Raw genomic sequence first — 42017 nt, forward strand, 5'->3', positions numbered from 1 at the left:
TGTACCTCGGCCGGGTTGATGGCGCCGCCGGATTGACCAGGAAGCGACGTCGTCGCAGGTTCGCCCGTGTCTTCATCCGGCGTCTCATCACCGATAAAGCTGCCATCTTTCAGGCGCAGCAGGTGATCGAACACGGAGAAGAAGCGCTGTGGATCGCATCCCGGCGTCGTGCCGCATTGAGCGGCCGAGTTCTTCAGCTGATCCAACGCCTGATCCAGCGTCTTCTGCGCGCCTTCGGCATCGCCTGCACGCGTCTGCTGCAGCGCCGTTTCGTAGCTCCGACTCGCCTGATCGAGCTGCCCGTAGAGCGCATTGAGAGAGGCTGAAGGCGGCTGTGGCTTGGTCGCACTCGCGCCTGACGCGCAGGCAGTCAACTGCATCAGCGCCGCAACCAATGAAACAAGACGAAAGGAACGGGCGGCGTGACGGTACGACATGACAAAGGCACCAGCTTGTAAAGCGGCCACCATAACCGTCCGCGCACGCAGACTCAAACAGATTCTTGATAGCGGGGACGATGCGCACCGCTACAATCGGCCATCACTCCGGGGACCTTTCATGTCAGACATCCTGATCGGACGTAGAGACAAGGCAGAGGTTGTGCTTGAGCCACGCTACGGCAATCGCCACGGCATGATTGCTGGCGCGACAGGAACCGGGAAGTCCGTGTCGCTGATGGTGCTTGCCGAAGGCTTCTCGCGATTGGGCGTCCCCTGCTTTCTCGCCGATGCGAAGGGCGATCTCGCAGGACTGGCACTCCCGGCCGCTGAACCTAACGATGCGGTGAAGACACGTCTGAAGAAGCTCAGGTTGACCGACTGGAAACCGCAGGCCAATCCTGTGGCGTTCTGGGACATTTATGGCAAGCAAGGCCATCCCGTTCGCGCGACGATCAGCGAAATGGGACCCACTCTCCTTGGCCGTGTGCTCGAACTGAACGACACGCAGCAGGGCGTGCTGGAAGTGATCTTCAAAGCTGCCGATGACGAGGGGTTGCTGCTGCTCGATCTGCCGGACATGCGCGCCATGTTGGGTTTCGCCGCCGAGAACGCGAAGGAACTCTCCAAGCGATACGGTTTGATCAGCACGCAGAGCATCGCCGCGATTCAGCGCGCCCTGCTAAAACTCGAACAGGATGGCGCCGAGCAATTTTTCGGCGAACCTGCACTGGAACTCGCCGATCTGATGCGCCAGGACATGACCGGTCGCGGCATCATCAACATCCTCGCGGCCGATCGCCTGATTCTCAAGCCGCGATTGTATTCCACGTTCCTGCTCTGGTTGCTTTCCGAACTTTTCGAACAGTTGCCCGAAGTGGGCGATCTTGATCAACCCAAACTCGTTTTCTTCTTCGACGAAGCACATCTGCTATTTAGCGATTGCCCGCCTTCGTTGCGCCAGCGCGTCGAACAGGTCGTGCGATTGATTCGTTCCAAGGGTGTTGGCGTGTACTTCTGCTCGCAGAATCCGGACGATGTGCCGGGCGACATCCTCGGGCAGCTCGGCAACCGCATCCAGCATGCGTTGCGTGCGTTTACGCCGCGTGATCAGAAGGCCGTGAAAGCGGCGGCGGAAACGTTTGTTGCCAATCCAGCCATCAACACGGTTGAAGCGATCACGCAGCTTGGTGTGGGCGAAGCGCTGGCATCCACCTTGATCAAAGGTGGCATACCTGCGCCGGTCGAACAGATTCTGGTGACGACACCATGCTGCCGCATCGGGACCATCACGGAAGAAGAGCGCAATACCATTCGCCAACGATCACCCGTCGGTGTGAAGTACGATACCGCGGTGAATCGCGAATCCGCCGCTGAATTGCTCGCCGCACGCGCGGATGACAAAGCCGCTGACGCACCAGCAAAAGACGCCGCGACGTCTTCGCCCTCCGGCTCAGCCTGGGGAGACACCGTGCGCGATACGCTGCTAGGTACCAAGCGACGCCAGGGCATGATTGAAACCATGGGCAAACAAGTCGTACGAACGATGGGAAGTCAGCTCGGCCGACAAATACTGCGCGGCGTGCTCGGCGGCATCTTCGGAGGAAAACGTTGAGGAGTCACGGATGAGCCGCATTGAAACGATTCCTGTCGATCAGTCTTTCGCCGACACACTCGTAAGCGCACTCACGTACCCCTTACGCGGCGCGGCACTTGCGACGTGTCTGGTGCTGACAGTTCTGCACTACGCCGATCTCCTTCCTTTCGTCGGTGGGCTGATAAGCATCGCCTTGTGGGCAGCGACATGGCGCTACGCCGCCGATTGTCTGCTGCACACCTCACATGGTTATTTTCAGCCGCCGGACGTTGTCATTCAGGTCAACACGTCGCAAGGCTGGTGGCTGTCGTTGATACATGTTCTTGGTTTTGTCTTCTGCCTTGTCTACGCGGTGCTCTGGCCGCACACGCTCCCGTTGTTTCTCTTGCTGGTGGTTCTGGTGTTGCCTGCCATCGACATGTCGATGGCGCTGGACGGTCATGCATGGATGGCATTAAATCCGGCGCACTGGGTCGCGATCATCGGCAAGTTTGGCGTGGCCTATCTGATCCCGGTGATCGTCAATGTGATTCTGAGTGCTCTGATGTATGTCAGCATGAGGTGGAGCGCTCAATTACCGAATCTACTGGCGCAGCCCGTCGCCTGCTTCCTCGTGACTTACCTGATCATCCTCGGCTTTCATTTGATGGGCGTGATGGTGTACCAGCGACACGAACACTTCGGCCTTGTCCCTGAGGCGCAGGAGTTGGTTGCCAAGAGCGGCCAGAACGATGATCAACAATTGCTCGTGCGTGTTGCAGCCATCGAAGCGTCCGATCCCGATGCAGCGATTTCCTTGCTGGTGGAGCGCATGCAAGGCCGTCATGCCCCGGCCGAGTTTCACCAGGCCTATCAACGGTTGCTTCGAAAGCAGGGCCATCGCGACGCGCTGCTCGAACACGGACACATCTGGATTTCTGCGTTGATGGCCGATGGCGAACCACGCCGCGCATTGGGTGTGTTGCAGGGATGCAGCGAGGACGATCCCGATTTCATGCCGGATGATCCTTCGACGGTGCATCAGCTTGCGGATCTTGCAGGCCGATTGGGCATGGCCCGGCTGGCGCTCAGGCTATGCAAAGGCTACCTCGCCCGCTGGCCGCGCGAGCAAGACGCTGTCTCAAGTGGATTGCTCGCGGTGCGACTGCTGAGCGGCCCACTCGATCGCCCCGCCGAAGCGCAAGTGTTGCTTGCGAAGTTGATGGCCGCCTACAGCGAACATCCTCAACACAGTGACATGCATATACTGCAACTCAAGCTTCAGAGTTCACCTGGTACATCATGAGCCGTTGGCGCCCACCCTCACCTACCTCCACCGCTATCATCACGCGCGAAGGCTTCGAAACGCTGAAAAGCGAACTCGATCATCTTTGGCATACCATGCGGCCGGAGGTAGTGAAAGCACTTGCTGCCGCTGCGGCAGAAGGCGACCGCTCGGAAAACGCCGAGTACACATATCGCAAAAAGCAGCTGGGCGAAATCGATCGGCGGGTTCGCTATCTCAGCAAACGCATTCCTTCGCTGAAAGTTGCCGAAGGCGCGCCGTCTGACAAGGAAACCGTGTTCTTCGGTGCCCTAATCGAACTGGAAAATGCCGACAGCGGCGAGACCTTGCGTTATCGCATCGTCGGGCCAGACGAAACGAGCGCCAAACTCGGTTGGATCAGTATCGATTCGCCGCTGGCGCGCGCCGTAATGAAGAAGAAACTGGATGATGAGTTTGAAGCGGAGCTTCCGGGCGGCCGCACACGCTTTACGATTATCGGCGTGACATACGAATGATGCGCTTAAGTGTGCAGTGGCGCTGGGTAGGCTCTACCGCTACGCAAGGGTTGATAACACGCAGCACTGAGATGAAAGGCTTCATCTTCATTATTCGCATGCCATCCAGGAATACCCGAAAGCGGCAACGGTCTCAGCTCCAACGGGTCACGCAAAAGCCGACGGTGCGCGATGGCATCGACACACGATGCAATAGCATCCGCGGCGCTCGCTTCACCCCGCGACATAACGACCAACGCCTTACCCACCAGTAGCTTGCCTGGTGTAAGCGCATGCTCGAGCAGCGCATGGCCAAATACTTTCACCTCGATGCCGCCGTTGAGCCACGCGGATCGACTGCGCCAGAACAAGCCGTGCCAATCATGCGTATCCCATAGCGCAAGCAACGATGGATCGCGGATGATTGCCACAACACCCGCTTCGTCAAAATGCGTTTGCGCGTATTGCGGCCGCGAACGTTCGCGCGGGCCAAAAAGTTCGATATCCGTAACTTGCTGGCGATTGAGCGCGCGCTTCAAATCTGGATAGCGTAGCCAGATCAACGCATTGAAAAGATCGTGCCAGTTGGCATCCCGTGTAGCGACCAGGCCGCGTTTGGCGATACGTTCTTCGTAGTGGAGCCCATCGGCAAGCAGCTCGCTTGTTTGCGTGACAAAGCGTTCAGACGCATCGCGCGGCCAACGGGTATTGAGCTGGTCGATCGAAGGCCAGTCTGCACTCTCCAGCCAATGGGCGTATTCAGGCCAATCGGCTAATGGAGCGAGACGGAAGACCGACGGATGAACAGCGTCTCGCGCGGGTGCGATGTAGCGCATGTTGCGCGCCGGATCAGCCAGCCAAACGCGCGTGCAGGTCGTGCTCGTCAGCCGCGTCGACCGTTACGTCCACAAATTGACCTGGCTTGAGCGACTGACCGTTAGCGATGTGGACGACGCCATCGATTTCCGGCGCATCGGCAGCGGAGCGTGCTATGGCGCCATCGGCGTTTGCCTCATCGACCAGCACCTTGATCGTGCGACCGATCTTGCGCTGCAGTTTTGCCGCCGAGATTTCCGCCTGCACTGCCATGAACTGCTCAAGGCGATCTTCCTTCAATTCTTCGGAAACAGGATCGGGAAGTTCGTTGGCCTTGGCGCCATCGACCGGCGAGTACGCGAAGGCGCCCACGCGATCGAGCTCAGCTTCGCGCAGGAAGTCCAGCAGCTCTTCAAACTCTTCATCCGTTTCGCCAGGGAAGCCGACGATGAAGGTGCTGCGCAGTGTGATATCCGGCACCTGCTTGCGCCAGTTCTGGATACGCTCCAACGTTTTCTCGATGTTGCCCGGACGCTTCATCAACTTGAGGATGCGCGGGCTGGCGTGCTGGAACGGGATATCAAGATATGGAAGGATCTTGCCTTGCGCCATCAACGGCATGATTTCGTCGACGTGCGGATACGGATAGACGTAATGCAGACGCGTCCACATGCCGAGTTCCGATAGGCCTTCGCAGAGTTCCGTCATGCGCGTGCGATAGCTCTTGTCGCGCCACATGCGTTCGGCGTATTTCACATCGACGCCATATGCGCTGGTGTCTTGCGAAATCACGAGCAACTCTTTTACGCCGCCTTTGACGAGACGTTCGGCTTCGACAAGCACCTCGTCCACCGGACGCGACACCAAATCGCCGCGCATCGAAGGAATGATGCAGAAGCTGCAGCGATGATTGCAGCCTTCGGAAATCTTCAAATATGCGTAGTGCTTGGGCGTCAGCTTGATGCCCGTATCGGGAATGATGTCGAGCAACCGATTGCGTTGGGGCGGCAACGCGCTATGCACAGCACTCATCACGCTGGCGTAGTCCTGCGGCCCCGTGATGGCCAGAACATCCGGATAAGCCTCGCGAATCAGCTCGGAACGCTTGCCCAGACAGCCGGTAACGATCACCTTGCCGTTTTCATGCAGCGCTTCGCCGATGGCATCGAGCGACTCCTGCACCGCGGCATCGATAAAGCCGCACGTATTCACTACGACGGCATCGGCAGCGCCGTAGCTGGGCACGATTTCATAGCCCTCGACCTTCAGCTGGGTGAGGATGCGCTCGGAGTCGACCAGCGCCTTGGGGCAGCCAAGGCTCACAAAGCCGATTTTCTGGGAAGCCTTTGACATGACCCTGATGACCGTAAACCTGCGGGAAACGGTCAATTATACGCTAGCCCGAGGGTGTAGCCGCCGCCGCTAGACTGACCGGACGTTCAGCTTGAGGTTGAAGCCATGGGCAAGCACATCAACGTTCCTACCAGCGGCACACAGTGTATTGGCGCGTATCTGGCGGAAGCGGAGGGGCAGCCCAAAGGCGGCGTGGTTGTCATTCAGGAGATTTTCGGCGTGACGCCGCATATCCGCAGCGTCGCCGATTATTTTGCGTCCGTCGGCTATACCGCCATCGCACCGGCCTTTTTCGATCACCTGGAAACAGGCGTTGAGCTTGAATACCACGACGAAGGCATGCGACGCGGAAGACAGCTTGTATCGGAGCTGGGGCTTGAACGCGCGATAGAAGATGTCGCTAGCGCCGCCGACGCCATCGCTTCGGCCGGAAACATCGGCACAGTCGGATATTGCTGGGGCGGAACGGTGGCGTTTCTTTCGGCGATACGGCTGGGTTTGCCCTCGGTGAGCTATTACGGAGCGCGCAACACCGCTTATCTTGGCGAACCGCTGAAGGCACCCGTGATGTTTCATATTGGCGAGGACGACACGTCCATCCCGCCTGATGTCATCGCAAAGCATCGTGAAGCGATGCCGAAGATGGATGTCTACACGTACGCAGGTGCCGGCCATGCGTTCAATCGCGATGTGGATCCGACGCACTATCACGAAGCTAGCGCAACGCTTGCGCGCAAGCGTACAGTGGCGTTTTTCGATCAGTACCTGGCGGCTAAATGAGAGCGATCGATTTCAATCTTGATCCTAGCTTGCAAACTTGCACGCATTACGTCACATCGCTGTCGCTGTGCGACGTTCTTCTGATGAATGATGCGAGATTTCCATGGCTTGTTCTGGTGCCGCGTCGTCCCGGCATGGTGGAAATGATCGATCTGCCCAGCGAGCTGCAGCAGGAGCTGTGGCGTGAAATCAACCATGCCAGCGCCGTTTTGCGCGATGCAGTGCCTTGCTACAAGCTCAATATCGGCGCACTCGGCAATGTCACGCGACAGCTACATGTTCACGTGGTTGCCCGTACCGAAAGCGACTCGGCATGGCCAGGGCCCGTGTGGAGTTTTGGGCGCGCAGAACCTTATGCAGAAGGTGAAAGCGATGCGCGTATCGCGCTATTGAAAGGTCGATTCACTGACAAAGCCAGCTGATTTATTGGCAAAAAAAAACGCCCATGCAGATGCATGGGCGTTTTCTCGTTCAATCTGATGTGGCATCAGTGACCATAGGGACTGCCTGCGGCGTCGGTACCCGCACCGCCAGCCGAACTCTTGTCCTTATCCGTATCGGATGCCACCGGCGCCGGTGCGTGGTAATCCTCGAGTTCACGCGTCTTGGTTTCGACCGGATTGATGCGGGCAAGCGTGCCGCCATTGTCGTAGTACGCGACGAAACCGTAATCCAGTTCCAGGCGCGCCATGTATTGCAGGTGCTGCTTGCGAATCTTGGAATCGTCGCTGGGCACCAGCAGCACGGTCTTGGGCAACTTGCCAGTGTCTTTCAGATAGGCAAAGTGGCTACCCGTATCGAGCGCGGAAAGCACAGCGCCGTCGATCAGAAACTGGCCGCTCTTATAGGCTTTGATCGTCAAGTCGAACTGGCTCTGCGACTGCGTCGTCGTGACCGTGTCGTTTTTGGCGGCGCCACGATGACACCCGCCCAGAACCAGCAGGCTGCCGATCAGAAGCGCGGCAGCAATGCCGCGGGTCGGCAACATGGAAAAACGGATCATGCGGATCTCCTGCAAATATTCGATGAGGCTCGACGAAGTGTAACGCCGCCCCGTTTGGGTGGATGACTTGGCTGAATCGCCGTTCAGAGAAATGTTCACGTACGAGGCAGCGTGACGCCCTGCTGCCCCTGATACTTGCCGCCACGGTCCTTGTAGCTGGTTTCGCATTCCTCATCGGATTCGAAAAACAGCATCTGCGCCACGCCTTCATTGGCATAAATCTTGGCCGGCAGCGGCGTGGTGTTGGAGAACTCCAGCGTCACGTGCCCCTCCCACTCCGGCTCCAGTGGCGTGACGTTCACGATGATGCCGCAGCGCGCGTACGTGCTCTTGCCCAGGCACACAGTGAGTACCTGTCGTGGAATGCGAAAATATTCCACGGTGCGGGCGAGTGCGAAGGAATTGGGCGGAATGATGCACACGTCCGCCTGCACATCGACGAAGCTGGTCGGATCGAACGCTTTCGGATCGACAATCGTGGAGTTGATGTTGGTAAAGATCTTGAACTCGCGCGCACAGCGCACGTCGTAGCCATAGCTGGATGTGCCGTACGAGATCAGCTTGTTGCCATCGCGTACTTTGACCTGGCCGGGTTCGAAAGGCTCGATCATGCCGTGCTGCTCCGCCATGCGGCGGATCCACTTATCGGATTTGATGCTCACGCGAACTCCGGTGCTCCTGGCCATGCGCCCGTAGAGCCGGGCGCAAAGCGGCAAAAATACATGGTTAGCCGGCCCCTGTGCCAGCGCTGACGATCCTTCCGACTCGCAAGGATCTGCGGCCTCACGCCGCAGGCGTTCCCTGCACCACGATCTTGCCCAGCCCCAGCGACTTATTGCGCGGCTGTCTGGCAAGACGGCCAGCCGTGTTTCGGGCGATATCGCGATAGCGCGCCGTCAGATCGGAATCGGGCATCGCCACGACCGTGGGATTGCCACTATCCGCCTGCTCGCGAATGCGGATATCCAGCGGCAGCGAGCCTAGATACGGCACGTTGTATTGCTCGGCCATGCGTTCGCCACCCCCGGCGCCGAAGATGTGTTCCTCATGACCGCAGTTCGTACAGATGTGCGTGGCCATGTTCTCGACGATGCCGAGCACCGGCACTTCCACCTTCTCGAACATCTTCAACGCCTTGCGCGCATCCAGCAGCGCAATGTCCTGCGGCGTGGTGACGATGACAGCACCGGCGACAGGCACTTTCTGCGACAACGTCAGCTGGATATCGCCCGTTCCCGGCGGCAGGTCGATGATCAGGTAATCGAGCATGTCCCAGCGCGTATCGCCGAGCAATTGCATCATCGCCTGCGTCACCATCGGGCCGCGCCAGATCATCGGCGTTTCTTCGTCGACCAGAAAACCGATCGACATGGCCTGCAGGCCATGGGCGGTCATCGGCGTGATGCTTTTGCCGTCCGGCGATTCGGGCTTGCCCTGAATGCCGAGCATGCGCGGCTGGCTCGGGCCGTAAATATCGGCGTCGAGAATGCCTACTTTCGCGCCTTCGGCCGCCAGCGCCAACGCGAGATTCACCGACACCGTGGACTTGCCCACACCGCCCTTGCCCGACGCCACGGCAATGATGTTTTTGATGTTGCCCAGCGGCGCGAGCGTACCTTGCACCTTGTGCGCATGAATGCGGCTACTCAGGGAGATCGCGGCTGAATCGATCGCCGGATCGGCTTCCAGTGCCTGCTTCGCCATCGCGCTCAGCGCCTCGCTGGCGCCAGCGGCGGGATACCCCAGCTGAATATCCACCGACACCCGGGCGCCGTCGACGCCCACCGCGCGAACGGCCTCCGCCAAAGGGCTCCCTGTGTGGGGATCAATAAGGTCGCCGAGGATGCGGCGCACCAGGGCGTCATTCGCCTGCGTCATGGGGAAGGTCGTGGCTATCGAAGACATCGATTATGCCAGTTCGCGCAGCCCTTAACTTCGTCCCACTGCGCATCCAGGCGTCAACGATGTGTGCTAACGCCATGAAACCGCAGTGTTTGCGCATTGCAGCTTGACCCTAACCCGTTTGCATCGGCAGGCTCGCCATACGCCAACGTAGGGAGACCCTCGCATGAAACGCCGCCTGTCGCATATCGCTATTGCCGCCTGTCTATTGCTGGGGCCAACCATCACCTGGGCAGCCGACGACACACCGGTCGGTACATGGCGCCAGGTTGACGATGCAACGGGCAAGGTGAAATCCATCATCCAGATCACGGACAACAGCGGTCAACTGCAGGCCAAGGTGTTGCAGGTTCTGATCTCCGACGATGGTCCGCACCCGGTCTGCAAGAAGTGCGACGGCGAACGCAAGGATCAGCCGATCGAAGGCATGACCATCATGTGGGGCGTCGCCAAAGACGGGGATGTGTGGGACGGCGGCAAGATCCTCGATCCGCAATCGGGCACCGTCTACAAGGTCAAACTCTCGCTGGAAGATGGCGGACAGAAACTCGATGTGCGCGGCTATGTCGGCTTTGCGCTGATGGGCCGCACGCAAACCTGGATTCGTCAGCAGTAATTCGCACCTGCACAAGACATCCGCGAGCACTTGTTCGCGGATGTCTTTCGATTGTTCCGCGCTTCACGCGCCTCTCACGCATCTCGTCGCATTCCTGCCAACGCCTGCTGCGTTGTCATGTGATCGTCGCGCGCCAGCAATCAACGCACATCATCGTCCGCGCACCTATCACGTACTGCCAGGGGCAGAGGGAGCTTGCGTATGTGCGGTAAACGGGGATCGATGCTGCCGTGGATGTTCGCGGCATTTTGTGTGAGCGTCGCGTTGGCGTCGCCGGTTTTCGCCGCGAACAGCGGTAATCTGATTGTCGACGGCGATGGTGAATCGGGCACGTGCACGACCGATTGGTCTGCCGTGAACACCGTGCCAGGTTGGACGGTGACACAAGGTAGTCCGTCGATCGTGTGCTACTCGATCGGCAGCTTCAACGCGCCGACAGGTGGTTCGGGCGGCAATGCATTCATTGCCGACGGCCCCTACGGCGATTCGGCACTGCGTCAGAACATCAACGTATCCAGCGCCGCAACCACCATCGACGGCGGTGCGGTGACATACAACCTTTCCGGCTGGCTTGGTGGTTACACCGTCTATAACGGCGAGGCGGTCGTGACGGCCGTGTTCCTCGACGCCAACGGCAATCCGCTTGGCATGCCAGCGCAACTGGCCGGTGTCACTGCCAGCACACGCGATCTGGAAAGCGGCTTCGTCGCGCAATCGGCCACCGGCAACGTTCCTGAGGGTACGCGCACGATTTCGGTGCTGCTGCAATTCACCAACACGTCGGCTTCTTACAACATCGGTTACGCCGACAATCTGTCGTTGACACTGTCCACCCCGGTGACGGCGGCGACCTTGCAAGCGCCAGCATCGAGCGTTCCCGCCTTCGATCACGTTTTCATCGTGATGATGGAAAACACCGATTACAGCGAAGTGATCGGCGACACGACCGATGCGCCCTTCATCAACAGTCTCGCCAGCCAGGGCACTCTGCTGGACAACTACAGCGGCGTCTACCATCCCAGCGACGAAAACTATCTAGCCATCGCCGGCGGCAATACCTTCGTGCAAGGTGCCATCTACTACCCCAACATCAAGGTCACCGCGCAGAACATCGCCGACGAGCTGGAAGCCCAGGGCAAAACCTGGAAGGCCTACGAACAAGGCATGGGCACGCCCTGCAACACCAGCAACAACAACGACAGCTACTACGAACCCGATGACGCGCCGTTCGTCAATTTCACCGATGTGCTGTCCAACCCCACGCGCTGCGCCGCACATTTGTTTGACACGACGCAACTGACAACGGATCTAAAATCCGCCTCCACGACACCGAATTTCGCGTGGATTGCCGCGGACGATTACTACGACGGTGAAGCCTCCGGCGACGGTACGCCAAAGAGCCTGCAAGTACAAAACGGTTGGCTGCAGCAAACGCTGCAACCAATTCTCAATTCGCCAGCGTGGACTCAGCAGCGCTCGCTGATTGTGCTCACCTGGGACGAATCGGCGTCGGAAACAGGCAATCACCTCGCAACCATTCTGGTTGGCTCGCCCGAAACGGTACAAGCCGGTTTCGTAAGCAATGCGAACTACAACCACTACAGCACCGGCACCACCGTTGAACACGCATTGGGCATCGCGCCGCTCACGCACAACGATCAATACGCACAGCCAATCAACGATGCCTTCGTTGCCACCACCACGATAACGAAACCCAGTCTGGCCAGCAGCATGCCGAACGTCGCTGCGGGCACCTACGTGCACTTCGACTACGCCACGCCGTCGAGCAAGCTCAACAGCGAAAACTGGATCGGTATCTACGCGGCAGGCAGCAGCCCCGGCAACGGCTCGTCCACGACGTGGCAAGCCGCGCCGAACGGCAGTGGGACGGTCACTTTCGACACATCCAGCCTGTCGCCTGGCACCTACAGCGTCTGGTACTGCTATGACAACGGCTACACCGTGCTTGCAGGGCCGATAACGCTCAATGTGACTTCACCATAACGACGTAGCCCGACTGCCGGTACCCATCGCCTGGGTACCGGCAACGCCAGAGTCGCCACACAGAGCAATACACGGCCCGTGTCATAATGCGCAGCTCTCCAGCCAGCGCCGAAACCATGCCCCGACGCCTACTTGTCACACACGCCCTGCCCTACGCCAATGGCCCGCTGCATCTGGGTCATATGTTGGGTTATATCCAGACCGACATCTGGGTCCGCGCACAGCGGATGATGGGCAATGAGGTGTACTTCGTCGCGGCGGACGATGCGCATGGGACGCCCATCATGCTGGCGGCAGAAAAGGCTGGCGTTTCGCCGGAGGCGTTCATCGCCACCATGCGCGCCAGCCATGAGGCTGATTTTGCCGATTTCCATTTCAGCTACGACAATTACTACACCACGCATTCGGAAGAAAACCGCGAGCTGGCGTCCCTGATCTACACGCGCTTGCGGGGCGCCGGTTACATCGCTCGTCGCAGTATCCAGCAGCTTTTCGATCCCGAAAAGCTGATGTTTTTGCCCGACCGTTACATTAAAGGCACATGCCCGAACTGCGGTACGCCGGATCAATACGGCGACAATTGCGAAAATTGCGGTGCGACGTACGCACCGACCGATCTGATCAACCCGTATTCGGTGATGTCCGGCGCGACGCCCGTGTTGCGCGATTCGGAGCACTACTTCTTTGAGCTAGGCAAGTTCGAATCGTTGTTGCGCGACTGGTTTGCCGGAAAGCTTACCCACGGGGAGCGCGTTGCCGACGCGGGCGTTGTAGCAAAGCTGATGGAGTGGCTCGACGGCGGTCTGAAAGATTGGGACATATCGCGCGATGCGCCGTACTTCGGCTTTCCGATTCCCGACGCGCCCGGCAAGTTCTTCTACGTGTGGCTCGATGCACCGGTCGGTTATCTCGCCAGTTTCAAGGCACTGTGCGATCGAACCGGATTGAAGTTCGATGATTTTCTTGCGCCCGACAGCGACGCAGAGATGCATCACTTCATCGGCAAGGACATCATCAATTTCCACGGCCTGTTCTGGCCTGCGATGCTGCATGGCGCAACGTTCCGCACGCCGACGGCGCTGCACGTCAACGGCTATCTGACCGTGAACGGTGCGAAGATGTCCAAATCGCGTGGCACGTTCATCCAGGCACGCACTTATCTGGATTCCGGGTTGCATCCGGAATTTCTGCGCTACTACTTTGCCACGATGCTCAGCGACACACCGGTCGATGTCGATCTGGACCTGAAGGCATTCGAAGAGCGCGTCAACTCGCATCTGATTGGCAAGTGGGTGAACATCGCCAGCCGAACGGCAGGCTTCGTGCACAAATTCTTCGAAGGCCGTCTCGCTGCGCAATTCTCGGAAGAACAAAACGAGTTATGGCGCGTACTGATTTCACATTACGAAGGCGTGCCTGCGCTTTATGAAGGTGGCGAATTTGCCGAAGCCATGCGCCGCTTCGTGCTGATCGCCGACTTGGTCAACGGCCACATTGCCGCCAAGGCGCCGTGGGTGATGGCGAAGGACGAATCTCAGCGCGATGAACTGCATCAGGTCTGCTCGTTCTCGCTGGCCGCGTTCCGCCTGCTTGCCGGTTTACTGAAGCCGGTGCTGCCGGCAACGGTAGCCGCGGCAGAGCAGTTCCTTGCTGCTCCCATCGCAGATTTCGATTCGGCCTGCGCCACGCTGCACAATCACACCATCCGCTCGTTCGAGCCGCTGCTAGCGCGCATCGACTTCAAGCACATCGAAGCCATGGTCGAAGCATCGAAAGAATCGTTGGGTGCAACACCCGAAGCCGCCACGCCCCCCAAGAAACCTGCCAAGAAAGAAAGCAAAAACATGACGGACAACGCAGCCGCGGCAACACCAGAAAGCAGCACCATCAGCATCGACGATTTCTCCAAACTCGATTTGCGCGTAGGCAAAGTGCTCGCCTGCGAATTCGTCGATGGTTCGGACAAGTTGCTTCGTTTTGAACTGGATGGTGGTCCGCTCGGCAAGCGTCAGATTTTTTCTGGCATTCGCGCCGCTTACGGTGAGCCGGAAAAGCTGATCGGCCGCAACGTGGTGTTCATCGCCAACCTTGCCCCGCGCAAGATGCGCTTTGGTCTGTCCGAAGGCATGATTCTTTCGGCAGGCGATGGGGGCAGCGATTTGTTTCTGCTCGACGCGGATCAGGGTGCCAAGCCGGGCGCTACTGTACGCTGATCGTCATTGGAACCGGGGTGTCAACGTTATGGTGATGCCCGAATTCTCATCACCGTCATTCCGGCCTTCGCCGGAATGACGGTGAGGTATTAGCGAATACCCCTCAACACATGCAGATAGATTCCTGAGGCAAGACGTTCAACGGCCCATGACAACGCTCGCCGACCGTATCGATGCCCTGCTACCGCAAACGCAATGCGAACAATGCGGTTATCACGGTTGCCGCCCTTACGCAGAAGCCGTTGCTAAGGGTGACGCCGACATCAATCAATGTCCGCCGGGTGGCAGTGCGGGCATAGCGAAACTTGCCGCGTTGCTCGGCCGCACACCGATTCCGCTGAATCCCGAAAACGGCGTCGAGAAACCTCGCACGCTGGCGCGCATCATCGAGGCCGATTGCATTGGATGCACCAAATGTATTCAGGTGTGCCCGGTCGACGCCATCGTCGGTGCAAACAAATGGATGCACACGGTGATTGCCGAGGATTGCACCGGCTGCGAACGATGCGTTCCCGCCTGCCCGGTCGATTGCATCGTGCTGGAACCCATGCCCCTTGCGCAGGCTGATGATCAGGCGCACATGGATGGGGCACGCATGCATTTTCAGCGAAGGGAAGCTCGCCTGGCCGAACAACACGCCGCGCGCGAAGCGGAGCTTGCATCGCGTAAAGCAGAAGTCCATGCCCCCGGAACAAAACAGAGTGTGCTGGACGCGCTTGCACGCGCCAAAGCAAAGAAACAGGAGCCCAAAGCGTGAAGCGAGCGGACGTCGTTGAATTGTTTACGCGATTGCGTGAATTGAATCCGCATCCCACCACGGAGCTGGCTTACACCACGCCATTCGAACTACTCGTAGCCGTCGTGCTCTCGGCGCAAGCGACCGATGTGGGTGTCAACAAGGCAACGCGCAAGCTTTATCCAGTGGCCAACACACCGCAAGCTATCCTCGATTTGGGCGAAGAGAAGCTCAAGCGCTACATCAGCACCATCGGCCTGTTCAACGCAAAAGCAAAAAACGTCATAGCGCTGTGCCGCATCCTGGTCGATCACTACGGCAGCAACATACCCGACACGCGCGAAGCGCTCGAAGCCTTGCCTGGCGTCGGCCGCAAGACAGCGAATGTCGTACTCAATACGGCGTTTGGCCATCCGACCATTGCGGTGGACACGCACATCTTTCGTGTCGCCAATCGCACCGGGTTGGCACCGGGCAAAGATGTTCGTGCGGTCGAGGACAAACTGGAGAAAGTGATACCGCCCGAGTTCAAGCAGGATGCGCATCACTGGCTGATCCTGCACGGGCGTTACGTATGTAAGGCACGTAAACCGGATTGTCCGAATTGTGTGATTCGCGATCTTTGCCGTTACCGCGACAAGACGCCTGCAACGTAAATTTTTTTGATACCCAGGAAAGCAAACGGCGGGCATATGCCCGCCGTTTTTCCATCCTTAGGTCGAACTCCATTCCGATAGCTTGTTGCCGCTATCCGTTGCTTGCCGATCAGAACGGGTAGAAACGGAAGCTGGTGAACACCATGTTGTCTGCAGCGGTCGGGGCATTGCCGTTGATGTCGGTGAACAGCTTACGCGTGGTGTGCGAGAACTCCGTACCGAACTGCACGCGGCCGAACTTGCCCTGGTAGAACTTCCACCAGAAACCAGCCACTTCCTGCGCGATCTGACGGGTCTGGCCCGTGCAATCGGTGGCTGCACCGTAGATCAAGCACTCGCTGTTGTTGTAACCGAGAAGAGCTGCGCCATAACCGAACGGCTTGCCGTTCACGCCGGAGGTCAGATAGCTGTCTTCCTGTTCGCGGCCGCCAGCAACGTAGAAGTCGAAGTCAGGCGTTGCGTGCCAGGTCAGCGTGCCGAGCACCATGTTTTCCTTAAGCGGTTCCGGAGCGCCGCTCGGGTTGTAGGTGATGTCGTTCAGCTGAGCCGAACCGTAACGGCCAATGCCCTTGCCGCTCATGCCGGAGAACTGGAAGTCCAGCACTTTCGGAATGATCGGAAGCACCATGCCGAAGCCTGCGCCGCTGCCATGCGTGGTCTTGTTGCTGGTGGCTTCCGGACCGCCGCCAGCGGTCGTCGGCGTCACGCGGGTCTCAAACTGGCGTGCAATGCCGAACACTTCGTAGTGACCCCAACCCGGATCAGCCGCGAATTTCACGATCGCATCCGGAACGCTGTTGAGCGACACGGTGTTGAGCGTGTCATACGTATTGCCGGCCTGAACCGTGGCCGTGCTGGTGGTGTAACCCTTGCTGCCCGCGCCGGCCACAGAGCCGATACCGGCGGTCTGCGGATTTTCCAGCGAGATACCCAACCACCACATCTTGTTCCAATCTTTGACGAGGCGAATCTGGGTCTGACGAGCCCACGTGAAGCCCGGCACGTACTGAGCGTCGATCGTCGGCGGCAACACTTCCTTGCCTGGGGTGATACCGACGCTATCAAGCGTCAGCAGCGACCAAGCCTGACCGGTCAACAGATGCAGACCGTAGGTGTCCCAATCCACATTCGTCCAAAGCTGGCGGATGCGCGGGTTGTACGAGTTGCTCTCGTTCATGTTCGCCGTCTGGGCGCCACCGAGGAAGTCCATCTCGTAGTAGCCGGTGACGTGCGTCGTGTCGTTGATGTCAGCCTCGGCCTTGATGGTCAGGCGGCTCTGACGCGAGCTTTCCAGGAACTGGTCGTTGCGCGCATTGGTGTTCGGATAGGTCGTGGTTGCGCCGCTGGTCGTGTTGATCGGCGCCGTGCTGGTACCGCCCTCGAACGGAATGTTCGAGTACTTGCTGTTGATATCGTCGCCGGTGTCGCGCGAGCGGTACACCGATTCGGCCGCCAGGAAGCCACCAAACGTCCACTTCACGCCGCCCATGCCGCCGAACGTGTCGCCGCTCTTGGTCGCAACCTGCTGCTGAGCCTGCACCACCTGTGCTTGCGTTGCCTGCACCTGCGCCTGCGTCGCCTGCACGGACTGCGCGGTTTCCTGCTGCGCCTGCGTCTGAGCAGCGGACTGTGATTCCAGGTCCGAGACCTTCTGTTCCAGCGCTGCAATCTCAGCCTTCATCTGAGCCAGCTCTGCCGCACTAACGGTCACTTTTTTGTTGGACGTCGTCTGTGCCGACACAGCTGTAACGCTGGTCAAGCCCAAACCGGCAGCAATGGCCACCGTGAGCATCTTGGAACGCATGTTGTTGTCTCCGCTTATATCAATGGATCCGCGATGGACACCTTAGATTTCCCCTGAGGCGACCGGCGGGTTGGTGGCATGATCAAGCGGGAGCTTTACCGTTAGATGGATGTTATGTGACAGAACGAAGACAAACCATACGGTTCGCCATACGGCAAACGGAATCGGCGGGGCGACTGATATGCTTGCGCGATGGAGCAACTCAACAACAGTATGGCGGCCTTGATGGCCGACCGGTTCCGCGGTTTCCTGCCGGTGATCGTGGATGTGGAGACGGGCGGGTTCGATGCAGAACGCGACGCGCTGCTTGAAATAGCCGCCGTTGTCATAGGCATGGATCAGGAAGGCAACCTTTATCCTCATCCGGTTGTGTCCACCCATGTGGAGGCCTTCCCCGGCGCAAACATCGATCCACGTTCGCTGGAGATCACTGGCATCGATCCGGATAACCCGCTACGCGGCGCATTGAACGAGCGCGCGGCGCTGGACCATATATTTCAGGCCGTGCGTTTAGCCATTCGCGAGAACGATTGCCAACGCGCCATCCTGGTCGGACATAACGCGGCATTCGATCTTGGCTTTTTGAATGCGGCGGTGCGCCGTGTCGGCCACAAACGCAATCCGTTCCATCCTTTCAGCTCCTTTGACACCGTAACGCTGAGCGGACTGGCCTTCGGCCAGACAGTTTTAAGCAAGGGAGTGCAAGCAGCCGGTTATACGTTCGACGCACGCGAAGCCCATTCGGCGGTCTATGACGCCGAGCGCACCGCGTTGCTTTTCTGTCGCGTCGTCAATCGCTTGCGTGCACTTGAGGTGTTGGAGCTTGAACGGGTTGGCTCGACGCTGCCCTGAGCGCCAGGCTCTAAATTCTTGCGACTGTCATAAGGCTGAAATATTCATCTCATCTCATTGCAACACCCAGCCCCTGCAATAGAGGGACTTTACGGCATGACTCGCCACTTCCCTCCAAAGGAGCCACTGTGTTGACTTCATTCAAACTCCCGTCTCGCCTCGGCGCGCTCGCCATTGCGGTCGCTGCGTCCATGTTCGGCATGACGGCGCACGCTACCGATATCACCGGTGCGGGCTCCAGCTTCGTGTATCCAGTCATCTCCAAGTGGTCGGCGGCTTACGCCGAGAAGACCGGCAACCACATCAACTATCAGTCGATTGGTTCGGGTGGCGGTATCGCTCAGATCAAGGCCGGCACGGTCGACTTCGGCGCTTCCGATATGCCGCTGAAGCCGGAAGACCTAGCCAAGTTCGGTCTGGGTCAGTTCCCCGACGTGATCGGCGGCATCGTGCCGGCGTTCAACGTTGCCGGTGTCGCTCCGGGCGCGCTGGTGCTCGACGGCCCGACGCTGGCTGACATCTATCTCGGCAAGATCACGACGTGGAACGATCCGGCGATCGCGAAGACCAATCCCGGCGTTCACCTGCCGTCGTCGAAGATCTACGTGGTGCATCGCTCGGATGGTTCGGGCACGACCTTCAACTTCACCGACTACCTCTCGAAGGTGAGCGCGGACTGGAAGTCGAAAGTCGGTGAAGGCACCGCCGTGCAGTGGCCGACCGGTATCGGTGGCAAAGGCAACGAAGGCGTGGCTGCTTACATCAAGCAGATTCCGAACTCGATCGGCTACGTCGAATACGCCTACGCGCTGACGAATCATCTTGGCTACGCGAAGATGAAGAACGCTGCCGGCAACGTTGTCGAGCCGAACACCGACAGCTTCCAGGCCGCTGCCAACACGGCTGACTGGAAGAACGCGAAAGACTTCAACCTGCTGATGACCAACGCTCCGGGCGCTCAGGCGTGGCCGATCACCGCCACGTCGTGGGTCATCATGTACAAGACGCCGAAAAATGCCGCTAACACCAAGGTTGCTTTCGACTTCTTCAAGTGGGCGTATGAGCACGGTCAGGATTCGGCACGCACGCTGAACTACGTGCCCCTGCCCGACACGCTGGTGCAACAGATCGAAAACTACTGGTCCAGCGAATACAAGATGTAAGCTGGTCGCTGTCGCAAGGACAGCAACAGCGTAGTGACTTGCGACGCGCGCAACCGACGGTTGCGCGCGTCGTGCTGATTAAAACCGACCGCGGATAACGCCTCAGCATGTCAGCGATAAACGCCGAACCGCTCCGTCGCGATATCGAACATCGCGCACGCGCCGATGCACGACACGATTTACTGTTCCGCCTGCTGCTGCGTCTGTGCGCTCTGCTGGTACTTGCCACCTTGCTCGGCGCTGCGCTGTCCACGCTGTGGGGCGGCCGCGATGTGCTGTTCAAGGATGGTTTCCACTTTCTGTTCAGTTCCGAATGGAATCCGGTGGAAGACCAATACGGTGCGCTCGCACCGATTGTCGGCACGCTGGTGACATCGCTGATTGCGCTGGTTCTTGCGGTACCCGTCAGTTTCGGCATCGCACTCTTTCTTACCGAGATCGCACCCAGCTGGGCGCGCGGCCCGGTTGCCACGGCGATCGAATTGCTCGCCGGCATTCCATCGATCATTTACGGCATGTGGGGCTTGTTCGTGTTTGTGCCTTTCATGGCCAGCATCGAGCCGTGGATGAACGACACGCTTGGCAACATTCCCCTGATCGGCCAATTGTTTCAGGGCCCGCCGCTGGGCTTGGGCCTGCTCACTGCAGGCGTCGTGCTCGCCGTCATGATCCTGCCATTCATTTCTTCGGTGATGCGCGAGGTGTTCCAGACGGTACCTGCGCGTCTCAAGGAATCGTCATACGCACTCGGGTCGACCAAGTGGGAAGTGGTGTGGGATATCGTGCTGCCCTATACCCGTTCAGCCGTAATCGGCGGTATCTTCCTCGGGCTGGGTCGTGCGCTCGGCGAAACCATGGCGGTTACGTTCGTGCTGGGTAACTCCTACAACATCACTTCGTCGTTGCTGATGCCGGGCACCTCGATTTCCTCGAGCATCGCCAACGAATTCAACGAAGCGGTTGGTTTGCATCGCTCTGCGCTGATCGCGCTAGGCTTCCTCCTATTTGTCGTGACCTTCATCGTGCTGCTGATTGCGCGCTTGATGTTGCGTCAGCTCGCGCGCCGGGAGGGTCGCTGATGTCCGCCATCTACGTACGCAGGCATATCACCAACATCGTTGCGTTGGCGCTCAGTGGCGTGGCCACGTTGATCGGCCTGGTCTTTCTCGTCTGGATTCTCTGGATCACGGCGGAGAATGGTTTCAGCGCCATCAGCACGACATTGTTTACCAAGATCACGGCGTATGCGGATCAAGGCGGCCTCTCCAACGCCATCACCGGCAGCCTGATCATGGATCTGATGGCGTTGTTGATCTGCGCCCCCATTGGCGTGCTCGCCGGTACATACCTCGCCGAATACGCAAACTCCACGAAGCTGGGCGCATCGATCCGCTTCCTCAACGACATTTTGCTGTCGGCACCGTCGATCGTGCTTGGTTTGTTCGTCTACGTGATCATCGTATTGCCGATGTCGAATTTGACGAACGGCGCGATCTCGTTCTCCGGTTTTGCCGGTAGCGTGGCGCTGGCGTTGATCGGCTTGCCGGTGATCGTTCGCACTACCGACGAAATGCTTCAGCTTGTTCCCGGCACCTTGCGCGAAGCCGCGCTTTCGCTGGGTATTCCGCAGTGGAAGCTCACGATGCAGGTGCTGATGCGCGCGGCGTTCTCCGGCATCCTCACCGGCGTACTGCTTGCGCTGGCGCGTCTTGCCGGTGAAACGGCGCCGCTGTTGTTCACCGCGTTCGGCAACAACTTCATGACCTTGCACCCGCTGGACAAGATGGCCAGCATGCCGGTGACGATTTATCAGTACACCAACGACCCCAATCCGGCGCTGCATGCGATCGCGTGGGCCGGCGCTTTGTTGATCACTCTATTCGTGCTGGCATTGAGCCTGCTGACCCGCATCATGTTTTCGCGCAAGAAGGTGAGTTATGAATGACCTCGCCGCCGCAGCCGCGGCGCCTTTGACCGGCGCCGCAGCGCCCGCCAAAATCAAAGTGCGCGATGTGCACTTCTATTACAACGGATACCATGCGCTGAAAGGCATCAACATGGACATCCCCGAGAAGCAGGTGACTGCGATCATCGGGCCGTCCGGTTGTGGCAAATCCACCCTGCTTCGTATCTTCAATCGCATTTATGCGATTTACCCGAAGCTGGAAGCGAAAGGCTCGATCGAGCTCGATGGCGAGAACATTCTCGACACGGATTACTCGATGAATCGCCTGCGCACCAAGGTGGGCATGGTCTTCCAGAAGCCCGTGCCGTTTCCGATGACGATTCACGAAAACGTCGCCTACGGTATTCGTCATCACGAGAGGCTCTCGCGTGCCGACCTGGAAATTCGTGTCGAGCAAGCACTGCGCAGTGCCGCGCTGTGGGACGAAGTGAAGGACAAGCTCAAGCAGAGCGCGCTCGGTCTCTCCGGCGGCCAGCAGCAGCGTCTTTGCATCGCGCGCGGTATTGCACTGCGCCCGGAAGTGCTACTGCTGGACGAACCGACCTCGGCACTCGATCCGATCGCAACGGGCCGTATCGAACAGCTGGTCGAAGAACTGAAGCACGAATACACGATCGTGATCGTGACTCACAACATGCAACAGGCAGCGCGTTGCTCCGATCGCACCGCCTTCATGTATCTGGGTGAGCTGATCGAATTCGACAACACCGAAAAGATCTTCACCAAGCCGGGCAAGAAGCAGACCGAAGACTACATCACCGGTCGTTTTGGTTAATCGAGGCGACACTTTTAACCGCCCTCTTCTGAATTTAACGAGGCAACACCCATGAGCGGCAGCAGCAAGGAACACATCATCAAGAGCTACGATGACGAACTGATTCGCCTCACCGGCGAACTGGTTCGCATGGGCGAGCTGGCCATCAGTCAGCTGGAAGCGGCTATCGACGTCGTGGACCGCCGCGACGAGCGCGCTGCCCAGCATGTCGTGCACAACGACGATGCGATCGATCAGCTGGAACAGGAAATCAGCCACGACGTGGTGCGCTTGCTCGCACTGCGCGCACCGATCGCCGGTGACCTGCGTAACGTCTTCGCCGCATTGCGTATCGCTGCCGACATCGAACGCATTGGCGATTACGCTGCGAACGTCGCCAAGCGCTCCATTCCGCTGTCCATGGCCGCTCCGCTGACACCGACCGGCGGGCTGGCGTATCTGGCGAAGCTGGCTGCCGAAGAAGTGCGCGAAGTATTGCGCGCCTATCGCGACCGCGACGCCGAGCGCGCGTACAAGGTATGGCAGGACGACGTGGAATTGGACGAAGCCTATACCGGCTACTTTCGTGAACTGCTTACCTACATGATGGAAGACCCGCGTGTCATCACGCCTTGCACGCATCTGCTTTTCATGGCGAAGAACATTGAGCGTATCGGTGACCACGCTACCAACATCGCCGAGAACGTTTGGTTCCAGGTCAAGGGCGAGCCGCTGACTGGTCAACGCGACAAACGCGATCTGACGTCGAGCCCGGAGCCGGTGAAGCTGGGTAATCGTCCGGAATAATCCACGCGTGACGCATGAAAAAAGGGACCGCTTAGCGGTCCCTTTTTATTTCTGCCAGCGCCTAAAACTCACCACGATTTTTGTCCTACGATTTGAGCAAAGTCGAAGGCTTTTCCAGTTCGCACCATGCTTTAAAACGCCTCAGCGTCATCCCAGCTTTCGCTGGAATGACGAGCAAAAAAAGCGTTCACGGGCGACAGCATCTACGTTGTTTCTACTAAGGCGACGCCTTGTGACCGCTCTCGCGCTCCTCGCGCCGCACACGCATGCCACGTGCAACACCGAAGATACTGATCATCAGCCACGCTACCTGCATGATGAATGCGGCCATATTGAAGTGACCGAACAGCAATGACAGCATCACGCCAAGGGCGCCAAGCGCATTCATCAGCTGGTAGATCAAACCGTTGCCGTGCAGCTTGTGTGCCTGCAGAAGAAAAAAAGCCAGCAGCACCAACACGACGCCAAAGTATCCCGCCCAGTCATGCCAATAGAACGTCATCGCAAGCTCCGTTGACGCAACGCTTCGAACAGCACCACGCCTGTGGCAACGGAGACGTTGAGGCTTTCCATGGAACCGGGCATCGGAATGCGTGCTACAAAATCGCAGTTTTCACGCGTCAACCGACGCATGCCTTCGCCTTCGCTACCCAGCACTAACGCCACAGGGCCCTTCAGATCCACGTCGTAGATCGATTGCTCGGTATCGCCAGCCAGTCCGGTGATCCAGACACCGGCATCTTTCAGCGTACGCATGGCGCGCGCCAGATTGGTCGCAGCTACCAGCGGAACACGATCTGCGCCACCCGCCGAGGCACGCCGAACCACGGGCGTAAGACCCACGGCGCGATCCTTCGGAACGATCACAGCGGTGACATTCGCTGCCGCGGCGCTACGCAGGCATGCGCCCAGATTGTGCGGATCGGTCACGCCATCCAGCACCAGAAACAATGCATCGGAACCTGCCACCAAAAGCAGATCCGGTAAATCGCTCTCACCCGCGACCGGCGGCGGCTCATACAACGCGACAATACCCTGATGACGCGCTTCGCCCGACACGCGGTCGAGTTGCTCACGCGGACGATGATGCACAGGAATCTTCAGTGCTTTCGCACGCTCAGCCAGTTCATGCACACGCGGGTTGCGCTGACCGTTTTCAACCAATACTTCACGAACGCGCTCAGCATCATTGCTCAGCGCACCTTCCACCGGATTGATTCCGACGATCCAACTGTCGCTCATCGTTTGCCTTTCGATTTATGTTTTTTGCCGCTCTTGGCCGGCTTCGGTTTACCGCTGCCAGCCGCTTTGACGCCTTTGCCTTTGGCCGCCTTGTGGCTGGGCTTGGCGTTGCCGTGTTTGGGCGACGCATTATCGCGTCCCGGCAACGGCGGCAGCGATGGCAACGGATTGCGTCCGGAAGGTAGCGAATAGCGTTCGCCCGCAGCGGAGTAGTCGTAAGCGCGCGTGGTCGTCGATGCAGACGCGGGTGCACCCTTGGCCTCCTGCACGAGACGGAAATCGATCTTGCGATCTTCCAGGCTCGCGCGCAGCACCTGCACACGTACGTGATCGCCCAGACGGAACTGCAACCCCGTCCGCTCACCTTTCAGCAAATGCCGCACTGGGTCGAAATGATAGTAGTCGTTGGACAGCTGGCTGATGTGCACAAGGCCCGACACCTTCGACTCATCCAACTCAACGAACAAACCAAACGATGTCACACCGGTCACCGTACCTTCGAATTCTTCACCGACATGCTTGGCCATCCACGCGCAACGGAAACGTTCATCCACATCGCGCTCGGCTTCCTCGGCGCGGCGTTCGCGTTGCGAGCAGTGCACAGCCATCGCTGCCATCGCGGCGTCGGTATAGGTGTAATTCACCGGCTTACCGCCCTGCAACGCGTAACGAATCGCACGATGCACCAGCAGGTCAGGGTAACGGCGAATCGGCGAAGTGAAGTGTGCATAGGCGGACAGCGCCAGACCGAAATGTCCGCGATTGTCGGGCTGATACGCCGCCATGCTTTGCGAGCGCAGCAGCACAGACTGGATGAGTTCGCGCTCGGGGCGATCGTGCACTTTGCGCAACACTTCGGCGTAATCGCCCGGCGTCACCTCTTCCACCGGCGGCATGCGCAGTTTGAACTCACGCAGGAACTGCTGCAGGTCTTCATACTTCTCGACCGGTGGTGGCTCATGCGCGCGATACAACGCGGGAATCTTGCGTTTTTCCAGAAACATCGCCGCCTGCACGTTGGCGGCGATCATGCATTCTTCGATCAGCTTGTGCGCATCGTTGCGTTCCACGGCACCAACGGTTTCAACCTCGCCCGTCTGATCGAGACGGAACTTCACTTCCGGTGTTTCAAAATCGATGGCCCCGCGTTTGCGGCGTTGCTCGGCCATGGCCTTGTACAGCGCATGCAGGTTTTCCAGCTGCGGCAGTACATCGGCGACTTCGTGTCGCGCATCGGCATCTTTTTCGCCAATAGCTTTCCACACGATGTCATAAGTAAGGCGCGCGTGCGATCGCATGACGGCCTCGTAGAACTTCGACTTGACGACTTCGCCATTCGCGTCGATCTGCATGTCGCAGACCATGCACAGGCGATCGACCTTCGGATTGAGCGAGCAGATACCGTTAGACAGCGTTTCCGGCAGCATCGGCACAACAAAACCGGGGAAGTACGTCGAGGTGCTGCGCTCGTAGGCTTCCTTGTCGAGCGCACTGCCTACGCGCACGTAGTGCGATACATCGGCAATCGCGACAATCAGGCGCCAACCGCCGCCACGCTTCGGTTCCGCAAAAACCGCGTCATCGAAATCGCGCGCGTCGGCGCCGTCGATAGTCACCAGCGGCGTCTTGCGCAGATCGACGAGACCCTCGCGCTCTGCCGCCGTGACTTCCGGTTCGATCTGCGCCGCCTCACGCAGCACCTCGGGTGGCCATTCGTGCGGCAGGTCATGACTTGCGATTGCCATTTCCACCAGCAACGAAGGCTGCAGACGTTCGCCCAGCACCGTGAGAATGGCACCCAGCGGACCACGGTAGGCCGTCGGCGGATCGGTGATTTCGGCGACGACGATTTGCCCGGAACGCGCGCCCTGCTCCTTGCCCGGCACGATCATCACGTCCTGATGCAGCCGCCGATCATCCGGCACCACGAGCGTCACGCCGTTATCGACCACGACACGCCCGACCAATCGCGGCGAGCGTCGCTGCAACACCTCGACAATCGCGCCCTGTCGGCGGCCACGGCGGTCCAGACCCACCACGCTGGCCAGCACGCGATCGCCGTGCATGACGGTACGCATCTGATACGGCGAGAGATACAAATCGTCGCCGCCTTCATCGGGCCGCAGGAATCCGTAGCCTTCTGCGTTTGCCAACACCACACCTGGGATCAGATCCAGCTTGCGAGCGGGGCCGTAACCACCGCGACGTCCTAGCAGCAGCTGACCGTCGCGCACCATCGCCGTAAGCCGCTTGGCCAGTGCGGTGATGCTGTGCTCGTCATGCAGGTTCAGTGCTTGGGCAATGCGCGCTTCCGTGAGCAGCTCGCCACGCTCTTCCAGCAGCGAGAGGATCGCTTCGCGGCTGGGGATGGGTTTCTCGTAACGTTCCGCTTCGCGATCGGCGAAGGGATCGTGTTGCCGCTTGGGCAACGCTCCTTCGTCCGATGCCACGGTACGTCCGCGGCGTCCGGCTTTTGCCTCGCCAGAGCGGGCCTTGGTTGCCTTGACCGCTTTATGCGGGGCCTTGTCCTTGGGTCGATCATTTTTTTTGGTCACGGCCTAGTATCGCCTTGATGAATGGTCCGGATAAATGCCCCCGTACATTCGGCTATCGTGACCGGTAAAACCGTGAAGAAATGGTTGACAACAAGCCAGCGGACACCTACTCTACGCGGCTCGCACAGCCCCAAAATGGCCCTTGCGACACCTGCCCAGGTGGCGGAATTGGTAGACGCACTAGTTTCAGGTACTAGCGGGTAAAACCGTGGAGGTTCGAGTCCTCTCCTGGGCACCACTTAAAAAGCCGCGCAATGCGGCTTTTTTGTTGTCCGACCTGAAAACAGATCAGCTTTAATACCCTCTCTACTCCCGCATAAAAAATTCTTCTTTTTTTGCGCCCCCTTTTTCTGATCCGGTTTCACAGCGCTAGAAACAAAAATCCAAAATAACGCTGCGGTACGTGGGGCAACGGCGGTGCTCCAAAAAATATGCGAACTGAAATCCCATGGATCAGGATGAAGAACTCGCACACGTTAGGGTGAACGCCGAAGCTACAGGTGTGACTTGGCCGCCGCTGGTCCCGGATTGTTGAAATGACACAAGTAGCTGGTTAGGTGCAGCGGCGAACGCCACTACCAAGCCGGTTAGGTCGGAGTTCGTCGGTGTTGCGGTGCATGACGATGCGCTTGGCGCGGTTCCGCGAAAGGTCACCTGATACGCAGCCCCAGCACCGAAACCTCCGCTGGATTGAACCGTAACAGCACTAATCCAGCTACTCGGATTTTGACTGGTGATTGCACCTGTGCTGCTGATACTTGCCGTGTTCGTGTTGGATTGTGCATGTGCCACGGAGAACGCCACACTGCCAATCCCGAGCAACATGGTCAATGTCATCGTTATAGCTTTCATGCCCACCTCCGCTTGTGGATGAGTACAGACCAACCGTTTGGTGAAATAGTGGGCCCAACAAAGGTTCATGGACCTAGGTAGATTCCTTACCACTAAATAAAACTAATCACCCGACACCAATTAAAGTTCACGCAAGATTCGGAACCCAACGCGTCCACTGCGCACACTCGCCTCCGCGCCTTGCCGATACGCTGAATTGACCTGCTCCGGCGAACTGCCCCACGAACCGCCGCGTATCACGCGTGAGGAACATCCCGGATTGACCCATGCTGTGCCGTCGACCGGTGCGCGAACGTAGTTGTCGTGCCAGCAATCGGCCATCCATTCGGAGACATTGCCATCGATGTCGAATAATCCGAAGGCGTTGGGTGCAAACGTCATGACCGGTGCAGGGCCCCAGTAACCATCGCCATAGCCCTGGAACGCGTGGCTCCAGCGCCGGCCGCTGGGTGAGCGATCGAGCGAGCCGGTGAGATTTTCCACTTTGCTCTTGGGCGTGCCCGTACCCCACCAGTAGCGCGTGGTGCTTCCACCGCGTAACGCGTATTCGAACTCCGCTTCGCTCGGCAAACGATACTGCTTGCCCGTGCGCTTGCTCAGCCACTGCACGTAAGCGCTGGCGTCGTTCCAAGAGATATTGACGACGGGGAGATTGTTGCCGGCCCGATGACCTGCGTAATCGCTCTCCCATGTGGCGCTTGAATCATCGCGCATCACGCCGGAGCTCTCGTCGTACACACTGGCGCCACCGATGCTGACCGAATCGGGTTTGTAGCCGCTGGCGCGTACAAATTCGCGGAACTGGCCCACGGTGACATCCGTTTGGGAAAGCGCAAAACCTTTGCCAAGGGCGACTTCATGCTGCGGTATTTGTGAGTCGTTACGCCCCTGTTCGTTATCGGGCGCACCCATCATGTATTTGCCGGTGGGGACAACGAGCATGGTGGGCGATTGACCGTTCATGTCGACGAAGCGATCGGTGAACACCTGACCGGGTTTGTAGTTGGCATACAACTGTGCATTGGTCAGCCGTTGCTCGAACTCGTCGATGCCTGGCAACTGCGGATTGATCGCCTGCGCCTGCCCCGCCAATTGCTTGGCGAGCGCGATGTTGCCACCATCCAGCGCAGAACGTGCCTGCGCAAGCACGCCCGTTGCACGCTGCTGACGAATGGCTTCCACCTGGTTGTGCACTTGTTGCCATTGCGGTGAATCGGGCTGGATGGTTTGCGCTTCGGTTATGGCGTTTTCGGCGCCCGTGAAATCATTTTGTGCGACCGCGGCCAAGGCACGATCAAGCACGACATGCTGTACCTGCAACACACCTTCCGATGCGACCGGGTTTTGCGCGTCGATCTTTTGCACTTGCCTGTACAACTCCAAGGCGTTGTTGCCTGCGGGTTGATCGGCATGTCCTTGCTGCAGCAGGTCGGCTGCTTTGACGAGCATCGGGCGCACTTCGACCAGCGTCTTCATGCTGGCTTCAAGCGGCGCCACGTCGTTCGCGGAATTGGGCACTGCTTTAAGGTAATCGAGCTGCGTTCTTGCCGATTCGGAATCGCCAATCGCGATGTCTTGCGTCACTTCGGCAATCAGGTGGGTACGCACCTGATCCAGTCCTTGCGCAGCGGCACGACTGTCCGGTTTGAGCGACAGGGCCTGCTCATACAAGGCAGAGGCGCTGTTTTTGTCGCCGGCGACCTGCCCGGCCAGGAACGCCTTGCTTGCACGATCAATCAGGGCCTTCACGGCGGGTGAATCGGCGCTCAGCTGCTCAGGCAATGGCGCACTCTTGCGATTGAGGCGTGCCGCGATTACGGCGGTCGGCGCCAGCGTAAGGGGTGGTCCTGCGTTGATTTCGTCCTGCGCCGTCGGCAGCACGCTGCCGGCCCGGGCAGGCGTCAACGCGGGCACCGCGCGCGTTATCGGCGATGTCGGATTCGCGACTTCTTCGGGGCTGACATGAAAAACTTCGGGGAAAAAGTGATACGTGAGCCCGAACGCCAGCACGACGACGCCAAGCGCCCCACCCAGCGCACGCTGACGTTGTACGGTTTGCTTGCTCGGCATGGTGGGCGTTCCGTGGCTGGCCTGCTATGGTTCGCTGCTTACCATAATGGCACCGCCAATGACTGGGCAATCGCGAATCGCCCGTTCTGTCGTCCCAAGGAATATGCATGACCCTGCCCGTACAGCCGCCCAAGGCAGACTGGATCGACCAACGCGACAAACTTGAACAGTGGCTGGCTGAACTTTCAGCAGGCACGGCCGTGGGTCTGGACACGGAATTCATGCGCCGCAATACGTTTTATCCGCAACTGGCGTTGCTGCAGCTTGGCTGGCAGGAACGCTATGCGTTGGTCGACCCGCTCGCCTTCGACATCGGCAACGCGCTGCAGCCTTTGAAACGCAGCGATGTGGTCACACTAATGCACAGCGCCAGCGAAGATTTGGAAACGCTCGTGCCGTGGTTGCCGGAAGGCCCGGGCGTGTTGTTCGACACGCAGATCGCCGCTGCCTTTGCCGGTATGGGATTGGGCCTGAGCTATCGCGCGCTGGTCGCGGAGATGGCAGGCGTTGAACTCGATAAGGGCGAAACACGCTCCGATTGGATGCAAAGGCCGCTCACTGCGTCGCAAAGCGCGTACGCCACGCTCGATGTCGTGTACCTGGACACCATCCATCAGCAGCTCACCGAACGTCTGGCGCAACGCGGCCGCACCGCATGGCATGCCGAAGATTGCGAACGGCTGAAACGAAAAAGCTGTCGGCGCGATGGCGATCCGCAACCGCAACTGGCACTGCGCGGCGCTGCCGAATGGCCGCGCGAACAACAGGCATTGCTGCGACGCATATTGATGTGGCGCGATATCGCGGCGCGACGGCTCGATCGACCACGTCCCTGGCTGATCGAAGACGCCCTCGCGCTCAGCCTTGCGCAACAGCCTCCCAAGTACCTTGAGGAGCTGGAGCAGCGCAGCAGCGGCCAGCGCGCCCTGCGATCCGCGCAGCGAGAGGAAGTGTTCGAGCTTCTGTCGCTGCCTGTGACCGAGGATGAGATTGCCCAAACCGATTCGATTCCCTCGTACCCGCAAGGTGCCGCCAAGCAAGCCTTGTCCGCCATGAAGCAGCGCGTGGACAACCTGGCCGTCGAACTCGATCTTCCGCCCGGCCTGCTATGTTCGCGCAAGTCTCTGGAGGAATACGTGGTCACGGCCAAGTGGCCCGAGGCTCTAGAAGGCTGGCGGCGCACCGTTTTGCACGACCAGCTGGCCAGCCTGCTTCCCGACACAGGGCTTGGCGCCACCCAGGCCCACTGCTAACATTTGATGCTCGCGTGGGGCGGTAGCTCAGCTGGGAGAGCGTCGCGTTCGCAATGCGAAGGTCGGGAGTTCGATCCTCCTCCGCTCCACCAATTCCACGCAACGTCAAAGCCCCGTGGCCTCCCCCCGGGGCTTTTTCGTGTCGCACATGCTGCGATGCGAATCGGGCAAACTTGCCGGAACATCCACTCTCGGACCGTGGACGCCCCATGAAACCCCGTCGGCGCAGCAACCTGTGACAGCATTGGACATCGCGCCAGGCATCAGCCCTATCGAACCCGGATTGATGGTGATTCACGGCAATCGCCAGGAAGATCTGCGCGATTTGCTGGTGGCGTGGCTGCAACGCGCGCCCCTGCAGCCGCTGGAAAACGAAGTGATGCTGGTGCAGAGCAACGGCATTGCGCAGTGGTTGAAGATGGCGCTGGCGCGTCCTGTCGACGCGGGTGGACTGGGCATCAGCGCCGCCGTCGATGTGCAGCTGCCTGGCCGGTTCCTGTGGCAGGCGTATCGTGCGGCGCTTGGCGATGATGCGGTTCCCACCACATCGCCGTTCGATAAATCGCGCCTGGTATGGCGCTTGTTGCGGTTGCTTCCGCAACACCTCGGCGAGGACAGCTTCACGCCGCTGCGAAATCTACTTGGTGACGCCGCTGACTGGCGCCGTCGACATCGACTCGCGATGCAAGTGGCCGATCAGTTCGATCAATACCAGGTCTTTCGTGCGGATTGGCTGGAAGATTGGGAGCATCGCAACGACGTCTTGCGCGATGCGTTACGCAACCGCGTTTCCGAGCTTCCGCCCGAGCAACGCTGGCAGCCGCGCTTATGGCGACTGCTACTCGACGACGTTCCTCAGGCGCAACGCGATAGCCACCGCGCGGCCGTGCATCGTCGTTTTATGCATCAGATGCAATCGCTCACGTCGCGGCCGGAGACATTGCCGCGACGGATCGTCGTCTTTGGCATCACGTCGCTGCCGCAGCAAACACTCGAAGCACTCACGGCACTGGCGAAGTACAGCCAGGTATTGCTGCTGGTCACCAATCCATGCCGTCACTATTGGGCCGACATCATCGAGGATCGCGAACTGCTGATGGCCGAGCAACGGCGTCACGCTGGCAAGGCCGGACTTCCGCCGGAGCCGCGGTACGAAGATTTGCATCTACATGCCAATCCGCTGCTGGCTGCATGGGGTAAACAAGGACGCGACTTCATACGACAGCTCGATGCATTCGACCAGCCGGAGCGCTATCGCCAGCACTTTGCCTCCATCAAGCGAAGCATCGACCTATTTCGGGACGTTGGCACCGACACACTCTTGCATCAAGTGCAGCAAGCCGTACTGGACCTCGATCCCGCGCCTGCCGATCCATCGCGACGCAAGGCCATGCGCAAAAACGATCGATCGCTGCGCTTTCACATCGCGCACAGCCCGCAACGCGAAGTGGAAATACTGCACGATCAGTTGCTGGATCTTTTCGAACGCGCCGCGCGTAGCGGCAAACCGCTAGCGCCACGCGACATCATGGTGATGGTGCCCGATATCCGTACTTATGCACCGCATGTGCAAGCTGTGTTTGGCCGCATCGCACCGGACGATCCGCGATTCCTTCCGTACAGCGTGGCCGATCAACCGGGACGTGGCACGTCGCCCTTGCTCGTCGCGCTGGAGCAATTGCTTCGCCTCAACGAGTCGCGCTTTACTGCAAGCGAAGTACTCGATCTGCTCGACGTTCCGTCGCTGCGTCGTCGTTTTGATATCGCTGAAGACGACTTGGTTGTGCTTCGCCGATGGATCACCGAATCCGGTATTCGCTGGGGCCTCGACGGCAAACAAAAGCAGACGCTGGATCTTCCCGACAACGAGCAGAACAGCTGGCGCTTCGGCTTGCGCCGCATGTTGCTCGGCTATGCCACCGGCGACGGTGATGCGATTGATGACATCGCACCATATGCAGAAGTCGGCGGTCTCGAAGCGACGTTGCTCGGTCAACTCCATCAGCTGATCGATACGCTGGAGCGCTATTGGCGCTCGTTCACCTCCCCCGCCACGCCGGCGCAGTGGAGCGAACGCCTGCGTTATCTCCTGCGCGACTTCTTCGACACACGCAACGACGACGCCGACACACTACGCATCGACCGACTGGAAGATGCGCTCGATACCTGGCTCGATGCGTGCAACGAAGCGCAATTCACGCAACCGATTCCCGTGTCAATCGTTGCGGAAGACTGGCTGCAAGCCGTCGACCAGAATCATCTCTCGCAACGCTTCATGGGCGGCGCAGTGAACTTCGGCACGTTGTTGCCGATGCGCGCCATTCCGTTCCGCGTCGTGTGCCTGCTCGGCATGAACGACGGAGCTTATCCACGCCGCATCTCCCCGCCGGACTTCGATCTGATGGCAAGAGCGGGCCAGCATCGCCCTGGCGACCGCTCGCGACGGGACGATGATCGATACATGTTCCTGGAAGCGCTGCTCTCGGCACGCGATGTGATGCACATCAGCTGGGTCGGTCATAGCATGCGCGATAACAGCGAGCTGCCGCCGTCCGTGCTCGTTGGCCAGCTGCGCGACTATCTCGCCAACGGTTGGCACGTTTCTTCTGATGGCGACGATGCCGATTCGCGCAAACGTACGCTTGCATCGATCACCACCATTCATCCGTTGCAGGCTTTCAGTTCGCGTTATTTTTCAGATGACGCATCGCCATTGTTCACCTACGCATCCGAGTGGGCGCGTGCACGCGAGTCGTCATCGGCCATCGATGTAACGCCACTCACACCATGGCAATCCGAATCGGTCATCGATGTGGTGACGTTGCAGCGATTTCTCTTCAATCCCGCGGCAAGTTTCTACAACGAACGCCTGAAGGTGCGTTTCGAAGATATCGATATCGGCCCCGAGGATGATGAACCCTTTGTCTTGAACGGCCTGGAAAACTACGCCGCAGCCGATGTATTGCTACAGCAAGCGTTGATGGCTGGCGAAGGCAATGCCGTGCCCGCCCTCTCCCGCGCCGCCAGCCGTCTGCGGCAGCAGGGCGTACTGCCCGCCGGCGGCTTCGGCACACTGGCGATGGAGGAAGCAAGCGATACGGTGGAGCGCATTCTCCAGCGCTGGCGCGCTGCCATGGACCATTGGTCAACGCCGCTGGACGCTTGTGAGCTGCGCTACGAACATGAGGGTCTAGTGGTCGAAGGATGGCTGGATGACCTTCGTTCGAGCGGTGATCATGAACATGTCAGACTGCTCACATCGCCCGGAAAACTGTTGCACGGCAAAGTCATTCGCTACGATAAATTGCTTCGCGCCTGGGTGATGCAACTGCTCGCGAATGCTTGCGACGTTCCACTATCGACGCGCTTCTTTTCAACGGATGCAACCATTGCATTGAGTCGTTGCGAACGCGAAGACGCCCGCACCTATTTGAATACGCTCATCAATGCATGGCGCAACGGCATGCAGTCGCCATTACCCATCGCGCGCCGCACCGCGTTCGCGTGGCTACTGGCCGAAGAAGCCGGAAAAGACGCGGCGGAAACAGCGCGACTTTGCTATGAGGGCAGCGATGTTCCCTATGCTCCTCAGGGTGAAGTCGTCGCGGAACCGTATCTGACTCGCTCATGGCCAAACTTCGGCAGGTTATTCGCCGAAGGTTTCGAGCGATGGCTTGTGCTCTATCGCCCGCTGCTGAAAGCTGCAGTGCTGGAGAGCAACGCATGAGCACCGTCGCGCCGCTCGATCCATTGCGTTTGCCACTTCATGGCATTCGTCTTATTGAAGCGAGCGCCGGCACCGGCAAGACTTGGACGCTAGCTGCGCTTTATCTGCGTCTGGTGCTAGGTCACGGTGGGCAGGCGTCGCAGCTACCCGCGCAAATTCTCGTCGTTACATTCACACGGGCAGCCACAGCCGAACTTCGCGAACGCATTCGCGACCGTCTGGCTACTGCCGCAGCGGCCTTTCGCGATCAGCTGATCCCCGACGACTTTCTCCGCGATTTGATCGCCGAGTACCCCGATACCAACGAACGCGCCGCGGCCGCGCGACAGCTCGATCTCGCGGCTCAATGGATGGACGAAGCCGCCATCTACACCATTCATGGATGGTGTCAGCGCATGCTTGCTCAGCATGCGTTTGAAGGGAGCGACACGTCCGATGCCATCGTCGACGAAAACGCACGCCTCATGGAAGCCGTGCGCGACTACTGGCGCCGCTTTTACGCGCCACTTGATGACCTCGACGCCGCAGTCGTAGCCGGTGCGTGGAGAGATCCCCAAACGCTGCAACGCGCCGTCAAGCTGCTTCTGTACAAACCGTTGAACCATTTGCGCATGCATGGTCATGTGCTGCCCGTGGTGGACGATCTCGTCACCGCATTACATCAGCGCGAGAAACCCCGACGCGAAGCAGAACACGCTGCACGAACCTTGTGGTCAGCTGACGCGGACGCCATCGAGAACATGCTTCGCACGGCCACGATCAATCGTTCACTCAAGAACACTTCTTACAAGCCCGAAAACCTCGACCGCGACATAGCTGCCTTGCGTGCATGGGCTGCGGGAGCCGGCGCCGACAGAAAGCTTGTCGGCAAATATGGACAAGCCAATCTTAATGACTCCACTAGCAAGAGTGGCATCACTCCCACGCATGAGGCCTTTGCTGCAGTTCAAACCTTGTCACAACTTTGGAACGCTGAGCCGCCGCTTGCCCCGCTTCTACTCGCTCATGCTGCGCCATGGATTACCGCGCGCGTCGAGCAAATTAGAAAACGCCAGGCTATTCCCGGATTCGACGACATGCTGCGCCAACTCGATGCATCGCTAAGAGGGCCTAATGGCGAACAACTCGCTCAAACGATTGCCGCACAGTATCCGCTTGCGCTCATTGACGAGTTTCAGGATACCGATCCGCTGCAATGGCAGATTTTTCAACGCATCTACGCCAACCGTACGAATACCGGCTTGCTTCTTATCGGTGATCCGAAGCAAGCCATCTATGGCTTTCGCGGCGCAGACATCCACACCTATTTGAACGCGCGCGATCAGGCGCAGACGCCTACCTGGACGCTCACCACCAACTACCGTTCCCAACCCGGTTTGGTTGCTGCGGTGAACCATATCTTCGAATACGCCGACAAGCATTCGCACGGCGCATTCGGCTTCGGTCATGGCGCGCATGGATTGCCTTTCAATCCGGTACATGCCAAAGGGTTGAAAAATGAGCTTCACTATCGCGACCAGCGCATGCCTGCGCTTGAGCTTAATGTTCTGTCCAACTCGTCGACGCTGAATGTCGGCAGCTACGTCAGGGAGGCGGCCTCTCACGCGGCCGCACACATCGCCGACATGCTTAATGCCGCGCAGTCGGGCTCGTGTAGCTTCACCGATGACACGCATGCACGAACGCCATTGAGACCCCGCGACATCGCGGTGATTGTCCGAAATGGTCGCGAAGCCAACGCCATGCGTGCAGCGCTATACGAGCGCAACATCCCCAGTGTGTATGTGTCAGAACGTGACTCCGTGTACGCATCGCCCGAGGCACAGGACGTGCTGCAGTGGCTTCAGGCCTGTGCGTTGCCTTCCTCCGACCGTGCCATGCGCGCTGCGCTGGCCAGTACAACGATGCATCGCAGTCTGGCCGAGCTGGATCGGCTCAATCACTATGAAGCCTACTGGGAAACATGCGGCGAGCGATTTCGGACGCTTCAATCCATCTGGCAGCGCCACGGTGTGCTTGCGATGTTGCAGAACCTGCTACACCACTTCGAACTGCCGTCACGATGGCTGGCGACGTCGCATGGCGAGCGCGTGTTGACCAACCTGCAGCATCTGGCCGAGTTGTTGCAGCATGCATCCACGAGTCTCGATGGCGAGTACGCGCTGATTCACTATCTCGCAGCACAGATCCGGCGCGCCGACGAACACGAGGGCGACACCAACGAAGAACACATCGTCCGGCTTGAAAGCGAAGCCGACTTGGTCAGGGTAGTTACCATCCACAAGGCCAAGGGCCTGCAATATCCGGTCGTAATGTTGCCGTTTATCTGCCGCTTCCAGGATGCTCCGCGCGGAAGCGTTCAATCGTGGCACGACGATCGAGGCCAGCCATGGATCGACCTTCAACCGGACGAAGAGGCCAACACGCGCATCGAGCGCGAACGCTTGCAGGAAGACCTGCGTCTGCTATACGTCGCCCTGACCCGCGCTCAACATGCCTGCTGGCTCGGTGTCGCCTGTGTGGTGGAAGGCTCAGGCAAGAAACCGGTTCTGCATCGATCGGCGTTCGGTTATGTGCTTTCTGGCGGCACGCCGATCGAAGCGCTGAGTCTTCTGCCCCGCGTTCAAGCGCTGTGCGAAAACGCAAGCGATATACAGCTGAACGTCGCCGCCGGACCGGCAGATATCGCTCGCCTGGTTCCCGGCACGCACCGCACAGTGCCTATGCGTTCAGCGCGTCAATATACGTTAACGCCCCCGGAAGCGTGGTGGATTGCCAGCTACAGCGCGCTGACTCACGGTGCCGGCGACGTGGTGCGCCAAGCTGCACCCGAAACAGCAACGCAGGACGTGCTGACGGAAGCGGCGCGCGAATCCATCGAACGCGTCGTCAGCGACAGCGATCAAGGCATCCATGCGTTTCCGCGTGGCGCAGAACCTGGAACGTTTTTACACGATATTTTTGAATGGATAGCGGAGAACGGCTTTGCCTCCACCGCGGAAAATCCGGGGACACTCGAACAATACGTAGCCCGTCGTTGTCAGCGACGCGGTTGGCAAATGTGGATTGTGCCACTCATGCAATGGTTGCCAACCTTGCTGCGCACTCCGTTGCCATTACCGGATGGCGGCACGTTGACGCTGGCTGATCTGGACAATCGCCACCGTTACCAGGCCGAACTTGAATTCTGGTTCGAGGCAAATCACGTCGATACACAATATCTCGACCACCTCGTCACGCAGCATACGTTGAATGCCGAACCGCGCCCGACGCTGGCGCAGAATCACGTCAACGGCATGCTCAAAGGCTTCATCGATCTGATCGCTGAAGAAGACGGGCGTTACTACGTCGTCGATTACAAATCCAACTGGCTGGGCGATAACACGAGTGCTTATAGCGCAGCGGCCATGCGCGAGGCCACGCTCCAATCGCGTTACGATCTGCAATACGCCATCTATACGCTCGCACTGCATCGGCAACTCCGCGCCCGGCTTCCGGGCTACGACTACGAGCGTCATGTAGGCGGTGTGCTTTACCTCTACCTGCGCGGTATCGATCATGCCGGACACGGCGTGCATACGGAGCGGCTGCCGTTTGCACTCATCGATGCACTCGACAAACTATTTGCGCAAGGAGTCCGCTCCTATGTCGCGTGACGCCCTGCTTGCAGCGTTAAACGACGCCGTCGCGAAACGCGTGCTGCGTCCGCTCGACATGGCATTTGCGCGCTTTATCGCCGAATGCGACCCGTCTGCTTCGCCACAGCTGCTGCTTATGGCCGCGCTGACGAGCCACCAACTCGGCGATGGTCATCCTTGCCTGAATCTCGATGCACTCGACACGTTAGCGGACGAACAGGAGTGGCCAACGGCGTGGCGCGATCTGCTGCATGCCGAACCGCTTCTCGCATCGCCCATGCTCGCCGGACACGAGGGTCTGCCGGACAATGCGCCGCTGGTCCGGGATCAACACCGTCTGTATTTGCGTCGCTATTGGCAATACGAGCGACGCGTCGCCGAGGGGATCAAGGCGCGGCTAGGTGTTATCGCCGTGCCTACCGATACGCTGCGTCAAGAATTGCAACGTCTGTTTCCAACTGCCACCCAACACAACGTCGATTGGGCACGCGTCGCGTGCGCACTGGCGGCGCGCAGTGCCTTCAGCGTCATCACCGGGGGCCCGGGCACAGGTAAAACCACCACGGTCGTGCGTTTACTTGGTTTGCTTCAAACGCTGCAGCTAAGTGAAAACGCATCGACACTGCGCATACGTCTGGCTGCCCCCACCGGGAAAGCTGCCGCGCGCCTTAATGCCTCCATCGCGAAGCAAATCGCCCAACTGGACGTCGGCGCACACGCCCGCGCATCCATTCCGCAAGAAGTCGAAACGCTTCACCGCCTGCTCGGCGCGCGTCCGGATACACGGCGTTATGCGCACAGCCGCCAACATCCGCTTCACCTGGACGTGCTGGTTATCGACGAAGCATCGATGATCGATCTCGAAATGATGGCTGCTGTGCTCGATGCCCTTCCCGCCCACGCACGCCTGATTTTGCTTGGCGACAAGGATCAGCTGTCTTCGGTAGAAGCAGGCGCGGTGCTGGGCGATCTTGGTCGACGGGCCGATGAAGCGCACTACGATTCCGCCACGGCGGCATGGCTGCGCTCAGTAAGCGGCGACGATGTTGAAAGCTATGTCACCGACGACGCACTGCCACTCGATCAGCACATTGTCATGCTGCGAAGCAGTCATCGTTTCGACGCCACAAGCGGTATCGGCCAGTTAGCGGCGGCGGTGAACGCTGGCGATAACACACGCGTCAGCGCATTGCTCGGCACCAAATCAAAAGATGTGGCCTGGATCAGTGAAGGCATGACAGGGGCATCGCTTGCGCTGGACGGGAACGCCGCGCCTTTCAGCGACGACGTATCGGAGCATCGGCCACATGGCTTTCGCTTCTATCTGGAGCATCTGCGCCAAACGCGGCCGCCCGACGACGCCAACAATGCGAGCTACCGACCATGGGCGCGCGGCGTGCTCGACGCGTTCAGTCACTTCCAGGTGTTGTGCGCGGTGCGTCACGGCCCTTCGGGCACGGATCGCATCAACCTGGATATCGCCGCAAAACTGCTCGCTGCCGGACTTATCGAATCGGACCGCGGATGGTACGAAGGGCGCCCCGTCATGATGACGCGCAACGACTACACCCTGGGCCTGATGAACGGCGACGTCGGCGTCACCTTGCGCATGCGTGGACCGGATGGGTCATTGCGCCTGTATGTGGCATTTCCGATAACGCGCGACTCACCCTATGCGGACGCCGCAGACGATGGCAGCCAGGTGCGCTGTGTGCTGCCCTCCCGATTGGGTGACACGCAAACCGTCTACGCGATGACCGTACACAAGTCGCAAGGCTCGGAATTCGAGCACACGGCGCTGATCCTGCCCGATGACGCTCCGGCCATCCTCACGCGTGAATTGCTCTATACGGGTATCACGCGAGCGCGCAGCTGGTTGAGCCTGATAAGCAGCCGAGCGGCGTTGGAGCAAGCGCTTTCGCAGCGCACGCGGCGCTACTCCGGACTAGCGGAGAGGTTGTCGCAATCGTAGTCGGTACCGGTTTGCTCCCCCTCTCTTCACCAGCAATTGCCGTTTGCGTTGGCTGGTTCGTCATCGCGTTGTGGCGTCTTGCGCCCCGCATTATCGATAGTCAGCTCACCACAAGCATCTGAAGTCTGCGCGTCAATGGGCATGGCCGTTGCCAAATAACTCTGTGCCGCTGCATCGTCCACCGTCAACGCCAGCTCATAATAAGCGTGCGGCGAGGCGCCATAACCAAGCTTGCTCATATCATCGGTGTAACGATTGTAGGTGGCATACCAACGCTCTTCAGCGTGTGCAATCGTCATCAGCATGTGATGCGCGTCCGCTCGGCGAGCGCGAAATACATAGCGGCTATATGCCGTCGTCGCCATTGCCATTAATAGGGCGGCCACTACAACTGCGATCATGATTTCGATAAAGCTGAAGCCTCGCATGCGTTCCATCGCGTTTGTTCCTTTATTGCGTTGTGCTCAATACCGTCCAAGAGCGACGTCGCCACAGTGGGCTTTCCAATGACAGAGGCACGTCTGGCGTTGTCGTCTTGCCTTTGAGTTTCAGGCCCGGAAACAATAGTTTCCCGCCACCGACTGGTGTGACTGTCGGCAGCGTTCCTGTGCTGATCGATTGACTTAAGGCCGCGCCTGCATAGGAAACACCGGCGACCGAAGCCAACGTAGCACCCGGACCTCCCGTGGCGGCATCGATCGCCATCAGGGCACCCTCGGGTGGCGAATTAAATCCCTTTGGAACCAATGTGCTCACCAAAACCGTATTGGTGTTGAAGAGTGCAGAGGGTGTTACCACCACGCGTTCGCCAGCCTCGGTATTCAAATCGATATACCAGCCAGCCGCACCAGGCGGTATCGGATTGGAAGAGAGAGAGCGCAACACCCCGCCGTCGTAGGGATCATCAGGGTCATCGACGGTTGTTTGACTCATTGTTTGTACCTGCAGATCGCTGCGCGTCGCGGTGACGGACAAGCCGCTACGATCCAGCCTGTCACGAGTCCCTATGACAGACTGCACAGGTACGTCATCACTGGTGACGTCACCATCTCCCAGGTATTTTCCCGTACCGAATACGACGATAAAGCGATTCGTCGCCGGATCGGGAAATAACCGTGGCATCACGGTGATGGGTTGTGCTCCTGCCACGGCGGGGCGATACGCGAGCGTCACTTTCCAATTGGCGGGATTGGGCGAAGCGAGGTCGAAACGCCAGAGGTTGCCTGCCAAATCGCCGGCAAAGGCCACGTCGTCAACGTTATCGTTGTTGTAGTCGCCAAGTACGGGCGTCGATAAGCCATAGCTTGTCACGCCATCTATGTCGGTCGGCGTTTTGAGTTCGCGGATAACTGCGCCGGTCTGTGCATCGATCACAAACAAAGCGCTATATCCGCGAGGCGGTGCCCCGCCCGTCTCCTCACAGTGCGCAGGCTTATCGGGCTTGCTGCAGTCGGGAAAGTAACCTCCGGCCGCAAGAACGGCCCACTT

At 59.1% G+C, this 42017-nt stretch carries 32 protein-coding genes, 2 tRNA genes and 1 pseudogene; 22 read left to right on the forward strand and 13 right to left on the reverse strand.

The genetic code is table 11. The annotated features are described in order from the left end of the window. Positions 1-437: pseudogene (locus VK725_RS03225) on the reverse strand (lytic transglycosylase); the annotation flags it as partial. A 121-nt stretch (positions 438-558) separates the two neighbouring features. Here VK725_RS03225 and VK725_RS03230 point away from each other — a divergent pair. The 3 genes from VK725_RS03230 to greB are packed head-to-tail and all read left to right on the forward strand — an operon-like array spanning position 559 to position 3816. Next, complete coding sequence (locus tag VK725_RS03230) at positions 559-2052, forward strand: helicase HerA-like domain-containing protein (protein ID WP_325316618.1); 1494 nt, start codon at positions 559-561, stop codon at positions 2050-2052. A gap of 10 nt (positions 2053-2062) precedes the next feature. After that, positions 2063-3319: a hypothetical protein gene (locus tag VK725_RS03235; protein ID WP_325316619.1), complete on the forward strand. Its 1257-nt coding sequence runs from the start codon at positions 2063-2065 to the stop codon at positions 3317-3319. Further along, positions 3316-3816 carry a transcription elongation factor GreB gene (greB, locus tag VK725_RS03240; RefSeq protein ID WP_325316620.1) on the forward strand — a complete coding sequence of 167 codons (501 nt, stop codon included), beginning with the start codon at positions 3316-3318 and terminating at the stop codon, positions 3814-3816. The genes VK725_RS03235 and greB overlap by 4 nt, the downstream gene beginning before the upstream one ends. Positions 3817-3821: 5 nt before the next feature. Here the strand turns inward: greB and VK725_RS03245 are convergent, their stop codons facing one another. Together VK725_RS03245 and rimO are read right to left on the reverse strand one after the other, a co-directional pair. Then, the gene (locus VK725_RS03245; RefSeq protein WP_325316621.1) at positions 3822-4631 is read right to left on the reverse strand and encodes a DUF3025 domain-containing protein; all 810 of its coding nucleotides are present in this window, start codon (positions 4629-4631) and stop codon (positions 3822-3824) included. A 13-nt stretch (positions 4632-4644) separates the two neighbouring features. Beyond that, entirely contained in the window at positions 4645-5964 is a 1320-nt protein-coding gene (gene rimO, locus VK725_RS03250; protein WP_325316622.1) for a 30S ribosomal protein S12 methylthiotransferase RimO, read from the reverse strand. Between the two features lie 105 nt (positions 5965-6069). On the opposite strand from rimO, the gene VK725_RS03255 reads away from it, so the two are divergent. Both VK725_RS03255 and VK725_RS03260 read left to right on the forward strand, forming a co-directional pair. After that, positions 6070-6744: a dienelactone hydrolase family protein gene (locus tag VK725_RS03255; protein ID WP_325316623.1), complete on the forward strand. Its 675-nt coding sequence runs from the start codon at positions 6070-6072 to the stop codon at positions 6742-6744. Next, on the forward strand, positions 6741-7166 hold the full coding sequence (locus tag VK725_RS03260; protein WP_325316624.1) for an HIT family protein: 426 nt from the start codon (positions 6741-6743) through the stop codon (positions 7164-7166). Before VK725_RS03255 ends, VK725_RS03260 begins: the two co-directional genes overlap by 4 nt. A 65-nt stretch (positions 7167-7231) precedes the next feature. Here VK725_RS03260 and VK725_RS03265 read toward each other — a convergent pair whose 3' ends face one another. From VK725_RS03265 to apbC, 3 genes are all read right to left on the reverse strand, one after another. After that, positions 7232-7747: a hypothetical protein gene (locus VK725_RS03265; protein WP_325316625.1), complete on the reverse strand. Its 516-nt coding sequence runs from the start codon at positions 7745-7747 to the stop codon at positions 7232-7234. 95 nt (positions 7748-7842) lie between these two features. After that, positions 7843-8409: a dCTP deaminase gene (dcd, locus tag VK725_RS03270; protein ID WP_126672092.1), complete on the reverse strand. Its 567-nt coding sequence runs from the start codon at positions 8407-8409 to the stop codon at positions 7843-7845. Positions 8410-8530: 121 nt separating this feature from the next. Beyond that, the gene (gene apbC / locus VK725_RS03275; RefSeq protein ID WP_325316647.1) at positions 8531-9625 is read right to left on the reverse strand and encodes an iron-sulfur cluster carrier protein ApbC; all 1095 of its coding nucleotides are present in this window, start codon (positions 9623-9625) and stop codon (positions 8531-8533) included. Positions 9626-9815: 190 nt separating this feature from the next. On the opposite strand from apbC, the gene VK725_RS03280 reads away from it, so the two are divergent. From VK725_RS03280 to nth, 5 genes are all read left to right on the forward strand, one after another. After that, on the forward strand, positions 9816-10265 hold the full coding sequence (locus tag VK725_RS03280) for a DUF2147 domain-containing protein (RefSeq protein WP_325316626.1): 450 nt from the start codon (positions 9816-9818) through the stop codon (positions 10263-10265). Positions 10266-10466: 201 nt separating this feature from the next. Next, positions 10467-12269: an alkaline phosphatase family protein gene (locus VK725_RS03285; RefSeq protein WP_325316627.1), complete on the forward strand. Its 1803-nt coding sequence runs from the start codon at positions 10467-10469 to the stop codon at positions 12267-12269. A 116-nt stretch (positions 12270-12385) separates the two neighbouring features. Continuing rightward, a complete protein-coding gene (gene metG, locus VK725_RS03290) occupies positions 12386-14482 on the forward strand; it encodes a methionine--tRNA ligase (protein ID WP_325316628.1) in 2097 nt (698 codons plus the stop codon). A 148-nt stretch (positions 14483-14630) separates the two neighbouring features. Further along, positions 14631-15239, forward strand: a complete 609-nt coding sequence (locus tag VK725_RS03295) for an RnfABCDGE type electron transport complex subunit B (protein ID WP_325316629.1) — start codon at positions 14631-14633, stop codon at positions 15237-15239. Further along, positions 15236-15874: an endonuclease III gene (nth, locus tag VK725_RS03300; RefSeq protein ID WP_325316630.1), complete on the forward strand. Its 639-nt coding sequence runs from the start codon at positions 15236-15238 to the stop codon at positions 15872-15874. Before VK725_RS03295 ends, nth begins: the two co-directional genes overlap by 4 nt. A 109-nt stretch (positions 15875-15983) precedes the next feature. Here nth and VK725_RS03305 read toward each other — a convergent pair whose 3' ends face one another. Continuing rightward, positions 15984-17678: a hypothetical protein gene (locus tag VK725_RS03305; RefSeq protein WP_325316631.1), complete on the reverse strand. Its 1695-nt coding sequence runs from the start codon at positions 17676-17678 to the stop codon at positions 15984-15986. Positions 17679-17870: 192 nt separating this feature from the next. On the opposite strand from VK725_RS03305, the gene rnt reads away from it, so the two are divergent. From rnt to phoU, 6 genes are all read left to right on the forward strand, one after another. After that, positions 17871-18530: a ribonuclease T gene (rnt, locus tag VK725_RS03310; protein ID WP_325316632.1), complete on the forward strand. Its 660-nt coding sequence runs from the start codon at positions 17871-17873 to the stop codon at positions 18528-18530. Positions 18531-18661: 131 nt separating this feature from the next. Beyond that, positions 18662-19693 (forward strand): phosphate ABC transporter substrate-binding protein PstS, encoded by a 1032-nt coding sequence (gene pstS / locus VK725_RS03315; RefSeq protein ID WP_414648441.1) that lies wholly within the window; start codon positions 18662-18664, stop codon positions 19691-19693. 107 nt (positions 19694-19800) lie between these two features. Then, on the forward strand, positions 19801-20772 hold the full coding sequence (gene pstC, locus VK725_RS03320) for a phosphate ABC transporter permease subunit PstC (protein WP_325316634.1): 972 nt from the start codon (positions 19801-19803) through the stop codon (positions 20770-20772). After that, on the forward strand, positions 20772-21638 hold the full coding sequence (gene pstA, locus VK725_RS03325) for a phosphate ABC transporter permease PstA (protein ID WP_325316635.1): 867 nt from the start codon (positions 20772-20774) through the stop codon (positions 21636-21638). Before pstC ends, pstA begins: the two co-directional genes overlap by 1 nt. Continuing rightward, positions 21631-22434, forward strand: coding sequence for a phosphate ABC transporter ATP-binding protein PstB (gene pstB / locus VK725_RS03330; RefSeq protein ID WP_325316636.1), 804 nt, complete (start codon positions 21631-21633; stop codon positions 22432-22434). The genes pstA and pstB overlap by 8 nt, the downstream gene beginning before the upstream one ends. 51 nt (positions 22435-22485) lie before the next feature. Further along, positions 22486-23220: a phosphate signaling complex protein PhoU gene (gene phoU, locus VK725_RS03335; protein WP_325316637.1), complete on the forward strand. Its 735-nt coding sequence runs from the start codon at positions 22486-22488 to the stop codon at positions 23218-23220. A gap of 217 nt (positions 23221-23437) precedes the next feature. Here the strand turns inward: phoU and VK725_RS03340 are convergent, their stop codons facing one another. Genes VK725_RS03340 through rnr form a run of 3 tightly spaced genes read right to left on the reverse strand, consistent with a single transcriptional unit; the run spans position 23438 to position 26912 of the window. Beyond that, positions 23438-23722: a CBU_0592 family membrane protein gene (locus tag VK725_RS03340; protein WP_325316638.1), complete on the reverse strand. Its 285-nt coding sequence runs from the start codon at positions 23720-23722 to the stop codon at positions 23438-23440. Then, positions 23719-24462 (reverse strand): 23S rRNA (guanosine(2251)-2'-O)-methyltransferase RlmB, encoded by a 744-nt coding sequence (gene rlmB, locus VK725_RS03345; protein ID WP_325316639.1) that lies wholly within the window; start codon positions 24460-24462, stop codon positions 23719-23721. The genes VK725_RS03340 and rlmB overlap by 4 nt, the downstream gene beginning before the upstream one ends. Continuing rightward, positions 24459-26912: a ribonuclease R gene (gene rnr / locus VK725_RS03350; protein WP_325316648.1), complete on the reverse strand. Its 2454-nt coding sequence runs from the start codon at positions 26910-26912 to the stop codon at positions 24459-24461. Before rnr ends, rlmB begins: the two co-directional genes overlap by 4 nt. A 258-nt stretch (positions 26913-27170) precedes the next feature. On the opposite strand from rnr, the gene VK725_RS03355 reads away from it, so the two are divergent. Further along, positions 27171-27255 (forward strand) — tRNA-Leu (locus VK725_RS03355). A gap of 734 nt (positions 27256-27989) precedes the next feature. Here the strand turns inward: VK725_RS03355 and VK725_RS03360 are convergent. Further along, entirely contained in the window at positions 27990-29939 is a 1950-nt protein-coding gene (locus VK725_RS03360; RefSeq protein ID WP_325316640.1) for an SUMF1/EgtB/PvdO family nonheme iron enzyme, read from the reverse strand. 107 nt (positions 29940-30046) lie between these two features. On the opposite strand from VK725_RS03360, the gene VK725_RS03365 reads away from it, so the two are divergent. The 5 genes from VK725_RS03365 to recD all read left to right on the forward strand — a co-directional run bounded on the left by VK725_RS03365 (position 30047) and on the right by recD (position 40529). After that, entirely contained in the window at positions 30047-31192 is a 1146-nt protein-coding gene (locus tag VK725_RS03365) for a ribonuclease D (RefSeq protein WP_325316641.1), read from the forward strand. A 16-nt stretch (positions 31193-31208) separates the two neighbouring features. Further along, positions 31209-31284, forward strand: a tRNA-Ala gene (locus VK725_RS03370). Positions 31285-31427: 143 nt separating this feature from the next. Beyond that, the gene (gene recC, locus VK725_RS03375) at positions 31428-34919 is read left to right on the forward strand and encodes an exodeoxyribonuclease V subunit gamma (RefSeq protein ID WP_325316642.1); all 3492 of its coding nucleotides are present in this window, start codon (positions 31428-31430) and stop codon (positions 34917-34919) included. Then, positions 34916-38575 carry an exodeoxyribonuclease V subunit beta gene (recB, locus tag VK725_RS03380; protein ID WP_325316643.1) on the forward strand — a complete coding sequence of 1220 codons (3660 nt, stop codon included), beginning with the start codon at positions 34916-34918 and terminating at the stop codon, positions 38573-38575. The genes recC and recB overlap by 4 nt, the downstream gene beginning before the upstream one ends. Further along, on the forward strand, positions 38565-40529 hold the full coding sequence (gene recD / locus VK725_RS03385) for an exodeoxyribonuclease V subunit alpha (protein ID WP_325316644.1): 1965 nt from the start codon (positions 38565-38567) through the stop codon (positions 40527-40529). The genes recB and recD overlap by 11 nt, the downstream gene beginning before the upstream one ends. A gap of 26 nt (positions 40530-40555) precedes the next feature. Here the strand turns inward: recD and VK725_RS03390 are convergent, their stop codons facing one another. Further along, positions 40556-40957 carry a type IV pilin protein gene (locus VK725_RS03390; protein ID WP_325316645.1) on the reverse strand — a complete coding sequence of 134 codons (402 nt, stop codon included), beginning with the start codon at positions 40955-40957 and terminating at the stop codon, positions 40556-40558. A gap of 22 nt (positions 40958-40979) precedes the next feature. Next, on the reverse strand, positions 40980-42017 hold a 1038-nt coding region (locus VK725_RS03395), incomplete at its 5' end, for a pilus assembly protein (protein ID WP_325316646.1).

This window comes from Dyella sp., assembly GCF_035486915.1.
Lineage (GTDB): Bacteria > Pseudomonadota > Gammaproteobacteria > Xanthomonadales > Rhodanobacteraceae > Dyella_B.

What these genes read in the sequence shown, in the direction of transcription:
- VK725_RS03230 (WP_325316618.1), top strand. Translation starts at nt 559, where the DNA reads ATGTCAGACATCCTGATCGGACGTAGAGACAAGGCAGAGGTTGTGCTT.
- VK725_RS03235 (WP_325316619.1), top strand. Translation starts at nt 2,063, where the DNA reads ATGAGCCGCATTGAAACGATTCCTGTCGATCAGTCTTTCGCCGACACA.
- greB (WP_325316620.1), top strand. Translation starts at nt 3,316, where the DNA reads ATGAGCCGTTGGCGCCCACCCTCACCTACCTCCACCGCTATCATCACG.
- VK725_RS03245 (WP_325316621.1), bottom strand. Translation starts at nt 4,631, where the DNA reads ATGCGCTACATCGCACCCGCGCGAGACGCTGTTCATCCGTCGGTCTTC.
- rimO (WP_325316622.1), bottom strand. Translation starts at nt 5,964, where the DNA reads ATGTCAAAGGCTTCCCAGAAAATCGGCTTTGTGAGCCTTGGCTGCCCC.
- VK725_RS03255 (WP_325316623.1), top strand. Translation starts at nt 6,070, where the DNA reads ATGGGCAAGCACATCAACGTTCCTACCAGCGGCACACAGTGTATTGGC.
- VK725_RS03260 (WP_325316624.1), top strand. Translation starts at nt 6,741, where the DNA reads ATGAGAGCGATCGATTTCAATCTTGATCCTAGCTTGCAAACTTGCACG.
- VK725_RS03265 (WP_325316625.1), bottom strand. Translation starts at nt 7,747, where the DNA reads ATGATCCGTTTTTCCATGTTGCCGACCCGCGGCATTGCTGCCGCGCTT.
- apbC (WP_325316647.1), bottom strand. Translation starts at nt 9,625, where the DNA reads ATGACGCAGGCGAATGACGCCCTGGTGCGCCGCATCCTCGGCGACCTT.
- VK725_RS03280 (WP_325316626.1), top strand. Translation starts at nt 9,816, where the DNA reads ATGAAACGCCGCCTGTCGCATATCGCTATTGCCGCCTGTCTATTGCTG.
- VK725_RS03285 (WP_325316627.1), top strand. Translation starts at nt 10,467, where the DNA reads ATGTGCGGTAAACGGGGATCGATGCTGCCGTGGATGTTCGCGGCATTT.
- metG (WP_325316628.1), top strand. Translation starts at nt 12,386, where the DNA reads ATGCCCCGACGCCTACTTGTCACACACGCCCTGCCCTACGCCAATGGC.
- VK725_RS03295 (WP_325316629.1), top strand. Translation starts at nt 14,631, where the DNA reads ATGACAACGCTCGCCGACCGTATCGATGCCCTGCTACCGCAAACGCAA.
- VK725_RS03305 (WP_325316631.1), bottom strand. Translation starts at nt 17,678, where the DNA reads ATGCGTTCCAAGATGCTCACGGTGGCCATTGCTGCCGGTTTGGGCTTG.
- rnt (WP_325316632.1), top strand. Translation starts at nt 17,871, where the DNA reads ATGGAGCAACTCAACAACAGTATGGCGGCCTTGATGGCCGACCGGTTC.
- pstC (WP_325316634.1), top strand. Translation starts at nt 19,801, where the DNA reads ATGTCAGCGATAAACGCCGAACCGCTCCGTCGCGATATCGAACATCGC.
- pstA (WP_325316635.1), top strand. Translation starts at nt 20,772, where the DNA reads ATGTCCGCCATCTACGTACGCAGGCATATCACCAACATCGTTGCGTTG.
- pstB (WP_325316636.1), top strand. Translation starts at nt 21,631, where the DNA reads ATGAATGACCTCGCCGCCGCAGCCGCGGCGCCTTTGACCGGCGCCGCA.
- phoU (WP_325316637.1), top strand. Translation starts at nt 22,486, where the DNA reads ATGAGCGGCAGCAGCAAGGAACACATCATCAAGAGCTACGATGACGAA.
- VK725_RS03340 (WP_325316638.1), bottom strand. Translation starts at nt 23,722, where the DNA reads ATGACGTTCTATTGGCATGACTGGGCGGGATACTTTGGCGTCGTGTTG.
- rlmB (WP_325316639.1), bottom strand. Translation starts at nt 24,462, where the DNA reads ATGAGCGACAGTTGGATCGTCGGAATCAATCCGGTGGAAGGTGCGCTG.
- VK725_RS03360 (WP_325316640.1), bottom strand. Translation starts at nt 29,939, where the DNA reads ATGCCGAGCAAGCAAACCGTACAACGTCAGCGTGCGCTGGGTGGGGCG.
- VK725_RS03365 (WP_325316641.1), top strand. Translation starts at nt 30,047, where the DNA reads ATGACCCTGCCCGTACAGCCGCCCAAGGCAGACTGGATCGACCAACGC.
- recB (WP_325316643.1), top strand. Translation starts at nt 34,916, where the DNA reads ATGAGCACCGTCGCGCCGCTCGATCCATTGCGTTTGCCACTTCATGGC.
- recD (WP_325316644.1), top strand. Translation starts at nt 38,565, where the DNA reads ATGTCGCGTGACGCCCTGCTTGCAGCGTTAAACGACGCCGTCGCGAAA.
- VK725_RS03390 (WP_325316645.1), bottom strand. Translation starts at nt 40,957, where the DNA reads ATGCGAGGCTTCAGCTTTATCGAAATCATGATCGCAGTTGTAGTGGCC.